The 57,671-nt window shown below is 71.3% G+C and carries 46 protein-coding genes and 2 pseudogenes (1 of these 48 cut by a window edge); 32 read left to right on the plus strand and 16 right to left on the minus strand.

All coding sequences use genetic code 11. The features are described 5' to 3' along the window. Positions 1-227 precede the first annotated feature (227 nt). Positions 228-1,136 (minus strand): annotated as a pseudogene (locus tag ACIF80_RS22170) (AbfB domain-containing protein); the annotation flags it as partial. Positions 1,137-1,261: 125 nt separating this feature from the next. On the opposite strand from ACIF80_RS22170, the gene ACIF80_RS22175 reads away from it, so the two are divergent. Then, positions 1,262-2,470 (plus strand): RNA-guided endonuclease InsQ/TnpB family protein, encoded by a 1,209-nt coding sequence (locus tag ACIF80_RS22175; protein ID WP_399807170.1) that lies wholly within the window; start codon positions 1,262-1,264, stop codon positions 2,468-2,470. Between the two features lie 11 nt (positions 2,471-2,481). Here the strand turns inward: ACIF80_RS22175 and ACIF80_RS22180 are convergent. The 6 genes and pseudogenes from ACIF80_RS22180 to ACIF80_RS22205 all read right to left on the minus strand — a co-directional run. Further along, positions 2,482-2,664 (minus strand): annotated as a pseudogene (locus ACIF80_RS22180) (hypothetical protein); the annotation flags it as partial. Positions 2,665-2,668: 4 nt separating this feature from the next. Then, on the minus strand, positions 2,669-3,703 hold the full coding sequence (locus ACIF80_RS22185; protein WP_399807173.1) for an ABC transporter permease: 1,035 nt from the start codon (positions 3,701-3,703) through the stop codon (positions 2,669-2,671). Next, on the minus strand, positions 3,700-4,662 hold the full coding sequence (locus tag ACIF80_RS22190; protein WP_399807175.1) for an ABC transporter permease: 963 nt from the start codon (positions 4,660-4,662) through the stop codon (positions 3,700-3,702). The genes ACIF80_RS22185 and ACIF80_RS22190 overlap by 4 nt, the downstream gene beginning before the upstream one ends. Next, positions 4,655-6,226, minus strand: coding sequence for a sugar ABC transporter ATP-binding protein (locus ACIF80_RS22195; protein ID WP_399807178.1), 1,572 nt, complete (start codon positions 6,224-6,226; stop codon positions 4,655-4,657). Before ACIF80_RS22195 ends, ACIF80_RS22190 begins: the two co-directional genes overlap by 8 nt. Before the next feature lie 81 nt (positions 6,227-6,307). Continuing rightward, on the minus strand, positions 6,308-7,408 hold the full coding sequence (locus tag ACIF80_RS22200; RefSeq protein WP_399807181.1) for an ABC transporter substrate-binding protein: 1,101 nt from the start codon (positions 7,406-7,408) through the stop codon (positions 6,308-6,310). Between the two features lie 196 nt (positions 7,409-7,604). Beyond that, positions 7,605-8,636, minus strand: a complete 1,032-nt coding sequence (locus tag ACIF80_RS22205; protein WP_399807184.1) for a LacI family DNA-binding transcriptional regulator — start codon at positions 8,634-8,636, stop codon at positions 7,605-7,607. A gap of 350 nt (positions 8,637-8,986) precedes the next feature. Here ACIF80_RS22205 and ACIF80_RS22210 point away from each other — a divergent pair, with 350 nt between their 5' ends. From ACIF80_RS22210 to ACIF80_RS22235, 6 genes are all read left to right on the plus strand, one after another. Continuing rightward, positions 8,987-9,709 carry a helix-turn-helix domain-containing protein gene (locus tag ACIF80_RS22210; RefSeq protein WP_399807563.1) on the plus strand — a complete coding sequence of 241 codons (723 nt, stop codon included), beginning with the start codon at positions 8,987-8,989 and terminating at the stop codon, positions 9,707-9,709. Positions 9,710-10,003: 294 nt separating this feature from the next. Beyond that, positions 10,004-11,056, plus strand: coding sequence for an iron-siderophore ABC transporter substrate-binding protein (locus ACIF80_RS22215; RefSeq protein WP_399807186.1), 1,053 nt, complete (start codon positions 10,004-10,006; stop codon positions 11,054-11,056). A gap of 1 nt (position 11,057) precedes the next feature. Continuing rightward, positions 11,058-12,101 (plus strand): FecCD family ABC transporter permease, encoded by a 1,044-nt coding sequence (locus ACIF80_RS22220; RefSeq protein WP_399807189.1) that lies wholly within the window; start codon positions 11,058-11,060, stop codon positions 12,099-12,101. Continuing rightward, the gene (locus ACIF80_RS22225) at positions 12,098-13,153 is read left to right on the plus strand and encodes a FecCD family ABC transporter permease (RefSeq protein WP_399807192.1); all 1,056 of its coding nucleotides are present in this window, start codon (positions 12,098-12,100) and stop codon (positions 13,151-13,153) included. The genes ACIF80_RS22220 and ACIF80_RS22225 overlap by 4 nt, the downstream gene beginning before the upstream one ends. Then, positions 13,150-14,031: an ABC transporter ATP-binding protein gene (locus ACIF80_RS22230; protein ID WP_399807194.1), complete on the plus strand. Its 882-nt coding sequence runs from the start codon at positions 13,150-13,152 to the stop codon at positions 14,029-14,031. Before ACIF80_RS22225 ends, ACIF80_RS22230 begins: the two co-directional genes overlap by 4 nt. Further along, entirely contained in the window at positions 14,028-15,344 is a 1,317-nt protein-coding gene (locus ACIF80_RS22235; protein ID WP_399807197.1) for an MFS transporter, read from the plus strand. The genes ACIF80_RS22230 and ACIF80_RS22235 overlap by 4 nt, the downstream gene beginning before the upstream one ends. A gap of 139 nt (positions 15,345-15,483) precedes the next feature. Here ACIF80_RS22235 and ACIF80_RS22240 read toward each other — a convergent pair whose 3' ends face one another. Then, a complete protein-coding gene (locus ACIF80_RS22240) occupies positions 15,484-18,492 on the minus strand; it encodes a family 16 glycoside hydrolase (protein WP_399807200.1) in 3,009 nt (1,002 codons plus the stop codon). Positions 18,493-19,285: 793 nt separating this feature from the next. Here ACIF80_RS22240 and ACIF80_RS22245 point away from each other — a divergent pair. Further along, positions 19,286-21,214: a ricin-type beta-trefoil lectin domain protein gene (locus ACIF80_RS22245; RefSeq protein WP_399807203.1), complete on the plus strand. Its 1,929-nt coding sequence runs from the start codon at positions 19,286-19,288 to the stop codon at positions 21,212-21,214. Between the two features lie 369 nt (positions 21,215-21,583). On the opposite strand, the gene ACIF80_RS22250 is transcribed toward ACIF80_RS22245, so the two are convergent. Continuing rightward, positions 21,584-22,597 (minus strand): LacI family DNA-binding transcriptional regulator, encoded by a 1,014-nt coding sequence (locus ACIF80_RS22250; protein ID WP_399807566.1) that lies wholly within the window; start codon positions 22,595-22,597, stop codon positions 21,584-21,586. Between the two features lie 303 nt (positions 22,598-22,900). Here ACIF80_RS22250 and ACIF80_RS22255 point away from each other — a divergent pair, with 303 nt between their 5' ends. The 5 genes from ACIF80_RS22255 to ACIF80_RS22275 all read left to right on the plus strand — a co-directional run bounded on the left by ACIF80_RS22255 (position 22,901) and on the right by ACIF80_RS22275 (position 28,995). Beyond that, complete coding sequence (locus tag ACIF80_RS22255) at positions 22,901-24,211, plus strand: extracellular solute-binding protein (RefSeq protein WP_399807205.1); 1,311 nt, start codon at positions 22,901-22,903, stop codon at positions 24,209-24,211. A 92-nt stretch (positions 24,212-24,303) separates the two neighbouring features. Beyond that, the gene (locus tag ACIF80_RS22260; protein WP_399807207.1) at positions 24,304-25,299 is read left to right on the plus strand and encodes a carbohydrate ABC transporter permease; all 996 of its coding nucleotides are present in this window, start codon (positions 24,304-24,306) and stop codon (positions 25,297-25,299) included. A gap of 12 nt (positions 25,300-25,311) precedes the next feature. After that, complete coding sequence (locus ACIF80_RS22265) at positions 25,312-26,235, plus strand: carbohydrate ABC transporter permease (RefSeq protein ID WP_399807209.1); 924 nt, start codon at positions 25,312-25,314, stop codon at positions 26,233-26,235. Positions 26,236-26,339: 104 nt separating this feature from the next. Then, positions 26,340-27,779, plus strand: coding sequence for a GH1 family beta-glucosidase (locus ACIF80_RS22270; protein WP_399807211.1), 1,440 nt, complete (start codon positions 26,340-26,342; stop codon positions 27,777-27,779). A gap of 250 nt (positions 27,780-28,029) precedes the next feature. Beyond that, the gene (locus ACIF80_RS22275) at positions 28,030-28,995 is read left to right on the plus strand and encodes a DUF6892 domain-containing protein (protein ID WP_399807212.1); all 966 of its coding nucleotides are present in this window, start codon (positions 28,030-28,032) and stop codon (positions 28,993-28,995) included. 457 nt (positions 28,996-29,452) lie between these two features. On the opposite strand, the gene ACIF80_RS22280 is transcribed toward ACIF80_RS22275, so the two are convergent. Continuing rightward, positions 29,453-30,979: a hypothetical protein gene (locus ACIF80_RS22280; RefSeq protein ID WP_399807214.1), complete on the minus strand. Its 1,527-nt coding sequence runs from the start codon at positions 30,977-30,979 to the stop codon at positions 29,453-29,455. Positions 30,980-31,107: 128 nt separating this feature from the next. Here ACIF80_RS22280 and ACIF80_RS22285 point away from each other — a divergent pair, with 128 nt between their 5' ends. The 8 genes from ACIF80_RS22285 to ACIF80_RS22320 all read left to right on the plus strand — a co-directional run bounded on the left by ACIF80_RS22285 (position 31,108) and on the right by ACIF80_RS22320 (position 39,535). Then, positions 31,108-31,788 carry a response regulator transcription factor gene (locus tag ACIF80_RS22285; protein ID WP_399807217.1) on the plus strand — a complete coding sequence of 227 codons (681 nt, stop codon included), beginning with the start codon at positions 31,108-31,110 and terminating at the stop codon, positions 31,786-31,788. Beyond that, complete coding sequence (locus tag ACIF80_RS22290; RefSeq protein WP_399807220.1) at positions 31,775-33,235, plus strand: sensor histidine kinase; 1,461 nt, start codon at positions 31,775-31,777, stop codon at positions 33,233-33,235. Before ACIF80_RS22285 ends, ACIF80_RS22290 begins: the two co-directional genes overlap by 14 nt. 164 nt (positions 33,236-33,399) lie before the next feature. Further along, positions 33,400-33,705, plus strand: a complete 306-nt coding sequence (locus ACIF80_RS22295; protein WP_399807568.1) for a transposase family protein — start codon at positions 33,400-33,402, stop codon at positions 33,703-33,705. A 484-nt stretch (positions 33,706-34,189) separates the two neighbouring features. Further along, the gene (locus tag ACIF80_RS22300) at positions 34,190-35,377 is read left to right on the plus strand and encodes a 4-oxalomesaconate tautomerase (RefSeq protein WP_399807223.1); all 1,188 of its coding nucleotides are present in this window, start codon (positions 34,190-34,192) and stop codon (positions 35,375-35,377) included. Next, on the plus strand, positions 35,374-36,399 hold the full coding sequence (locus ACIF80_RS22305; RefSeq protein WP_399807225.1) for an amidohydrolase family protein: 1,026 nt from the start codon (positions 35,374-35,376) through the stop codon (positions 36,397-36,399). Before ACIF80_RS22300 ends, ACIF80_RS22305 begins: the two co-directional genes overlap by 4 nt. Before the next feature lie 68 nt (positions 36,400-36,467). Then, complete coding sequence (ligK, locus tag ACIF80_RS22310) at positions 36,468-37,151, plus strand: 4-carboxy-4-hydroxy-2-oxoadipate aldolase/oxaloacetate decarboxylase (protein WP_399807228.1); 684 nt, start codon at positions 36,468-36,470, stop codon at positions 37,149-37,151. 19 nt (positions 37,152-37,170) lie between these two features. Further along, on the plus strand, positions 37,171-38,094 hold the full coding sequence (locus ACIF80_RS22315; protein WP_399807231.1) for an amidohydrolase family protein: 924 nt from the start codon (positions 37,171-37,173) through the stop codon (positions 38,092-38,094). Between the two features lie 52 nt (positions 38,095-38,146). After that, entirely contained in the window at positions 38,147-39,535 is a 1,389-nt protein-coding gene (locus ACIF80_RS22320; protein ID WP_399807232.1) for an MFS transporter, read from the plus strand. 170 nt (positions 39,536-39,705) lie between these two features. Here the strand turns inward: ACIF80_RS22320 and ACIF80_RS22325 are convergent, their stop codons facing one another. Beyond that, entirely contained in the window at positions 39,706-40,503 is a 798-nt protein-coding gene (locus ACIF80_RS22325; protein WP_399807234.1) for a VOC family protein, read from the minus strand. 365 nt (positions 40,504-40,868) lie between these two features. Here ACIF80_RS22325 and ACIF80_RS22330 point away from each other — a divergent pair, with 365 nt between their 5' ends. The 7 genes from ACIF80_RS22330 (at position 40,869) to ACIF80_RS22360 (ending at position 49,790) form a co-directional block, all read left to right on the plus strand. After that, entirely contained in the window at positions 40,869-41,954 is a 1,086-nt protein-coding gene (locus tag ACIF80_RS22330) for a LacI family DNA-binding transcriptional regulator (RefSeq protein WP_399807237.1), read from the plus strand. Between the two features lie 85 nt (positions 41,955-42,039). After that, positions 42,040-43,668, plus strand: coding sequence for an FAD-dependent oxidoreductase (locus ACIF80_RS22335; protein WP_399807240.1), 1,629 nt, complete (start codon positions 42,040-42,042; stop codon positions 43,666-43,668). A gap of 107 nt (positions 43,669-43,775) precedes the next feature. Continuing rightward, positions 43,776-45,905 carry a hydantoinase/oxoprolinase family protein gene (locus tag ACIF80_RS22340; RefSeq protein ID WP_399807243.1) on the plus strand — a complete coding sequence of 710 codons (2,130 nt, stop codon included), beginning with the start codon at positions 43,776-43,778 and terminating at the stop codon, positions 45,903-45,905. A 233-nt stretch (positions 45,906-46,138) separates the two neighbouring features. After that, the gene (locus ACIF80_RS22345) at positions 46,139-46,792 is read left to right on the plus strand and encodes a hypothetical protein (protein ID WP_399807570.1); all 654 of its coding nucleotides are present in this window, start codon (positions 46,139-46,141) and stop codon (positions 46,790-46,792) included. An 8-nt stretch (positions 46,793-46,800) separates the two neighbouring features. Next, a complete protein-coding gene (locus ACIF80_RS22350; protein WP_399807246.1) occupies positions 46,801-48,120 on the plus strand; it encodes a TRAP transporter large permease subunit in 1,320 nt (439 codons plus the stop codon). Positions 48,121-48,169: 49 nt separating this feature from the next. Beyond that, the gene (locus tag ACIF80_RS22355) at positions 48,170-49,180 is read left to right on the plus strand and encodes a hypothetical protein (RefSeq protein ID WP_399807248.1); all 1,011 of its coding nucleotides are present in this window, start codon (positions 48,170-48,172) and stop codon (positions 49,178-49,180) included. Positions 49,181-49,304: 124 nt separating this feature from the next. Further along, positions 49,305-49,790: a VOC family protein gene (locus tag ACIF80_RS22360; protein ID WP_399807251.1), complete on the plus strand. Its 486-nt coding sequence runs from the start codon at positions 49,305-49,307 to the stop codon at positions 49,788-49,790. 25 nt (positions 49,791-49,815) lie between these two features. Here the strand turns inward: ACIF80_RS22360 and ACIF80_RS22365 are convergent, their stop codons facing one another. Beyond that, positions 49,816-50,499, minus strand: coding sequence for a lysophospholipid acyltransferase family protein (locus ACIF80_RS22365; RefSeq protein WP_399807253.1), 684 nt, complete (start codon positions 50,497-50,499; stop codon positions 49,816-49,818). Positions 50,500-50,699: 200 nt separating this feature from the next. Here ACIF80_RS22365 and ACIF80_RS22370 point away from each other — a divergent pair, with 200 nt between their 5' ends. The 3 genes from ACIF80_RS22370 to ACIF80_RS22380 all read left to right on the plus strand — a co-directional run bounded on the left by ACIF80_RS22370 (position 50,700) and on the right by ACIF80_RS22380 (position 54,167). After that, positions 50,700-51,890, plus strand: a complete 1,191-nt coding sequence (locus ACIF80_RS22370; protein ID WP_399807255.1) for an MFS transporter — start codon at positions 50,700-50,702, stop codon at positions 51,888-51,890. A gap of 189 nt (positions 51,891-52,079) precedes the next feature. Continuing rightward, positions 52,080-52,976, plus strand: coding sequence for a DMT family transporter (locus tag ACIF80_RS22375; protein WP_399807258.1), 897 nt, complete (start codon positions 52,080-52,082; stop codon positions 52,974-52,976). Between the two features lie 87 nt (positions 52,977-53,063). Beyond that, positions 53,064-54,167, plus strand: a complete 1,104-nt coding sequence (locus tag ACIF80_RS22380; RefSeq protein ID WP_399807261.1) for a P1 family peptidase — start codon at positions 53,064-53,066, stop codon at positions 54,165-54,167. 43 nt (positions 54,168-54,210) lie between these two features. Here ACIF80_RS22380 and ACIF80_RS22385 read toward each other — a convergent pair whose 3' ends face one another. Then, positions 54,211-55,029 (minus strand): SAM-dependent methyltransferase, encoded by an 819-nt coding sequence (locus ACIF80_RS22385; protein WP_399807264.1) that lies wholly within the window; start codon positions 55,027-55,029, stop codon positions 54,211-54,213. Between the two features lie 390 nt (positions 55,030-55,419). Here ACIF80_RS22385 and ACIF80_RS22390 point away from each other — a divergent pair, with 390 nt between their 5' ends. Beyond that, positions 55,420-56,298, plus strand: a complete 879-nt coding sequence (locus ACIF80_RS22390) for an endonuclease/exonuclease/phosphatase family protein (RefSeq protein WP_399807267.1) — start codon at positions 55,420-55,422, stop codon at positions 56,296-56,298. Positions 56,299-56,393: 95 nt separating this feature from the next. On the opposite strand, the gene ACIF80_RS22395 is transcribed toward ACIF80_RS22390, so the two are convergent. From ACIF80_RS22395 to ACIF80_RS22405, 3 genes are all read right to left on the minus strand, one after another. Further along, on the minus strand, positions 56,394-56,726 hold the full coding sequence (locus ACIF80_RS22395; RefSeq protein WP_399807572.1) for a putative quinol monooxygenase: 333 nt from the start codon (positions 56,724-56,726) through the stop codon (positions 56,394-56,396). 289 nt (positions 56,727-57,015) lie between these two features. After that, the gene (locus tag ACIF80_RS22400; RefSeq protein WP_399807269.1) at positions 57,016-57,393 is read right to left on the minus strand and encodes an STAS domain-containing protein; all 378 of its coding nucleotides are present in this window, start codon (positions 57,391-57,393) and stop codon (positions 57,016-57,018) included. Between the two features lie 24 nt (positions 57,394-57,417). Then, a protein-coding gene (locus ACIF80_RS22405; RefSeq protein ID WP_399807272.1) for a B12-binding domain-containing protein crosses the window boundary here: on the minus strand, positions 57,418-57,671 show its final stretch. The gene runs 853 nt beyond the window's last position; only the last 254 of its 1,107 coding nucleotides appear in the window; the start codon falls outside the window, past its right edge — the gene reads right to left on this strand; it ends in the stop codon at positions 57,418-57,420.

Below are 57,671 nucleotides of genomic sequence, written 5' to 3' on the forward strand. Positions count from 1 at the left end.
CCCGCGGGGGGGGGGGGCCCCCCCCCCCCGGCGGGGGCGCCGGGGTGGGGGGGGGGGGGGCGCCCGGCGGCCCCGGCCCCCCCCCACGGTCCCGGCGCCGACGGGAAGGTGCGGACGCCGTCCGGTGTCCGCACCTTCCGTCTGCCGGGGGAGCGCCGCCCGGGACGCGCGGGCGGCGGGGGACCGAGGAACCGTCACCGCCCGTCATCCGGGGTACCGCACACCGCTCATGGCGCCCAGGGCGCCGCCACGGTCCAGGTGGTGTCCTGGGCGAACAGAGCGGGACTGTCCCAGGCGTGCGTACCGCCCGGGGTGGCCAGCCACAACTGGGCGTCGTAGTGGCGCAGATACTGCTCGGGGAAGTTGTAGGCGGACAGCCGCACCGCCCCGTTCGCGCCGCGTACCGGGCAGAAGGTGGCATCCGCCCGGAACAGGTCGCCGCTGCCGGACTCCTTGTGCACGCGGTAATCACGGTGACGCAGATACTCGCCGGGATAGTTCCGCGACTCGAACGAGTAACAGGAGCCGTCGGCAAGGCCGGGGACGATCCTCCAGGTGGCGTCGTTCTTCAGGAGCGCGCTGCTGCCGCCGTCCACGACCTCGGTGAACACCGCACCGTCCCGGTGCCGCACATACCGGTTCGTCAGCCCCGGTGTCGTCACGCCGAGGGACCGGTACTGACCGGCCGGCAGGGTGACGGGGGCCGCCGGTGAGCGGGAAGCCCCGATCAGGGCCCGGTTGGCGGCCCGGATCCGCGCCTCGTCCACCTTCACGACCTGACGGTCGTAGGTGAGCAGGCCGTTGGCCTCGTTCTCCACATCGGTGATCTCGGTGTAGACCGCGCCGGACAGGCCCCGCTCCAGCCGCACCTCGCGGATCGCGTCCAGCAGGCCGACGAACCGGTTGTCGAGGTGGGCCGCGTCAGGCTGGTCCTCGTAGCTGAAGCCGCCGCCGGGATACCACTCGTGACCGGACACCTTCAGACCCAGCCCGCCGTACTCGCCGAGGACGGCCGCGCGGGTGGCGTCGGGCACCGTGGTGCCGGGACCGACGTAGACATGGTGGTCGACGACGTCCCCGTTGCCGCCGTCGACGGAGCCGCAGCAGTTGACACCGCTCATCAAATCCTCCTTGCGTGGAAACCCCCGGTTCCAACCGTGTGAGGAAAAGCATCCCTGTTTCGGAACCGCGCAGCGGCGGAGCGCACTCCGTCGGCTGCTTGACACACCTCGCTAACACGGGAGCTGATACAATGTGAGGCATGGCGCAGCAGGTCAAGCGGGCTTTCAAGTACCGCTTCTACCCCACGGGTGAGCAGGTGGCAGAGCTGTCCCGCACGTTCGGCTGCGCCCGTCTCGTGTACAACAAGGCGCTGGAAGAGCGCACCGCTGCCTGGTACGGCGAGCAGCGTCGTATTTCCTACGTTCAGTCGTCGGCCGCCCTGACGGAGTGGAAGAAGACCGAGGAACTCGCCTTCCTGACGGAGGTGTCCTCGGTACCGCTTCAGCAGGTTCTGCGCCATCTTCAGGCGGCGTTCGCGAACTTCTTTGCCAAGCGAGCGAAGTACCCGCGCTTCAAGTCGAAGAAGAAGTCCCGGCAATCGGCCGAGTACACGCGTTCCGGTTTCAAGTGGCGTGACAGCATGCTGACGTTGGCAAAGATGTCCGCCCCGTTGGATATCCGCTGGTCCCGTCCCCTTCCCGAGGATGCGGAGCCGTCCACGGTGACCGTTTCCCGCGACGCCGCGGGCCGCTGGTTCGTGTCCCTGTCGTGCGAGGACACCGTCACCCCGGCTCCAGCCACTGATCACGCGGTCGGCGTGGACGCGGGCGTAACGTCGCTGGTGACGCTGTCCACCGGGGAGAAGGTCACCAACCCCCGCCATGAGCGCCGTGACCGGGCCCGGCTCGCTCGCGCGCAGCGGGAGCTGTCCCGGAAGGCGAAGGGTTCGGCGAACCGGGAAAAGGCCCGCCGGAAGGTTGCCCGCGTCCATGCGCGGATCGCCGACCGGCGTCGGGACTTCCTGCACAAGCTGTCGACTCGACTCGTCCGTGAGAACCAAACGGTCGTGATCGAGGATCTCACCGTCCGCAACATGGTCAAGAACCACAAGCTGGCGCGAGCCATCTCGGACGCGTCGTGGACCGAGCTGCGGACGATGCTGGAGTACAAGTGCGCCTGGTACGGGCGCACCCTCGTGACCGTCGACCGCTTCTTCCCCAGCTCGAAGCTGTGTGGGGCGTGCGGCACGGTCCGCGAGAAGCTGCCGCTGAACGTCCGCGAGTGGACGTGCGACTGCGGCGCCGTGCATGACCGTGACGTGAACGCGGCACGCAACATCCTGGCTGCCGGGCTGGCGGCGTCTGCCTGTGGAGACGGTGTAAGACCTCAACGGGAGTTCTCCCGGACGGGGCGGTCGTCGGTGAAGCAGGAAACCCAGCGGGCGACCGCTGGACTCCCCCGCCTTTAGGCGGGGGAGGAAGCCAAGTTGTTCACCAGGCGGGACAGGTCGTACGCCTTGACTTCGTTCGCGGTGCGGGCCTGGTCGTACTGACCCCGGCCCTCGTTCTGGTTGATCCACATCACCACCGAGGGCGAGCTGGGGTGCTGGTCGACGACACGGTCGCACTCGGCCTCCCACTGGGCGCGGGCTGCCGCGTCCGGAGCTTCACAGCAGCCGGCGTCTGCGGCCCAGCCAGGTCTGGGCGACGACCACGACGGCCAGGAAGGCACCGCTGACGACCTGCTGGTAGGAGGAGTCCAGGGAGCCGATCTGGTTGATGATGTTCTGGATCACCTTGAGCAGCAGGACACCGACCAGGGAGCCGCTGACGAAACCGAGGCCGCCGGTGAGCAGGGTGCCGCCGATCACGACGGCGGAGATGGCCTCGAGCTCCATCCCGTTGCCGAGGATGGTCACCCCGGAGGCGAGCCACGCCGCGTTGAGCGCGCCCGCCAGCCCGGCCAGCAGCCCGGACAGCGTGTAGACGAGGATCTTCGTACGGGCCACCGGAGCACCCATCAGGGCCGCCGCGTCCTCGTTGCCGCCGACCGCGTACACATGCTGCCCGAAGCGGGTGCGGCGCAGCACGACGGCACCCGCGGCGAACAGCGCCAGGGTGATCCATACCGGATTGCCGATGCCGAAGGTGGTGCCCTGACCGAGTTCGGCGAGGAAGGACCCCTTGCCGATCAGGTACGTCTCGGCGCCCTCGTCGGTGAGGGCCAGCATCAGGCCGCGCGCCCCGAGCATCGCCGCCAGTGTGACGATGAACGGCGCCAGCCGGGAACGGGCCACCAGCAGCCCGTTGACGACGCCGATCCCGCCGCACACCACCAGGGGCAGCAGCAGCGCCACCGGCGTCCCGTGCCGCGATCCCCAGGCCGCCAGGACACCGCCCAGGGCGAACAGGGAACCGACCGACAGGTCGATGCCCCCGGTGATGATGACGAAGGTCATCCCGAGCGCGACGATCGCCAGGAACGCCGAACTCGTCGCCATGTTGCCGACGTTGTCCCCGGTGGCGAAGGAGTCGAAGCTGAACGACGCCACCAGGGAGACGATCACCAGCACGGCCAGTGCCCCGTGCTGCTGGACCAGGCCGCTCAGCCGCTCCTTGCGCGCGGAGCTCCCGGGCCCGGTGTCCTTCGGCGGTTCACCGCCCGCGGCGGTCACGGGCACGTCCGTCTTCGTGGCGGTCATCGCTTCCCCCGTCCCCGTGCCGCGTAGACCGCGCACACGATCACTATGGCCTGCGCGATCTGGGTCCACGAGGGCGGCAGATCGTGCTTGATGAGGGTGGCGGTGAGCAGCTGGATGAGGACGGCTCCCGCCACGGTGCCGGCGATGTTGACCCGGCCGCCGGTCAGCGGGGTCCCGCCGACCACGACGGCGGTGATGGCGGACAGCTCCATCAGACTGCCCAGCGAGGTCGGGTCGCTGGCCTGGAGCCGCGCGGTGGCCAGGACGCCCGCCACGGCCGCGAGCAGCGCGCACAGCACGTACACGATGATCAGCACGCGCCGCACCGGCAGGCCGGCCAGCTGCGCCGCGGGCCGGCTGTCGCCGATGGCCAGGAGCTGGCGTCCGAACGTGGTGCGGCGCACCACGAACGCCGCCAGCAGCGCCAGGACGGCGGCGACGAGGATCAGGTACGGGATGCCCAGCACGTCGCCGGACCCCAGGGAGGCGAGCCCCGGATTGCGCAGATCCTCCAGCTGCGGCAGCAGCACCAGCGCGAGGCCCCGGCCGCCGACCATGAGCGCCAGGGTGGCCACGATCGGCTGCACCCCGACGAGGGCGACCAGCGCCCCGTTGGCCAGCCCGATCGCGGCGGCGAACACCGCCACCACCAGCAGCGCCGGCAGGAGACCGTAGCCGAGGTAGAGGGCCGTCACGGACGCCGAGAGGGCCATCACCGCACCGACCGACAGGTCGATGCCCTCGGTGCCGATGACCAGGGCCATGCCGATCGCGACGATGATGACGGGAGCGACCTGTACGGCCTGGGTGCGGAAGTTCTCCGCGGACAGGAAGTGCGGCGTGATGACGATGTTGACGACCAGGAGCAGCGCCACGCCGGCGTAGACCCCGTAGGCCTGCAGCCACTGCAGGACGCGGGTCCGGTCCGGCGGAGCGGTGCGGAGAACGGCTTCAGCCATCGCCGGCCTCCTCCGCGGCCGTGGCCCCGGCCGTGTGTCCGGCCGGGGAGTGCCCGGCGATGGTCCGCATGAGTGTGTCCTCGGTGACCTCGTCGCCGGCCAGCTCGCCGACGACCGCACCGTCCTTCAGTACGACCACGCGGTCGGACCCTTCGATCAGTTCCTCCAGATCGGAGGAGATGAGCAGGACGGCCAGGCCGTCCTCGGCCAGTTCGTCCACGAGCTTCTGCACCTCGGCCTTGGCCCCGACGTCGATGCCCCGGGTGGGCTCGTCCAGCAGCAGCACCTTGGGGTTCATCGCCAGCCAGCGGGCGAGCAGCACCTTCTGCTGGTTGCCGCCGGACAGCTCACCGACCTTCTGGTGCGGTGAGGACGCCTTGATGCGCAGCCGCTCGATGAACGTGTCGACGACACGGTCGACGCGTGCCTCGGAGACCAGACCGAAGCGGGACAGCCGGGGCAGCACGGCCAGCGCGATGTTCTCGCGGACCGAGAGACCGGGCACGATGCCCTCGCTCTTGCGGTCCTCGGGCAGCAGACTGACGCCGGCCCGGATGGCGGCGGGCGTGGACCCGCCGCGCAGCGGCACACCGGCCACCACGACCCGGCCCGAACTCGTCGCCAGCGCACCGGAGATGGCCTTGGCCGTCTCGGTCCGCCCGGAGCCGAGCAGTCCGCCGAGCCCCACGACCTCGCCGGGCCGGATCGTCACGGACACGCCCCGCAGCCGGTGCGGGACCGTCAGGTCCCGCGCCTCCAGTACGGGCCGGGTGCCGGCGGCGTGATGGTCGCCGGTGAACTTGGTCAGGCCCTCCTCGCGGACCTCGCCCAGCTCCCGGCCCAGCATGGTCGACACCAGGGAGAGACGGTCGAGGTCGGCGAGCCGGCCGTGATGGACACGGCGCCCGTCGCGCAGCACGGTGACCGTGTCGCACACGGCGTACAGCTCGTCCAGACGGTGACTGACGTAGACGACCGCGATGCCGTCGTCGCGCAGCCGCCGGATCACCGAGAACAGTGTCTCGACCTCCCGCGGTTCGAGGGAGGAGGTCGGTTCGTCCATGATGACCACGCGTGCCTCGGTGGCCACCGCGCGGGCCAGGGCGACCATCTGCTGGGCGCCCACCCCGAGGGCGCGCAGCGGCAGGCGGACGTCCACCCGGACGCCGTGGGCGCGCAGCGTCTCCTCGGCCTCCCTGTGCATGCGGGCGAAGTCCAGCAGGCCGAAGCGGGTGCGCGGCTCACGGCCGAGGAAGAGGTTGCGGGCCACGCTCAGCAGCGGGATGAGGTTGACCTCTTGGTAGATGGTCGAGATCCCGGCCTTCTGCGCCTCCAGCGGAGTGGCGAAGGAGACGTCACGGCCCTGGAAAACGATGTCGCCGGCGTCGGGCCGGTGGACCCCGGTGAGCAGCTTGATGAGGGTCGACTTGCCGGCGCCGTTCTCGCCGATCAGGGCGTGGACCTCGCCCGGGTGCAGGGTCAGGTCCACGTCGTCCAGGGCCCGGACGCCGGGGAAGGTCTTGCTCAGTCCGCGGACGGCGAGGACTTCGGCGGGGGGAGCCACCTGTGCCTCCAGGAAGTGGGTCAGGAAGTGAGGGGTGACGTGGTGGCGGGGCCCGCCGGGCAGGCCGGGCCCCGCGGGGGGTCAGTGGTAGGCCCTGCCGAGGTTCTGCTCGGCGTTCGAGGTGTCGTAGGAGCCGTCCTCGATGATGATGTCCTGGGCCACTTCCTTGCCCTGGGTGAAGGCGTCCAGCGTCTCGAACGCCAGCGGGCCGAACCGCGGGTTGGACTCGATCACGCCGGTGATCCAGCCGTCGACGATGCCCTGCACGGCGTTGCGCGTGCCGTCGACCGTGACGATCTCGACGTCGCCGGCCTTCTTGCCCGCGCCCTTGAGCGCGGCCACCGCGCCCAGGCCCATCTCGTCGTTCTCCGCGTAGATGCCCTTGATACCGGGCTTGGACTGGATGAGCTGCTCGGTGACCTGCTGGCCCTTCTCCCGGGCGAAGTCGCCGGTCTGCTCGAAGACGACCTTCAGGCCGGGGGCCTTCTCGGCCACGCGGTCCTTGAAGCCCTTGGTGCGTTCGGTGGTGACGTTGTTCCCGGCCGAGCCCAGCAGGATCGCGACCTCGCCCTTGCCTCCCGTGGCCTCGATCATCTGGTCGGCGGCCCGCCGGCCCTGCTCGACGAAGTCCGAGGCGATGAAGGAGACGTAGTCCTTGCAGGCCGTGGCGTTGATCTTGCGGTCGATCGTGACGATCGGGACCTTCTTGGCGGCGGCGGCCTGCAGCACCGGGTCCCAGCCGTCGGAGTTGAGCGGGGCGATGACCAGCAGGTCGGCGCCCTTGGCGAGCAGGTCCTGGACGTCGCTGATCTGCTTGGAGAACTGCGACTGGGCGTTGGCCGTCAGCAGCTTGACGCCCCGCTTCGCCGCCTCGTCCTTGATGGACTGCGTCTCGGCGATGCGGAACGGATTGGCCTCCTTCTCCGACTGGGAGAAGCCGACGGTCGCACCCTTGAGGTCGAGCTTCTCGCCGCCGTACGCGTCGATGGTGCAGGTCTTGCTGCCCGGCTTCGGCGAGGCGACCTTCTGGCCCGCGTCGGCCGCGGCGGACGGGGACTTCTTGCCGGCCGACGCGTCGTCCTCCGACTTCGCGCAGGAGGTGGCGGTGAGGACCACCGCGGCGGCCATGGCCACGATCACGGGACGGGCGAGGAGAGGAGAGCGGTGAGTGGTGCGCTGCATGGTGACCCCGATCCGGGTGACGCTGAAAGGGAACTGGGGAGCTGTAGGGCGCGCGGAACTGGTGGTGCTCCCTGTGTGCGAAGCGGCGTCCGGTTCGCCGCAATCAGGTTTTTACATCGTTGGAAGGATGCTGTAAACCCCTTGCGCACAAGGCGGGACGGGAGGAATGCAGGGGAGGGAGCGGGCGGGCCGGGAATCAGGTGCCCGCGCCGCCGGGGCCCGGAGGCCGGCCCAGCGTGCTCTCCCGTTCGACCAGCCGGTAGTCCGCCCAGATACGGCGTGGCTCCGGAGCCGCGTCGTGGAGCCGGGCGAGCACCGACTCGACGGCGAGACGGCCGATGGCGGCCTTGTCCGGTGACACGGAGGTCAGCGTCACCGCGCTGAAACGCCCTTCGAGCACGTCGTCGAATCCGACGACCGCGATGTCCTCGGGGACCCGCAGACCCCGCTCGTGGAGGACCCGCATCGCCCCGATGGCCATCGGGTCGTTGTAGGCGAACACCGCGTCGGGGCGTTCCCCGCCGTCCAGGATGTGGGCCATCGCCGCGGCTCCGTCCGCGTGCCCCCAGCCGTCGGTGGCGGCGGCCAGGCTCTCGCCGGCCGGGAGCCCGGCGGCGGTCAGTTCCTCGCGCCAGCCCTGCACGCGCAGTTGGGCGGGCTGACTGCGTCCCCGGCGCGCTCCGATGAACGCCACCTTCCGGCGCCCCAGCGAGACCAGGTGCCGGACGGCGGCGCGCGCGGCGGCGACGTTGTCGATGGAGATGTGGTCGTACGGCAGGTCGTAGTCCCGTTCGCCGAGCAGGACCAGCGGCACGTGCTCGGGGCGGTCCCGGAAGTCCTTTGCCTCCAGCTCGATCGGGCTGAGGATGAGCCCGTCGATGACCCTGGCCCGGAACCCCTGGCTGACCAGGATCTCCTGCTCGCGCCGGCCCCCGGTGTGGTCGAGCAGCACGATGTAGTCGTGCTCGGCCGCGGCGTCGATGACGGCGGCGGCGAGTTCGGCGAAGTAGGGGTTGCCCAGTTCGGGCAGGGCGAGCGCGATGATGCCCGTACGTCCCTTGCGCAGATGGCGGGCGGCCAGGTTGGGCCGGTAGCCCAGAGCGTCGATGGACCTCTGGACGCGCTCGCGCATGGCGGGGGTGACGTGCTGGTAGTTGTTCACCACGTTGGAGACGGTCTTGATGGAGACCCCCGCGTGCGCGGCGACGTCCTTGAGGCTGACCCGCACGACAATCCCTTCGTGAGCGGCCCGAACCGGGGACCGGTGCAGACGCGGGAGCCGTCACCGTGAGCCGGGCGCCGAGCCGCTGGGCTCGAGTTTTACAACGTTATACATCCGTATCCGGGACACTGACAAGGCTATGAGCAGGGACGTGTCAGGAGCACCCTTAGGCTGAGGGGATGCCGCCCTCCTCCGCCCGCCGCCGTGCCGAGCCGTCAGTCGGCGCCCGCTCCTCCGTTGCGGGGCCGGCCGGTCTCCGGGGCCGCCCGGCCGACACGCCGGAACCCGGGTGCGGCGGCGGGAGCGACGCGCCGGAGGTGCGCCTGCTGCCGGTGGTCCCGGCCGGCGCCGCGGTGATGCCGTTCAGGATGAAGGCGTACGACGAGGTCGTCGAGCGCGACACCAACTGGGGGGAGCACTCCCACCCGTTCCACGAGCTGCTCTGGAACGGGTCCGGCGCTTCGACGACCGTCGTCGGCTCACGTGTGTGGACGATCACCCCGTCGCTCGGGCTGTGGATGCCCGCGGGCACGCTGCACTCGGGATCGGCGGTCGCCGGTACCTGGTTCCGGGCCACCTTCTTCGGATTCCACACCACACCGTCCCTCTCCGACACGCCGGTCGTCGTCGAGATCACCCCGTTGCTGCGCCTGCTGCTGGAACGGCTGGGCGAGTCGGGCCTCTCCGCCACGTCGCGGGAGGTCACCGAGGCCATGGTGCTCGACGTACTGAGGCCGTCCCCCCACGAGTTGCTGGTGCACCGGCCCACCTCGGCGCTGCTGCGCCCGATAGCCGACGCGGTGACCGCCGAGCCGGGCGACCGGCGGACCCTCGCCGACTGGGCGACGGAACTGGGGGTGAGTACGCGCACGATCAGCCGGGCGTTCGTCGCGGAGACCGGTACGAGCTTCGCGCGCTGGGTCGCCTCGGTCCGCGCCCAGCACGCGATCGCGCTGCTGACACGCGGCTGGGAAGTGGAAGCGGTCGCCGCCGAGGTGGGGTACCGGTCGGCGAGCGCGTTCGGCGCGGCCTTCCGACGGACGACGGGCACCAACGCGGGCACCTTCCGCGCGTCCTGACCCGCCGTTCGCGCGTTCCGGCCGTCGGTCGTGTCCCCCTGAGCACTTCCTGATCCGCCCCCGGACGCCGTCCGGCGCCGCATCGTCGTGGTGTTCGTGTCCCGATTGCTCTACCGGGTGTCCCGAATGATCGATTGCGACAGCCGGGGCTGTTCGCTTACTGTGCTCAACGCAAAGGCAAGGCTTACCTAAGTGTTTGCTTCTGGTGCGGTGCACACACTCCATGACGGCATCCCGGGGTCCCGGGCGTGGGTGGACCAGCGCCTCCTTCATCCGGAACTGTGGAGTTCGACCATGCGCTCAACCCGCCTGAGACTGCTCACCGCGACCGCTGCGCTCTTCACCCTCGCGGCCTGCGGCACCTCCTCCTCGGAGGACGACACGAAGGACGGGGGTCAGAAGGGCTCCGCCTCGTCCTCCGCCGAAGAGTTCCCGGTCACCATCAAGCACGCCCTGGGAACGACCACCATCCCCGGGAAGCCCGAGCGCGTGGCCACGGTCAACTGGGCCAACCACGAAGTACCGCTGGCGCTCGGCGTCGTGCCCGTCGGAATGGCCGCCGCCAACTTCGGCGACGACGACGGCGACGGCGTCCTGCCCTGGGTCGAGGAGAAGCTGAAGGACCTGGGCGCCAAGACCCCCGTCCTGTTCGACGAGAACGACGGCATCGACTTCGAAGCCGTCGCCGACACCCGGCCGGACGTCATCCTCGCCGCCTACTCCGGCCTCACCGAGCAGGACTACGAAACCCTCAGCGAGATAGCCCCCGTGGTGGCCTTCCCGGACGCCGCCTGGGCCACCCCGTGGCGGGAGATCGTCCGGACGAACAGCAAGGCCATCGGCCTCGCCGCCGAGGGCGAGAAGCTGATCGGGGACCTGGAGAAGGAGATCGAGCAGACCGCCGCGAAGTACCCGCAGCTGAAGGGGAAGTCGGCGATGTTCATGACGCACATCGACCCCGGTGACGTCAGCGAGGTCGGCTTCTACACCACGCACGACACGCGCACCCTGTTCTTCGAGGACCTGGGTTTGAAGATCCCCGGCAGCATCACCGAGGCGTCCAAGGGCACCGACAAGTTCGCGCTCACCCGCAGCGCCGAGCAGATCGACGTGTTCAACGACGTCGACATCATCACCGGCTACGGCGACGAGAAGGGCGAGCTGGCCGGCCAGCTCGCCGAGGACCCGCTGCTGTCGAAGGTCCCGGCGATTGAGCGCGGTTCGGTCTACCTCCTCCCCGGCAGCTCGCCCCTGGCCACCGCCGCCAACCCCACCCCGTTGTCCATCTCGTACGTCCTGGACGACTACCTCGCCGCGCTCGCCGAGGCCGCGGACAAGGTCAAGTGACGTGACCGTCACCACCCCGCGCCCCGCGCCGGACGCCGCCGCGAGGCGCCGTCCGGCGCGGGTGCGCCTGCTGTGGCTGCTCGTCACCCTCCTCGTACTGGCCGCGCTCGCACTGGCCTCCGTGGCCTTCGGCTCCCGGTCCGTCGGCTGGACGGACATCTGGGCGGCGTTCGGCGGAGCGGACGCGTCCCTGGAACAGGCCGCCGTCACCAAGCGGATCCCCCGCACGGTGCTCGCCCTGCTGATCGGCGCGGCGCTCGGCGTCTCGGGCGCCGTCATGCAGGGCGTGACGCGCAACCCGCTGGCCGACCCGGGCATCCTCGGCGTCAACGCCGGTGCCTCCCTCGCCGTCGTCACGGCGGTCGCCTTCTTCGGGCTCACCTCCGCGACCGGCTACATCTGGGTGGCGATGGGGGGAGCGGCCCTGTCCGCCGTCTTCGTGTACGGGGTCGGCAGTCTCGGGCAGGGCGGCGCCACCCCCCTGAAACTGGCGCTCGCCGGGGCCGCTACCACCGCCGCGTTCACCTCGCTCGTCACCGCCGTGATCATGCCCCGCAACGACATCGCGGGAGGCTTCCGGCTCTGGCAGATCGGCGGCGTCGGCGGTGCTTCCTTCGAACGGACCGGCACCGTACTGCCCTTCCTCGCCGCCGGATTCGCCATCTGCTTGCTGTCGGCCAAGGCGCTCAACTCGCTCGCACTCGGTGACGAACTCGCGGCCGGACTCGGTGAACGCGTCGCCCTGGCCCGGGGCGCGGCCGCGCTCGGCGCAGTCGTGCTGTGCGGTGCGGCGACCGCCGTGGCCGGACCGATCGCCTTCGTCGGCCTCGTCGTACCGCACACCTGCCGGCTGCTCGTCGGCGTGGACCACCGCTGGCTGCTGCCCTTCGCCGCACTGCTCGGCGGGGCGCTGCTCACCGCCGCCGACGTCGTGGGCCGGGTCGCGGCCCGCCCCGCGGAGATCGACGTGGGCATCATCACGGCGCTCATCGGCGCCCCGTTCTTCATCTGGATCGTCCGCCGGCAGAAGGTGCGTGCCCTGTGAGCACCGTCCTCCTCACCCCCCGCCACTCCACGACGAAGGACGTGGCCCGCGGCCGGGCCCGCCGTGCCCTGCGCCGCCGTGCGGTCGCCGTGGTCCTCGTGGTCCTCGCGGTCGTGGCGTTCACCGCGTCCCTCATGATCGGCAAGACGTTCTACCCCCTCGAGGACGTGGTGCGGGTCGTCTTCGGCGAGCAGGTGCCGGGGGCATCGTTCACCGTCGGGCGGCTGCGGCTGCCGCGGGCCGTGCTCGCCGTGGTGGCGGGTTTCAGCTTCGGCATGGCCGGCGTCACCTTCCAGACCATGCTGCGCAACCCGCTCGCCAGCCCGGACGTCATCGGCATCAGCTCGGGCGCGAGCGCGGCGGCGGCCATCGCGATCGTCACCCTGTCCCTGGACGAGACCGCGGTGTCGGTCCTGGCGATCGCCGCCGCGCTCACCGTGGCGATGCTCGTGTACACCCTGGCGTTCAGGGACGGGGTGGCCGGTATGCGGCTCGTCCTCATCGGCATCGGCATCGCCGCGATGCTCGACAGCGTCGTCAACTACGTCCTGTCGCAGGCCGCCGCCTGGGATCTGCAGGAGGCCATGCGCTGGCTCACCGGCAGCCTCAACGGCGTCGGCTGGGAACAGACCGTGCCCGCCGCGGTGGCGCTCGCCGTACTCGGTCCCGTCCTGCTGTCGCAGGCAAGGAACCTGACGGCGATGCAGCTCGGCGACGACACCGCCTCCGCGCTCGGAGTCCGCGTCGAACGCACCCGCATCACCGTGATCGTCGCCGCGGTCGGCCTCATCGCGTTCGCCACGGCGGCAGCCGGACCGATCGCCTTCGTCGCGTTCCTGTCCGGTCCGATCGCGGCACGCATCATCGGCGCGGGCGGCTCGCTGCTCGTCCCGGCCGGACTGGTCGGAGCCCTGCTGGTCCTGGTCGCCGACCTCACCGGGCAGTTCGCCTTCGGCATCCGAATGCCCGTCGGCGTCGTCACCGGAGTGCTCGGCGCGCCCTATCTCGTCTACCTGATCATCCGCACCAACCGGGCGGGAGGCTCCCTGTGACCACGTCCCACACCCTCGCTGCCGAAGGGCTCACCCTCGGCTACGGCGACCGCACGGTCGTCTCCTCACTGGACCTGACCGTGGCACCGGGCCGGATCACGGCGATCGTCGGCGCCAACGCCTGCGGCAAGTCGACGCTCCTGCGCTCGATGTCCCGGCTCCTCGCGCCCCGCGAGGGACGCGTCGTCCTGGACGGCAGGGAGGTCCACCGCACGCCCGCCAAGCGACTCGCCCGAACCCTCGGACTGCTGCCGCAGTCGCCCGTGGCCCCCGAGGGGATCACCGTCGCCGACCTGGTCGGCCGGGGCCGCCACCCCTACCAGCGCGCCTTCTCTCGGTGGAACGGCGAGGACGAGGCGGCCGTCGCGGCGGCCCTGGAGGCGACGGAGACCACCGAGCTGGCCGACCGCAGCGTGGACGAACTCTCCGGCGGCCAGCGCCAGCGCGTCTGGATCGCCATGGCACTCGCCCAGCAGACCGACATCCTCATGCTGGACGAGCCCACCACCTTCCTCGACGCCAGCCACCAGATCGAGGTTCTCGACCTGTTGACGGACCTGAACCAAACCCGGGGCACCACCGTCGTCATGGTCCTGCACGATCTCAACCTCGCCGCCCGCTACGCCGACCACATCGTCGCCCTCGCCTCAGGACGCCTGCACGCCGCAGGCACACCCCACGAGGTGCTGACGGAGGAGAACGTCGAAGCGGTGTTCGGCCTGCGCAGCCGCATCATCGAGGACCCCCTCTCGGGCCGCCCCCTCATGCTGCCCATGGGCAGGCACGGCCTTCGCCCGGACGGGACGGCGCATACGGACGGAGCGGCGAACGCGGACAGGGCCGAGCATGCCGAGCCGGCGGTCGGGAGCGGAACGTGACCTCCAAACTCTCCGCGATCCTGCCCGACCTCTCGCCCTGGCGGTCCTCCCGCGACTTCCGGCTCCTGTGGGTGCAGGGACTGGTCACGACCTTCGGCAGCTTCATGGCCCTGGTCGCCCTGCCGCTGCAGATCAAGGAACTGACCGGATCGCCCCTCGCCGTGGGCGCCATGGGCGCGGTCGAACTCGTGCCCCTCGTGGTCTTCGGACTGTACGGCGGCGCCCTCGCCGACGCCGTGGACCGGCGCAGGGTTATCCTGCTCACCGAGGCCGGACTGGGCGTGCTCGCGGTCGTGCTCCTGGTCAACGCGATGCTGCCGGAACCGATGCTGTGGCCGCTGTACGTGGTCGCGGCCGGGGTGGCGGCCCTGGCCGGACTCCAACGGCCCGCGCTGGATTCGCTGATGGCCCGGATCGTGCCGCACGACCAGCTCCCGGCGGCGGCCGCCCTGAACGCGCTGCGCTGGCAGATCGGGGCGATCGCCGGACCCGCCCTGGCCGGCCTGGTCGTGGCGTACGCGGGCAACGCCCCGGCCTACGCCACGACGGCGGCCGGCTTCGGCGTCTCGCTGCTGCTGTGCCTGCGGCTGTCCCCCATGCCCGCGGCCGAGAACGCCGGGAAGCCGTCGCTGCGCGGCATCGCCGAGGGGGCACGGTACGCCTGGTCACGGCCGGTGCTGCTGGGCACGTACGCGGTGGACCTGGCGGCGATGTTCTTCGCCTTCCCGAACACGATCTTCCCGTTCCTCGCCGACGAACTGGACGCCGACTGGTCGCTGGGGCTGATGTACGCGGCGGGTTCGATCGGCTCGGTGGCGGTGAGCCTGACCAGTGGCTGGGTGTCCCGGGTACGGCGGCACGGACTGCTGGTGGTGTGCGGCGCGGCCGGCTGGGGAGTGGCCATCGCGGCTGCCGGATGGCTGTCGGACATCTGGCTGGTGCTGGTCTGCCTGGCCCTGGCCGGGGCCGGGGACATGCTCAGCGGGCTGGGCCGGTCCACCATCTGGAACCAGACCATCCCCGACGAACTGCGCGGCCGGCTCGCGGGCATCGAGGTGCTGTCGTACAGCGTCGGCCCGCAGCTCGGACAGGTCCGCGCGGGCGCCATGGCCGGCTGGACCGGAACCCGTCCCGCCTTCTGGACCGGCGGTCTCGCCTGCGTGGCCTCGGTGGGTCTGCTCGCCGCCGTGCTGCCGAAGCTGCTCACCTACGACGCGCTGACCGACGAGGACGCCCTTCGCCGCCGCGCCGCCCACACGGCCGCGACCGGTGGGCCGGACCAGGCCGGGGCGGTGGAGAAGGCGGACACGTGACGGCCGTGGGGGGGGGGCGGGGGGGCCCCCCCGCCCCCCCGGGGGGGGGGGGGGGGGGGGGGGGGGGGGGGGGGGGGGGCGGGGGGGCGGGGGGGGGGGGCGGGGGGCGGGCGGCCCCCCCCCCCCCCACGCCGGGGGATCATGTCAGTGGAGTGATCCGGATGTTGCGGAACCTCACCTTGTTCCCGTGGTCCTGCAGCCGGATCGCTCCCGCGGCAGGAGTCTCGGACCGGCCCGACGCGGTCGGTCCGTCGAGGACGATGTCGTCGTGGACCTTCTGCCCGTTCCACACCACCGTGACCCGGGCGTCGGCGGTCTTGCGGCCGCTGTCGTCGAAGCGGGCCGCGCGGAAGTCGATGTCGTAGCTCTGCCAGGTCTCGGGTGCCGTGGCCGCGTTGACGTCCGGGGCCCGCTTCAGGTAGAACGCCCCCGCCTCGTTGGTGTCGAGCGTGGTGTCACCGTAGGAGTCGAGGATCTGGAGCTCGTAGCGGTCCTGGAGGAAGATGCCGCTGTTCCCGCGGTCCTGTCCGGTGACGTCGGGCGGAAGCAGCGGTACCCGGAACTCCGCGTGCAGCCTGAAGTCCTGGTACGCGTCCTTGGTGCGGATGTCGCCGCAGCACACCTCCATCGACTTCTCGTCACTGAGCGGCCAGCGCAGGTCCCGGCCGTCCGTGTGCTGCCACTGCGCCTGGGAGGCGGCCGTGCCGTCGAAGAGCGGGACCTGGGCCCCCCGCGGATGGACGCTGAGCATGTCGAGATTGACATGACCGGTGTCGCCCGCGTCGAACCGGTAGGAGACCGTATTGCTCCCGGCACGCAGCGTCAGCCGTTCGGTCCGTGTCGACCAGGAGTCCCAGTCGTCGGTGGAAGGGAGCTGCGTCTGCCGCAGTTTCTTCCCGTTGACGTACAGGGACAGGGACTTGGTGCCCCGGAACGGGTTCGGCCCGTTGGAGTAGCGCAGCCCCACGTCGTAGGCGCCCGACTTCGGGACCGTCACGTCGAACGTCGTACCGGCCTTGCCCTCGGTGGCGTAACGGTCCACGAAGCCGCTGCCGGAATGGCCCGTGTGGTCGGTGTTCACACCGGCCGTGCCCGTCAGGCGGGCCTCCTCGGCCTCGTACCGGGTCGCGGGAGGCGGCTGCTTGCCGGGAATCCGGTTGAGGGTGTACCAGGCCTCGGTGCTCCACAACTGCTCACCGGAGTCCGACGTGAAGGGACGCGGGGAACGGATGTGGACGACACGGCCCGGCTTGAGGTCGTCCAGCCGGAGCTTGACGGTACGCCGGTCCTTCGAGAGCGTCGCCGAGCGCACCGCCAGCTGCTCCTCGGCGATCTTCGGGCCGCCGTAGTCCGCGGTCGGGGTGTAGCGCCACTGCTCCGCGCGGTAGTGGCCGGCCAACTGCTCGGCGGTGGCGTCGGACACCGGCTGGGTGTACGTCAGGTCGAAGCCGCCGGGCACGGCACGCATGGTCCGGACGTCGAACGTGTTGCCGCCGTTCGGAGTCAGCTTCTGCAGACCGAACCTGAGCTTGCCCTCCTGGCCCCAGTTGCCGTCGGCTCCCAGCCCGCCGACGTAGATCGCGCCGTCGGGCCCCTGGGTCACCCGGTTGATGCCGGCCTCCAGGCCCTGGGTGTAGCGGAAGACGGCCCCCTGGTACTGGCCCTTCACCTTCTCCAGGTAGGCGCGCTGCAGGCCGCCGTAGGTGACGTCGCCCAGCAGCATCTGGCCGGCGAACGTGCCCTTCTTCAGATACAGCGGAGTGGAGGGCGAGTTGGCGATCTCGTTCTGCGGCAGCCACAGCACCGGTTCGGTGACGGGGGAGTCGTCGAAGGGGCCGGCGGGCTCGGTGTAGTGGTTGAAGAAGCGGTCCTGCTTGATCTGCACGAGCTTCGACGAGGGAAGCCATCCGCCCTGGTTGTCGGTGGCGAAGATGCTGCCGTCGGGTCCCCAGCCGATGCCGTTGGGCGTCCGCAGCCCTCCCGCGACCGGGCTGATCCTCCCCGTCTTCTTGCTGACCTTGTACGTGGCCCCGCGGCCCGGCGCCGGCTGCGGCACGGTGGTCGCGCCGCCGAGGTCGATGGCGACGGAGAGGTTCACGTAGAAGTGGCCGTCCCGGTAGAGCAGGCCGAAGGCGAACTCGTGGAAGTTGCCCCCGTAGGGCCAGGTCGCGACCGTCCGGTACTCGTCGGTCACCTCGTCGCCGTCGCGGTCGACGAGCCGTGTCAGCTCGTGCTTCTGCGACACGTACAGGGCTCCGTCGACGTACTTGATCCCCATCGGCTCGCGCAGCCCGCTCGCCACCTTCGTGACGGTGACCTTGCCGGGGTCCGTGGCGCCGGTGACGTTGTCGAGCAGGTACACCTCTCCGGCAACGTTGTCGGTGCCGCCCCACGTGCTGATGGCAAGACGCCCGTCGGGCAGCCAGTCCATACCGGAGACCTGCGGCTCGAAGCCTTCCGGGCGCAGATCGGTGAGGGTCAGGTCGGGGCGTACGTCGGTGAGCGGGAGGCCGTCGCCGGGGGAGTCGCCGCTCGCCTCGCACTCCTTGCGGCCCGGCGCCGTGACCCGGACGACCCCGGCGTCGGTGCTCAGCACTTCCCGGGGCACGATCGTGAAGTCGCCCGCTCCCGGCGGCTTCCAGGCCAGCTGGAGCTGCTGCCCGCCGTCGCGCTCGAAGTGGTCGATGCGCAACGGGTGCGCCCCGGCGGTGAGATGGACCGTGCCGTCCTTCGGCTCGGCCCCGTGCAGCCCGTCGTGATCGATCACCGTGTCGCCGTCGATCGCCAGCCGTGAGCCGTCGTCACTGGTCAGGCGGAACACGTACGAGCCGTCGCTGGGAACGTTCAGGTAGCCCGACGCCTCGGTGACGAAGCGGTCGGACAGTCCGCCGAAGTCGGCCTCCGTGGACCAGTCGACCGTCGGCATCAGCTTGTCGTGGTTGGGGGTCTGACCCGGTTTCAGGGTGCACAGCTTGCTCAGCGGCGTCTGCACGTCGAACACGCGCAGGGTGATGCCGGGTTCCTGGGGCGGAATGTCCGCGGGAGCGGCGGCGGCCGGCGGTGCGGAGCACAGTCCCGCGGTCAGGGTTCCCGCGAACAAGAGGGGGATGAGGTGTCTTCGGGCGCGTGGAAACAGACGGTGGCGCATTGGTCCTCCACGAGTAGGGGACCGGACCGTGCCGGATATCGCTCCGGTCTGCTGCGGTGGCGCTGTACTTGCGCCGTCAAGTTAGAGGACTTCCGCTTGACATGTCCATACTTTGTCATCGGAGAGTTCAAAGTCCGGGGCCACGCGTGGGGGAGGAGCCTCTCCGTCCCTGGGAAGTTCCGCGGGAGTCCGGCGTGATGCCTGTCCGGGCAGGTCTGAACCCGGCCGGCGTCGATCGCGTAAGACTCGATCGCTCGCCGAGCGGTCGAGCGGCGCGAGCCGGGAATCTTCCTCGTTCGCGAGGGAGAACAGTCAATTCGAACCTCGTCGGCAACGCCGTCGCCCGCACCCCGTCCGGCATCCCGGTCCGTATCGGCGTCGGCGCCCAGGACGGTCACGCGGTCCTCGAGCTCCGCACGGCCCTGGACCAGGGCGCGACCTTCCGCGTCCTGCTTCCTCTGAACTCCGGTGCCCGAACGGAGAGATGGCCGTAGCCAAGAAGTGATGGCGCGGGGGTGAAGGCTCCACGGGACGCACCGGATTCCGCAGACTTCTGTATTGACGGGGACATGCCTTAAGAGTTCAATCATGACTTGAGATAAGCCGATCGGTTTGCCGGCACGGCACAACCCGCAGTTCTCACCTCGTACCTCATCACGTCCTCGTGGGCGGCCCCGACACCGTCGCCTCCGCCAGGTCTCCCCGACCCGCGTTCACCCCCTGAAGGCCCCCGGCGTCCTGAAGGCGCTGAGGGTCCTGAAGGTGAGGACACCCCCACCGAGAGGTCACGCCCATGACGCCCCTGCGCAGACGTGTCCCGCTCCGCGGTACACCCCTCTTTCGCCGGCTCCTCGCGATACCGGCCGCCGTCCTCGGCCTCGCCCTCGCCCTGACACTCGCTCCCGGCGCCACGCAGCAGGCGGCGGCCGCGGGTGAGCGCGTCGACGTATGGCTCACCACGACGTCCGACGCGGGCGGCCGCAACGTCACCCGAGGCCTGGCCCCGCAGACACCGGTGAGCTTCGGCCCCGCCGGAGGCGGCGCCGACCAGACGATCACCGTCGACGAGAGGACGACCTACCAGCAGTTCGAGGGAGGCGGCGCCTCCCTCACCGACACCACCGCCCATCTGCTGCGCGGCGGCGCCGTCAGTGCCCCGACCCGCGACGCCGTGATGCGCAGACTGTTCTCACCGACGGACGGCATCGGGCTGTCCTTCGTCCGCAACCCGATCGGCGCCTCCGACCTGTCCCGGCCGGGCCATGTCTCGCTCGACGACACCTGCTGCGACCTGTCCGACTTCGGCACCAACGGCTACGACACGAATGTCCGGCTCCTCACCGCGCAGGCCCAGCAGCTCAACCCGCAACTGCGGGTCAAGGGTGTGCCCTGGAGCGCGCCCGGCTGGATGAAGGACAACGGCCGCATGGACCAGATGGGCTGGCTGAAATGGGAGTACTACCCCCTGTACGCCCAGTACCTGGTCAAGTACATCCAGAGCTACCGGGCCGCCGGCGTGGACGTCGACTACCTGTCCGTCCAGAACGAACCGAACTGCTGTCAGGCCGGCAACCCCACGGCCATGAACTACCCAGGCATGAGCTGGAACCCCTCCGGGCTGGTCGAGTTCACCAAGAACCACGTCTACCCGGCCTTCCGCGCCGCCGGGATCGACACCAAGGTCCTCGTCCACGACTGGAACTACGGTGACTACGCGGGCTTCGGCGCGCCCATCCTGGCGGACGCCGGGGTGCGCGACGACCCGCTCTTCGGCGGCATCGCCTGGCACGGTTACGCCGGTGATCCCGCGGTGGGCAGCCAGGTGCACGGCCAGTACCCGAACGTCCGTCAGTTCAGCACCGAGCACTCCGGCGGCACCTGGATCGGCAACCAGCACAACGAGGACCTGGCCGACATCGTCAACTACGCCCGCAACTGGAGCAGCAGCCTGGTCAAATGGAGCCTGGCGCTCAACCAGGACAGGGGACCGCACAACGGAGGCTGCGGTACCTGCACCGGTCTGATCACCGTGCAGGAGGGCGGCCCGCGGGCAGGGCAGGTCGACTACACGGTCGAGTACTACACCACCGGCCACCTGACCAAGTTCGTCAGGCCCGGCGCCCACCGGATCGCCTCCACCGCCGGCACCACGGTGTCCAACGTGGCCTGGCGCAACCCCGACGGCTCCAAGGCCCTGATCGCCCACAACGGGGGCACCTCCGCCCGGTCGGTCCGCGTCGACTGGGGCGGTCAGTCCTTCACCTACAGCCTCCCCGCCCGCACCACCGCCACCTTCACCTGGTCCGGCACCCCGTCGGGCAACCCGGGCGGCAGCACCGGCACCCTCACCGGGCTCGCGGGCAAGTGCCTGGACGTGGCCGGCGGAGCCACGGCCGACGGCACCGCGGTGCAGCTCCACACCTGCAACGGCACGGCGGCCCAGCGCTGGACCGTGAGCGCCGACGGCAGCGTGCGGGCGCTCGGCAAGTGTCTGGACGTGACCGGTGCCTCGACGGCCGACGGCGCCCGAGTGCAGCTTTACGGCTGCAACGGCAGCACGGCGCAGCAATGGTCGTACAACCCCACGACCCACGATGTGGTCAACACCGGCGCGGACAAGTGCCTCGACGTCACCGGCAACAACTCCGCGGACGGCACCCCCGCCCAGATCTGGACCTGCACCGGCGCCGCGAACCAGAAATGGACCCTGAACGCCACTTGACCCCACCGGGCCGCCCCACCCGGCCACCCCTCCCGGCCGGGCCCCCCGGGCCCGGCCGCTGTCGTCCGTGAACCTCGGCGGCGGGTGCGCCCGGAGCCGCTCCGGGCGCACCCGCGAGGCGGCGCCGTGTGATCGTGTCCGCCTGACAGCCGGTCGGATCATCGCGAGTGCGTCGAACCGATCGCCGAACCGATCAAGGGATTTCTCCCCCGCAGGCTGCGACGCCCACCGCCTTCCCCCGTCTTCGCACCCGGTATCCGGTGAACGTCCACGAACCACCGGTACCGGACCACCTGTGACGCGGACGCCGGCACACAGGTGACGTACCGGCACCTCGGAGCAGCGATCCGGTGATCCGAAAGGGACGCCTCAGGACGACTCGCGCACCACCAGCTCCGTCGGCAGCGTCAACTGCTGGCGGGGCGCGCCGTGCTGGGTGATGTCGGTGAGGATCCGGGCCATCGTGCGGCCCAGTTCCTCCACCGGCTGACGCACCGTCGTCAGGGGCGGGTTGGTGTGGCGGGCGAGGACGGAGTCCTCGAATCCGACGACGGCGACATCACCGGGCACCTGCCGCTTGTGGCGGCGCAGTTCGGCCAGGGCACCGACCGCCATCAAGTCGGAGGCGGCGAAGACGGCGTCCAGGTCCGGGACGCGTTCAAGAAGCGAACGCATCGCACGGCTGCCGCCCTCCTCGGTGAAGTCGCCCGTCTCGGCCAGGAGTTCACTCGCGGGCACTCCTGCCTCCCGATGGGCGTCACGCCAGCCGGCGAGCCGGCTGCGGCCGACGTCCATGTCCAGCGGTCCGGTGATCGTGGCGATCCTGGTCCTGCCGCCGCGCAGCAGGTGCCGGACCGCCTCGGCGGCGCCTCCGGCGTTGTCGGAGCTGACGTAGCTCAGCCGCTCGCCCGCGTCGCGGCGGCCGGCCAGCACGGTGGGCAGCCCCATCTCCTCCAGCATGCCCGGCAACCGGTCCTCGGAATGGACGGAGACCAGAAGAACGCCGTCCACACGGCGCGTCGCCACCGACTCGGTCAGCTGGTCCCGTTCGGCCTGGTCGCGGACGAGCATCAGCTGGAGCTGGGTCCGGCTCTCGGCGAGGGCGCCGCTGACGCCCCTGATCAGCGCGGCGAAGAACGGTTCCGAACCGAGCCGGCTCTCCGACTCCGGGATCACCAGGGCCACGGCGTTGGTGCGGTTGGTCACCAGGCCGCGGGCGACCGAGTTCGGAACGTAGTTCAGCTCCTTGATCGCCGCCAGGACCCTGGACCGCGCGTCGGCACTGACCAGATCCGAGCCGTTGACGACGCGGGACACCGTGGTCCGGCCCACGCCGGCACGGGCGGCGACGGTTTTGATCGTGGGACGGCGGTCCCCGGCCATGTGCTCCCCCTCTTCGGCGGTCGCGGCGACACCGGCCGCGGAGTTGACCAGCGGCAATTCTTGCAGACAGGGCAAGAGCGGAAGCGCGTCAGGGCCCGGGGACCGAACGGCGGACATCGGCCCCGGACTACGAGTTGTGTTCAAGTCATTGACAGACCGGCTGTGCTGCCAGGAGTCTTCGGTCCATCGATGGGCACGTTCCCACCCCGAGTTGGGCACGTTCCCACCCCATTGCCAGAGCCGCTGTGGTCATCGCAGAAATCGTCACTCCGGTGCGTCAGCGCCGTCGCTAGGAGGAGATCCATGGGCAGTCCCGGTTCGATGCGTACGAGGGCGGTGGCGGCGGCCGCGGTCGTCGGCGCGCTGACGCTCGTCGTCGGCTGCAGCAGCAGTGACGATTCGGTCACTGGCGGCGGCAAGAAGGACGGCAAGGTCGTCATCACCATGGGCATGTACGGGGTGATGGGCTTCAAGGAGACGGGACTTCTCGAGCAGTACGAGAAGGAGAACCCGGACGTCGAGATCAAGGCCGAGGTCGCCGGCGACGAGCAGACGTACTACACCGCGCTGCAGACCCGGCTCGCCGCCGGCAAGGGCCTGAAGGACATCCAGGGCATCGAGATCGGCCGGGCCAAGGAGATCGTCGAGACCCAGGCCGGCAAGTTCGCCGACTTCGCCGACGTCGCGGGCAGCGACCACTTCCTGCCCTGGAAGCAGTCCCAGATCACCACCGAGGACGGCAAGGTGCTGGGCCTGGGCACCGACATCGGCCCGATGGCCGTCTGTTACCGCAAGGACCACTTCGAGAAGGCGGGCCTGCCCACCGACCGCGAGGAGGTCGCCAAGCTGTGGGAGGGCGACTGGAAGAAGTACGTCGAGGTCGGACGCGCCTTCAAGAAGGACTTCAAGGGTGACGGCGTGTCCTACATGGACTCGGCCAGCGGCCTGTTCAACGCCATGGTCTACGGCTACCCCGAGCAGTACTACGACGAGCAGGGCGAGCTGATCTACGACAAGAACCCGGCCGTCAAGGAGGCCTGGAGCCTCGCCGCCGACGCCGCGGAGGACGACCTGAGCGCCAAGCTCCGCCAGTTCCAGCCGGGCTGGGACCCGGGCCTGGCCAACGGAACGTTCGCCACCGCCGTCTGCCCGGCGTGGATGCTCGGCCACATCGGCGAGAAGGCCGGCGAGGCGAACAAGGGCAAGTGGGACGTCGCCAAGGCCCCCAAGGGCGCCAACTGGGGCGGCTCCTTCCTCGGCGTGGTGGACAAGAGCCCGGTGAAGGAGGAGGCCAAGAAGCTCGTCGCGTGGCTGACCGCCCCGGAGCAGCAGGCCCACATCTTCAAGGAGCAGGGCGCGGTCCCGTCCTCCCAGGAGGCGCTGGAGCGCGACGACGTCAAGAACGTCACCGCGGAGTACTTCAGCGACGCTCCGATCGGCGAGATCTTCGGCGCCGCCGCCCAGGAGATCCCCGACAAGCAGGTCCTGGGCCGCAAGGACGGCACGATCAAGGACACCTTCTCCCAAGGGCTGACCCTGATCGAGCAGCAGGACACCCCGCGTGACGAGGCGTGGAAGACCACCGCGGAGCGCATCGAGAAGGCCGTCGGCTGACCCGTCGCGCCCCTCGGCCGTCCGGGCCCGTCCGCAACCTGCCGGCGGGCCCGGGGCGGCTCACACATCCGCTCCCAGGAAGGAAAAGTCGGGTGGCCACCTCCACCACCAAGGCCCTGGCCGGCGGGGAGCCCTCGGGCCCGCCGCCGAAGACGGACGGCGAGGGCACCGCCCGGCGGCGCGGCGCGCTGCTGCACCGGCTCGACGTCAGAGGCGCCCCGTACGCGTTCGTCGCACCGTTCTTCGTCGTCTTCGCCGCCTTCAGTTTCTATCCCCTCGTCTACACGTCGTGGATCTCCCTGCACCGGGTGGAACTGGCCACCCTCGACATCATGGAATGGGTGGCGTTCGACAACTACGTCGCACTCTGGAACGACTCACGGTTCTGGAACGCGCTGGCGAACACCCTCACCATCGGTGTCATCTCCACGGTGCCGCAGCTGCTGATGGCGCTCGGGCTGGCGCACCTGCTCAACTACCGGATGCGCGCCTCGCTGTTCTTCCGCGTCGCCTCGCTGGTCCCCTACGCCACCTCGGTCGCCGCCGCCGCCCTCGTCTTCACCATGATCTTCGAACGCGACTTCGGCATGATCAACTGGGCGCTCGGCACGGTCGGCATCGACCCGGTGGACTGGGAGGCCGACAAGTGGCCCGCCCAGGTCGCGATCTCCACCATCGTCATCTGGCGCTGGACCGGCTACAACGCGCTGCTCTACCTGGCCGCCATGCAGGCGATCCCCGCCGAACGGTACGAGGCCGCGGCCATCGACGGCGCCTCCCGGTGGAAGCAGTTCACCCACGTCACCGTCCCCGGCATCCGCTCCACCATCGTCTTCACCATCGTGCTCTCCACGATCGGCGCCACCCAGCTGTTCGGTGAACCGCTGATCTTCGGCCAGGGGCCCAACGGCGTCACCGGCGGCGCGGACAACCAGTACCAGACGCTGGGCCTGCTGCTGTACGAGGAGGGCTGGAAGAACTACCAGATGGGCCGCTCGGCCACCGTCGCGTGGGCGATGTTCCTGCTGCTCGTCCTCGTCTTCGTGGCGCAGCGCCTGATCAAGCGCCTGCGTTCCCGTACGTCCTGACCTGGAGTCGCCATGACCACCCACAGTCTCCCGGCCCGGACGGACACCCCGGCCGGGACCCCCGCCGAGAAGCCGGGCCGCGGCGGCGGACGCCGGCTGATGCGCCCGCGCGCCGGCCGCCAGCACCACGCGGGCCCGCTCGCCTACGTCCTGCTCGCCGTCATGGCGGTGCTGTCGATCTTCCCGCTGTACTGGACGATGGTGGCGGCCTCCACCGACAACACCCGGGTCAGCCAGACGCCGCCGCCGTTCCTGCCCGGTCCGAACCTGTTCAGCAACCTCGCCCGCGCCTGGGACGAGGCGGCCATGGGCAAGGCCATGATCAACAGCCTGATCGTGGCCGGAGTGATCGCCCTGTCCACGGTGATGTTCGCGACCCTGGCGGGCTTCGCCTTCGCCAAGCTGCGGTTCAAGGGGCGCAACGCCCTGCTCATGCTGGTGATCGGCACCATGCTGGTGCCGCCGCAGCTCGGCGTCGTACCCCTGTTCATGATGATGTCGGAGCTGGGCTGGTCCCAGCAGTTGCCCGCCGTCATCTTCCCCACCCTGGTGAGCGCGGTCGGCGTCTTCTTCATGCGGCAGTACCTGTCGGAGGCGCTGCCGGACGAACTCGTCGAGGCCGGACGCGTGGACGGGGCGCACTCGCTGCGGATCTTCTGGAGCATCGTGCTGCCCGTCGCACGGCCCGCGATGGCGGTCCTGTTCATGATCACGTTCGTGCACGCGTGGAACGACTTCTTCTGGCCGTTCGTGGTGCTCGACATGACCAACCCGACGGTCCCCGTCGCCCTCACCCAGCTCAGCGCGGGCTACGTCCGCGACCAGTCGCTGATCATGGCCGGCGCGCTGCTCGGCACCCTGCCGCTGCTGGCGATGTTCATCGTCTTCGGCCGCCAGATCGTCAGCGGCATCATGGCGGGCGCCGTCAAGGGCTGACCCGCCGCATGAAGGGCCGACCCGCCGCACCCGGCCCGGCCGCCTCGCCGTCCGGTCCGGTACGCGCGCCCGCGAACCACCCCCACCACCCCGAAAGGACTTACGTGGTCACCGCAGCACAGCAGACCGCGTCCGCCCCGGACGCCGCCCGCACCTTCCCCAGGGGCTTCCTCTGGGGCTCCGCGACCGCCTCCTACCAGATCGAGGGGGCCGCCGCCGAGGACGGCCGCACACCGTCCATCTGGGACACCTACGCCCGCACCCCCGGCCGGGTCCGCAACGGCGACACCGGTGACACCGCCACCGACCACTACCACCGCTGGCGCGAGGACGTCGCCCTCATGGCCGAACTCGGCCTGGGCGCCTATCGCTTCTCCCTCGCCTGGCCCCGGATCCAGCCCACCGGCCGCGGCCCCGCCGTCCAGAAGGGCCTGGACTTCTACCGGCGCCTCGCCGACGACCTGCTGGACAAGGGCATCCAGCCCGTCGCCACCCTCTACCACTGGGACCTGCCGCAGGAGCTGGAGGACGCCGGAGGCTGGCCCGAGCGCGCCACGGCCGAGCGGTTCGCCGAGTACGCGGCCCTCGCCGCGGACGCCCTGGGCGACCGCGTGAAGACCTGGACCACCCTGAACGAGCCCTGGTGCAGCGCCTTCCTCGGCTACGGCTCCGGCGTGCACGCCCCCGGCCGCACCGACCCGGTCGCCGCCCTGCGCGCCGCCCACCACCTCAACCTGGCCCATGGTCTGGCCGTCCAGGCACTGCGCGACCGCCTCCCCGCCGACGCCCGGTGCTCGGTCACCCTCAACATCCACCAGGTCCGCCCGCTCACCGCCGACGACGCCGACACCGACGCGGTCCGGCGCATCGACGCGCTCGCCAACCGGGTCTTCACCGGCCCGATGCTCCAGGGCGCCTACCCGGAGGACCTGCTCAAGGACACCGCGGAACTGACCGACTGGTCCTTCGTGCGCGACGGCGACCTGCGGCAGATCCACCAGCCGCTGGACTTCCTCGGCGTGAACTACTACACCCCCACCGTCGTCTCCGCGACCGACGGCAGCGGCACCCACACCTCCGACGGACACGGCAGGAGCGCCCACAGCCCCTGGCCGGGCGCCGACAAGGTCGCCTTCCACCAGCCGCCCGGCGAGACCACCGCCATGGGCTGGGCCGTCGACCCCTCCGGCCTGTACGACCTGCTGCGCCGCCTGGCCGCCGACTTCCCGCGGCTGCCGCTGTACATCACCGAGAACGGCGCGGCGTTCGACGACTACGCCGACCCTTCCGGCCAGGTCAACGATCCCGCGCGGATCGCCTACGTGCGCGGCCACCTGGCCGCCGTCCACCGGGCCATCGTGGACGGCGCGGACGTACGCGGCTACTTCCTGTGGTCCCTGCTGGACAACTTCGAGTGGGCCCACGGCTACAGCAAGCGCTTCGGCGCCGTCTACGTGGACTACCCGACCGGCACCCGCATCCCGAAGGCCAGCGCCCGCTGGTACGCCGAGGTGGTCCGCAGCGGCGTCCTCCCCGGCGCCTGACCGGAAGCGGCCCGGTGCGGCACCCTCGCGGGTCCCGCACCGGGGCGGGGAGAGCCGCCCGCACGGTGGATCAGGGTCGCTTCCATGGCCCGTTCAAGGACTTCGACTTCAAGCTCGTCGTCATCGAGCAGCTCATGTACATCGACGAGAAGCTGACCCCGCGGTTCCGTCTGGCCGGCCTTCTGAAGGAGAAGGTCTCGGCGACGACCCCTGGGAGTACGCCCAGGAGCACGACCTGGCGTACAAGGTGGTGCCCGAGGCGCGCGCGTACTTCGAGTCGCTGGAGATCGGTGACGAACTCCTGTCCGGCGTCGAGGAATTGTGCATGGACGGCGGCAACCGGGTGTACCAGGAGTGCGCACCGGTCTGGGACGGTGAGGACGACCTGTTCGGCATCGCCTCCCTCGACGACCTCGCTCTCCTCCCGAACCTCCGCCGCGTCCTGGGCGCGGAGTTCCTGGGCCCCGACCTGGCGGACGTCCTCGAGCGCCGGGGCATCACGGCCGACCAGGACGTGACGGAACGCCCCTCACCCATGGTGAACCGGACATCCTTGACCATCACCGGGCCGCCCGCGGCCTGCACAATCTGCAGCATCCGCCGGTGGTCGCCCGGCAGCGCGGACGCATCCACCACCTCCCGGCGGTGCGGCACCTTCAGAACTGACCGGCCCGCGACCTGCACCTGCTACGGCAAACCGACGTCCTGTCCGGCGGCCTCGGCCTCCTGTTCGTACAGCCGGCGCAGCACCCGCCCCCGCGACCGCGAGTTCCTCACGCTCGGCGTCCACCTCGGCCAACTGCTCGGCAAGCTCGTCCAGCTCAGCCCGGCGACCTGCGATCTTCTCCAGCGACGACACGCCTTCCCCTCCCCAACGGCCAGACGCCCTCAGGGAACCGTAGGAGCCCCGCCGAACATCTCACGGCCGAAGCCAAGAACCCCCATCCGGGACGTGTCAGACGATCCGCACTCCAGCCTCCCGCCCTCGACCAGCACAAGTACGCCACCGGCCACCCACGCCGGCACCGCTGACCAGGACGGATTCAGGCTGTACAGGTCTCAATGCGGCATACCGGACGTGGTTTGGTGGCCCATTGTCAAGCCGCACCACGGTCGGCGTCACCGACCTGGCCCTGGACGCAGCAGTGGAAATCGACGTGATCGCCACGATCCCGAGAGCACCGGCATGACTGGCACTCCTCAAATCGCTACCTGACTTTCGCTCTGCCCTCGGCCTTTCGTGTTCGGTCGTCAGTTTCGGTTGCCGCCCCATTCGCCGTCGCGGTGCGTGTGCGGGCGCGCAGGCGGCCCGCTCGTCGCATCGGGTGGGCGCCGGTTGCCGCGGTCCCGTCGGTGGCTCTGCTGCTCGTCGGGGTTCGAGGAGATCGACATCACCGACATCCCCGACGTCCTGGATCCTTCCCGGGCTGTTGGCGGTCAGCCTGGGCCCGGGAAGGTGCCGAACCGACTGATCGTGTCGGTGATCTCTTCCGCCCATGGCCAGTGGCGGGCGAATCGCAGGTGCCGTTGGCGTGCGGTCGCGATGAGTTGGGCAGCGGCGGAGAACAGCCGCAGCCTCCCACGGCAGCAGCGACCGGCAGGTCAAGGTCCGTGGCTTCCGGGTCGAGACAGGGTGACGGCGGTGGTGACGGCCGGGCCGGCACCGGTCGCGGTCACCTCACCCCACCGCTCGCTCCCGGGCTGTTGGACCCAGGACCGGCCTTCGGAGACGGGTCGTGGTCTCGGACATAGACGGTGACTCGCGCCCCGTTGACATGGGTTGTTCCGTACTCGCGGAAGTGGCGCCGCAGGGTGCTTGTTTTCGCTTCCTCCTGCGGGTTGGTCGGCGAGTGCGCACCCGCCGCGCGGACCGCGACGATCCGGTCGAATTCCAGCATGCGTGCCGCAATATCCTGGGCGGGAAGCTCGATACCTGCAAGTGTGTTCGACGAAACGGGATCCTGTGCCAGGGCGAGATCTGTCAGAGAACGGGTGTCCTCGGGGTTGGCCGCAGTCAAGATCCGGTGCTGGCCGGAGAGATGGAGCAGCCCGTCGCCGGGACGGCTTTCCTTGCGTACGGTGGCGCCGATGGCAGTGACGTCATTGCTCCGGCTCTGGGGCGTCCTCAGCGAAAGGCTCGGCGGGACGAGCGCGGCCAGTACGGCAACCGCCGCGATCCACGCGTTGCGGGAAGACTGCTGCAGCCGGTGGAAGTAATCCATCCAGGCGCCCAGCAGCAAGGCGATTCCGATATTGCTGTAGAGCACGTACCGGTCGACGAAAAGGGGCTTGACCAGTGAGGCGATCAGCAGCAGAAGGCCCGGAAGCACAAGAATCGGCACAGCCAGCACGGAAAGCCGCACGGGCCCCCTCACCCCCAGGGGCGCTCGGGCACACGCCACGCCCACGACCGCCACAACCAGGAGATAACGAAGCCGCACCGGTCCGCCGATCCAGGACACCTGCCCCGACTGCCCCGCACTGCAGATCGCCAGCGGCAACAGCCCGGCCACAACGCCCGCGGCAGCCACACTCCACGCCCTCAGCGCCGGTCGTGGAACACGGGAGACGACCAGTGTGACGCCGTGTGCAACCAGGGCGAGGACCGCGAACTCATGGAGCAGGCAGGCCAGCAGCATGGTGGAGCCATAGACCGCCCACCGCCACCGGGCGCGATGCGGGACGCTGACCACGAGCGCATAGGTGGCCCAGGTGACCAGGGCACAGACCATGGCATACGAGCGGCCTTCCTGCGCGTACTTCTGTACCTGGGGAAGGAGCGGAAACACCAGCCCGGCCAGCAGCCCGGCACGGGGCCCCGCCAGACGTAGCCCCAGAAGCCCGACTCCGCTCGCCGCCGCGGACATTGCCAGCACAGACGGCAGCCGCAACGTCAGCAGCCCTCCGCCGAAGAGACCGAAGATCTCATGCATCACGGCGTAGTAGAGGGCATGGACCAGATCAACATGCTGGGCGGTGAGCCATATCTGCGAAAGATCGCGGTGCGCGAGCTGATAGGTGACGGACTCGTCCCCCCACATGGTGTTCTGCCTGCGGATACCCCAGAGTCCTAGAGCGATGGTCAGCGACAAGGGCGCGATGACGACAACGGCTTTGGCCGGGCTCGGTGATTGTCGACGGGCGGGTACGGGAGGGGAAACCGTCTTGATCACGGCGGGACCACGTTCATCAACGGACATCAGCGACAGGGCCTTTCAGCAGTGGCGAAGAAACTCCGCCAGCGTGCCCGGACCTCGTTGACCGGATGCTGACCCAACCTGACCGGCCGATCAGGAAGGCGGACCGGCGCTGTGCGAGGCTGCACCACATGCGCATCCTGGTGGTCGAAGACGAGGTGGACCTTGCCCACACCCTGCACACCGGTCTGACCGCCGAGGGCTACAGCGTCGACCTCGCCCATGACGGCCGACAGGGACTGTGGATGGCCCGGACCGGCGAATACGCCCTCGTCGTACTGGACTTGATGCTGCCCGGACTCAACGGCTACAAGGTCTGCGCCCAGCTGCGCCGGGAGGGCAACGCGACCCCCATCCTGGTACTCACCGCCAAGGACGGGGACTGGGACCAGGCAGAGGCCCTGGACACGGGGGCCGACGACTACCTGGCCAAACCCTTCTCCTACATGGTGCTCGTCGCACGGCTGCGGGCCCTGGCCAGACGAGCCGCCACGGTCGCACCGCCCGTCCTTGCCGTGGGCGACCTCTCGTTGGATGTCGCCGGCCGGGTCTGCCGCCGGGCCGGGGCCCGAGTGGAACTCACACCCCGGGAGTTCGCCGTGCTGGAGCTGCTGGCCCGCCGGGCAGGCCAGGCGGTCTCCAAAACGGATCTGCTCTATCACGCGTGGCCCGACGAAGCCCGGGATCCCAACCTGGTGGAGGCGCGCGTCAGCGCCCTCCGCAAGAAGGTGGACGCCGCGTTCCACCGGCAGTCCCTGCAGACCGTACGGGGTACCGGCTACCGACTGGTGGACGACCGTGAACGCGACTGAGCCGCGACGTCGCTGGTGGCCGCGGTCGGTACGAGCCCGCACGGCCCTGGCCGCCGCCTCGACCGCCGCCGTCATCCTCGGCGGCATCGGCTGGTGGGTACACCGCGACGTCTACCGCGAGAGCACGTACATCGCCGAAGAAGAAGCCTCGGTACAGCTCTGGGCTCTCGTCGATCAGATGAACGAGGGTGTGGTTCCCGCTCGCGGAAGCACCGTGCCGTACGAGGTCGTCGCGACCGGCCGACGCAGCGCTGTCGCCTACGGCGGAGGCATGGTCGACTTCGATCCTGGCACGCGCCATGTGCTGCCCGCCCCGACCGGGCAAGGGGTGCCCAGTGTCGTCCGCCTGCCTGTGAACCGCGACTACAACTCTGGACTCAGAAGCTCTCTGGCCGGCGGGACCTATCGGGTCATGTCCACCGTTATCAACGCCGATGAACTGAGCAGAGACAAGGTCGCCACTCTGGGTGTCGCCGCCGACGCCAAGCTGGGGGTCTACGTGGTGGTGCACCCGAGGACAGCCGAGGAGATCACCAGGACCACCGACCGCCTGCTGCTGCAGGCCGGACTCGTCGGCCTCGTACTGATCGCCGCTGCCGCCTACTTCGCCGTCCGCATCGCGCTGCGGCCGGTCGAAGCCATCCGCGTCCTCACCGCCTCGGTCACCCCGAGCGACCCCCGCGAACGTGTCACCGTCCCCGCCACGGGACACGAGATCACCGCCCTGGCCACCACCATCAACACCACCCTCCAGCGCCTCGACAACGCCGCCGCCCAGCAGCGCCGCTTCGTCGCGGACGCCGCCCACGAACTGCGCAGCCCCCTCACCACACTGCTGGCCAGCCTGGAGGTCGCGCTCGCCTACCCGGAACGCACCGACTGGCCCGCCGCGGCCACCACCGCCGCACGACAGACCCGCCGTCTCCAGGCTCTCGCCGAAGACCTGCTGCTCCTCGCCCGCCTCGACACCCGCACCCCCACAGCCGACCCCGAAACCATCGACCTGACAGCCCTCGCCTCCCGGCTGACCGAGCAATACCCCCTTACGGAAAGGCCGTTGACCCTCACCTGCGACAGCACCGCCCCCGCACACGTCCACGGAAACCACGACGAATTCGAACGGCTGCTGCGCAACCTCCTCGACAACGCCGCCCGCCACGCCGCACACCGCATCCAGATCACCCTCCGGAACGAGGACGACTGGGTCGTCCTCACGGTGCACGACGACGGACCGGGCGTGCCCCCCGAGGACGCCGAGCGCATCTTCGAACGCTTCGTCCGGCTCGACGACGCCCGCTCCCGCGACCACGGCGGCACCGGCCTGGGCCTCGCCATCGCCCGCGATCTGGCCCACCGCCACCAAGGCACTCTCACCCTGGCTTCCCGAACCCTCGGAGCCTGCTTCCGGCTACGCCTTCCCCGAGCCCCCACCCCAGCCGAGAAATGACGCGCTTCACCGCGGCGGCCCTTCGGAACCGGAAGACCACCAGATGACCACCAGATGACCACGCCCACCGCCACTGCCGCATAAACGATCATCCACTTCACCCGTCACCTGGCTGAGCCCGGCTGCTGTGGACCTCCACCGCCCGACCCGCGCGTGGCTCGGAGATCACCGTCTGCCGCCACGACGACCTGGTCGGCCGACTCCGCGCGGCCGGCCTCGCCGCGATCGCCGGCCTCGGCCTCGTCGGCCTCGACGGTGGTGGCGACGACAGCAGCGACCCGGCGGTCATCACCGGCTACAAGAAGCCCAGGGGAAAGAAGATCCCGCCCGCGAAGAAGCAGGTCAACCAGCTGATCACCGCAGAACGAGCCGTCTGCGAACACGCCTTCGCGCACCTGAAGAACTGGCGCGTACTGACCCGGCTCGTCCGCGCGCTGATGGTCCTCAACTGGCACGAGATCGCCCGCTGACCGACGATCTTCACCGCAGACAGCCGCCGCCGACCAGCACGAGCATGACCTCACCCGCCCACGCCACCCCTGTGACCTGCACGTTCAAGATGAACACAACTCACTGGCGTCTCGGGACGGTCGGCGGGCTGATGTTCAACCAGTGGGACTGACCCTGCCCCGTCAGGGGCGCAGAGCGCATGCCGAGCATCGGGGCGTGGGAAGCCGGCCGTCCGGCGCCGTACGCCGATGCCGGCGGTCCCCGGGGACCGGGCCTCCCGGGCAGAGGGCATGCCCACGCCCTCTGCCATGTACCGGTGCGACCGGCCGTGGCCGTCCCTCCGCCCCTGTCCGTCTCCGGCCCGCGCCGCCGGCCACCCGGTGACCTCCCTCCTCGACAAGATCCACGACAGCCTTGCGGATTATTTGGTCGAAGCTATTGTCAACAATCTTGTTGGTGGTTTAGTTTTCCTGGCACACGTCACCGACCCGGAACGGAGGCACCATGCCGGGCGTTACCGCCGACCGGCTCAGCCAGGCCCGTCCTCACGGCTCCCAGACCGCCATTCCGTGCCTGTTCATGCGGGGCGGCACCTCGCGCGGACCGTTCTTCGACGCACGGGCCCTGCCCGAGGACACCCGGATCCGGGACGCCGTGCTGCTGGCCGCGCTGGGATCGCCCGACCCGCGCCAGATCGACGGCATCGGCGGCGCGCACCCGCTGACGAGCAAGGCCGGCCTCGTACGCCCCGGGACGGCGCCCGGTGTGGACGTGGAGTGGACGTTCGCGCAGGTGCAGCCCGGTGCCGACACCGTGGACACCACGGCCAACTGCGGCAACATGCTCGCTGCCGTGCTGCCGTTCGCCATAGAGACCGGCATGGTCGTCCCCACCGCCGACCGCACCACGGCCCGCGTGCTCACCCGCAACACCGGCATGGTCGCCGAGATCACCGTCCCCACCCCGGCGGGCCCGGCCGGGGGGCGGCACGTCGCCTACGCGGGACCGGCCCGTATCGACGGGGTCCCCGGCACCGCCGCTCCCGTCGAGATCGGCTTCCTGGACACCGCGGGCTCCGTCGCCGGCTCCCTGCTGCCTACCGGGAACGCGCGCGACACCGTCGACGTCCCCGGACTCGGCCCGGTCGACGTCACCCTGATCGACAACGGCCAGCCCCTCGCCGTCGTCGCCGCCGGACGCCTGGGCGCCACCGGCTACGAGACACCGGCGGAGATCGACGCCGACGACGAACTCAAGGCCCGTGTGGAGGCCCTGAGGCTGGTGTGCGGCCGGGCCATGGGACTGGGCGACGTCGCGGACAAGAACTATCCGAAGATGACGCTCGTCGCCCCGCCGGGCCGGGGCGGCACCCTGTCCACGCGCAGCCTCATCCCACGGGTGTGCCACCAGTCGATCGGTGTGCTGGCCGCGGTCACGGTCGCCACCGCCTGCGTGATCGAGGGCAGCGTCGCCGCCGACCTCACCGCCCCGATGTCCGGTACCGACGTCGTTGTTACCGTCGAACACCCCTCCGGCGAGTTCACCGTCACCCTCGGTCTCGACCCGGAGGACCCCCAGCGGGTCGAGCGCTCCGCGCTGCTGCGCACGGCCCGCCTGCTCATGGCCGGCGACCTGCTCGTGCCGAGCTCGGTCTGGGACCCCGCCTCCACCCTCCAGGAAGTCACCGCATGATCATCGACATTCACGGCCACTACACGACCGCCCCGGCACCCCTGGGGGAGTGGCGTGACGCCCAGGTCGCAGCGCTCTCGGACCCGGTGCGGGCACCCGATCCGGCCGGCCCGGTGATCAGCGACGAACAGATCCGCGAGTCCGTCGAAGCCAATCAGCTGCGGCTCATGGACGAACGCGGCATCGACGTCACCGTCTTCTCCCCGCGTGCCTCCTTCATGGCGCACCACGTGGGGGACTTCGCGACGTCCTCGGCCTGGGCCCGGATCTGCAACGACCTGTGCCACCGTGTCGCCGAGCTGTACCCGGACCGCTTCGCCCCCGGCGCGATGCTGCCCCAGTCCCCGGGAGCGGACCCGGCCACCGTCATTCCCGAGCTGGAACGCGCCGTACTGGAACTGGGCGCCGTCACCGTCAACGTCAACCCCGACCCCTCCGGCGGCCACTGGACCGCTCCGCCGCTGACCGACCGGTCCTGGTACCCGGTGTGGGAGAAGCTCACCGAGCTGGACGTACCCGCCATGGTGCACGTCTCCACCAGCTGCAACCCCGCCTTCCACACCACCGGGGCGCACTACCTCAACGCCGACACCACCGCGTTCATGCAGCTGATCGAGGGGGACCTGTTCGCGGACTTCCCCGGGCTGCGCCTGATCATCCCGCACGGCGGCGGTGCGGTGCCGTACCACTGGGGCCGCTTCCGTGGCCTGGCGCAGGCGCTGGGCAAGCCGGAGCCGGAGGAGTCACTGCTGCGGAACGTCTTCTTCGACACCTGCGTCTACCACCAGCCCGGCATCGATCTGCTGCTGGACGTGATCCCGGCCGGCAACGTCCTGTTCGCCTCCGAGATGATCGGCGCCGTACGCGGCGTCGACCCGCGCACCGGCCACCACTTCGACGACACCCGCCGCTACGTCGAGAACGCCGGACTCTCCCCCCAGGACCTGGCCGCCGTCCAGGAACTCAACGCCCGGCGCGTCTACCCGCGCCTGGACGCCCGCCTGACCGCCCAGGGCCGCTGACCCCCGACGCCGCGTGCCCTCCCCTCACGCCCGTCACGCCCTTCACGCACAATGCAAGGAGTCGCCCCGTGCATGAACTCGGAGTCGTCCACCGTACCGTCCCCCGCGCCGACCGCGCGGCCGTCGACGCCCTGTCGCGCTTCGGGGTGGCCACCGTCCACGAGGCGATGGGCCGCCTCGGCCTGATGCGCCCCTACCTCCGGCCCGTCTACGAGGGCGCGAGGATGTGCGGCACCGCCGTCACCGTGCTGCTCCAGCCCGGCGACAACTGGATGCTGCACGTGGCCGCCGAGCAGGTGCGGGACGGCGATGTCGTCGTCGCCGGCTGCACCACCGAGAGCGAGGACGGGTTCTTCGGAGAGCTGCTCGCCACGTCCCTGCGCGCCCGCGGAGCCAGGGGCCTGGTCATCGACGGCGGCTGCCGTGACGTCGACGAACTGCGGCAGATGGACTTCCCCGTCTTCTCCCGCGCCGTCAACGCCAAGGGCACCGTCAAGGCGACGCTCGGCTCGGTGAACGTGCCCGTGGTCGTCGCCAACGCACTCGTCAACCCGGGCGACGTGATCGTCGCGGACGCCGACGGCGTCGTCGTCGTTCCCGCGGCCAAGGCGGCCGAGGTCGCCGAGGCCGCCGCGCGGCGCGAGGCGGCCGAGGAGGGCAAACGGCAGCGGTTCCGCGCCGGCGAGCTCGGCCTGGACCTGTACGGAATGCGCGAACCGCTGGCCGGGCTCGGCCTCACCTACGTCGACTGACCACCCCGGGAGCAGACCCATGACCGATGAGACCTTCGCCGTCACCCCCGGGTGGCTCGACTGGTACCGAGACCCCGTCAAACCCGCCTTCACCCTTCCCGAAGGAGCGGTGGACGCGCACTGCCACGTCTTCGGACCCGCCGCGGAGTTCCCCTACGCACCCGAGCGCAAGTACACGCCGGTCGACGCCTCCAAGCACGACCTGTTCGCACTCCGCGACCACCTCGGCGTCTCCCGCAACGTCATCGTGCAGGCCACCTGCCACGGCGCCGACAACAGCGCCCTGGTGGACGCCCTGAAGACCGCCGGCGGGCGGGCCCGCGGCGTGGCCACCGTACGTCCCGACGTCACCGACGAGGAACTGCGGCGACTGCACGACGCCGGGGTGCGGGGAGTGCGCTTCAACTTCGTCCGGCGCCTGGTCGACGCCGTGCCCACCGAGGCCCTGCGGGCCGTCGCCGAGCGGATCGCGCCGCTGGGATGGCATGTCGTCCTCTACTTCGAGGCCGCCGACCTGGACGACCTGGCCCCCTTCTTCGCCTCCCTGCCGGTGCCGCTCGTCGTCGACCACATGGGCCGCCCCGATGTCACCAGGGACCCGGACGGCCCCGAGTTCGCACGCTTCCTGCGGTTCGTCGGGTCCAACGACGTCTGGGTCAAGGTCTCCTGCCCCGAACGCCTCACCGTCACCGGACCACGCGCCCTCGACGGGGAGCGCCATGCCTACCGGGACGTCGTGCCGTTCGCCCGCAAGGTCGTCGACGAGTTCACCGACCGGGCGCTGTGGGGCACCGACTGGCCGCACCCCAACCTCAAGGACCACATGCCCGACGACGGACTCCTCGTCGACCACATCCCGCACGTGGCCACGACCCCGCGCCTGCAGCGCGCCCTGCTGGTCGACAACCCGATGCGCCTCTACTGGCCCGAAGAGACCGACTGACCACGACCTCCGACACGGCGACGGCGCCGGGTCCCCATCCCAGGAGCGGGCAGTGCAACACCTCCCCACCACCAACACGGCCAACCGGCTCGACCGGTTGCCCATCTCGAAGTTCCACAGAGTCACCCTCGTCGCCGTGGCGTTCGCCTACTTCTTCGAGTTCGCGGACATCAACACCTTCGCCATCACGGCCCCGGTCGTGCGCGAGCAGTGGGGCTCCGACGTCAACGCCATCGCCTACGTGACCTCGCTGTCCTTCGTGGGCATGTTCATCGGCTCGATCGTGGCCGGCGGACTGGCCGACCGGCTGGGCCGCAAGAGGACCCTCACCCTGACCACCGTGTGGTTCGCCCTCTGGTCGTTCGCGTGCGTCTTCGCCTGGGACATCTGGTCCCTCGGCGTCTTCCGCGTACTGACCTCGGCGGGACTGTCCGCGATGACCGTGGTCGCCGTCGTCTACATCAGCGAGCTCTACCCCCGCGCCAAACGCGGCAAGTTCCAGGCGTACGCCATCGTCATCGGCATCTGCGGCACCCCCGTCACCAACCTCATCGCCTCCTTCGTCGTGCCGGTCAACGACTGGTCCTGGCGCCTGGTCTACCTGTGGGGCTCCCTGGGTGTCCTGTTCCTCTTCTTCCTGCGGAAGATCGTGGAGTCCCCGCAGTGGCTCGAGTCCCGCGGCCGCCACGAGGAGGCCGAAGCCATCCTGGCCCGCATCGAGGCGGACGCCGAAGCCGAGCACGGCCCGCTGCCCGAGGCGCAGCCCGTGCAGCCCCAGGCCCCGGCCACCAGGACCGGCCTGGGCATGCTCAAGGACAAGAAGTTCCTCTACCCGACGATCCTGCTGTCGGCGCTCTGGATCACCCAGACCATCGGCTTCTTCGGCTACTCCAGCTGGGCGCCGACCCTGCTGGCCGCCGAGGGCGTCAGCGTGGAGGACTCGATCTTCTACGTCGCCCTGACCACGATCGGCGCGCCGCTCGGCTCCTACCTCGCCGCGATGGTCACCGACCGGTTCGAACGCAAATGGTGCCTGGTCGTCTTCGGCCTGATCATCGCGGCGTCCGGCCTGCTCTACGGGCTGACCTTCACCCCGCTGCTCATCGTCGTCTTCGGGTTCCTGGTGAACCTCTTCGAGCGCGGCTACACCGCTCTGGCCTACGCGTACTCGCCCGAGCTCTACGACACCAAGGGCCGCTCGCTCGGCACCAGCATCTCCTACGGTCTCGGGCGGCTGTCGAACGCCGTCGGCCCGCTCATGATCGCCGGAATCTACAACGGGGCCGGCTACCAGGCGGTCTTCTTCTTCATCGCCGGGACCTGGACCGTCGGCGCCATCGTGCTGGCCCTGTTCGGCCCCGCGACCCGCAAGATGCGGCTGGCGGCGGAAGCCGAGGCCGCGGCGAGGACGCGCCTGGACAAGGCGTCCGCGACGGCCTGAACACCCACGTCACCCCATCCGCTCGCGGGGCCCGGCGACCGCCGGGCCCCGCCCGCGTGTCGGTGGCCGCGGACACGGTGACCGCGCCGGGGGAGGGGGAGGGCCGGCGGCGTGTCCGGGGGTGCCCGCGGCGGCCGACGGACCGGGCCGAACCCGCAGAGTGCCGGGGCTCAGGATGCGGGCGGAGTCAGTACCACGAAGTCCGCGTTCCACGGGTCGAGGCAGACGGCGAGCCGGCCGACTCCTTCCGCGTCCTCGGGCCCCATCTGCACGCTGCCTCCGTTGCCGGTGGCCGCGGCGACCGCGGCGTCACAGTCGGCGACGGCGAAGACCGGGTGCCAGTACGGGTGCCCGCCGGCTGGAGCGAGGTCCTCCTCACCGAGCTCCATGAGACCGCCGTGCATCCGCTCCTCGGGAAGGCCGGCGGGAGTGATGAGGTGGTACGTGCCCTCGCCGCCCGGCATCTCCATGTCGCTGAACTGCCAGCCGAAGACACCGCCGTAGAACTCCTTCGCGGCCGTCGCGTCGCTCGTGTGCAACTCGGTCCAGCACAGGGAGCCCGGCCGGTCCACCAGCTCGACGCCCTTGCTGGTTCCCGGCTGCCACACGGCGAACCGGCCTCCCAGCGGATCGCTGTACTGCGCCATGCGGCCCCACCCGTCGAGGTCCGTCGGTGCCACCCGCACCGTGCCGCCCCCGCTCTCCACGGCCCGGGTCGCGGCGTCCGCGTCGTCGACGCGGTAGTAGATCATCCAGGCGGAGCGTGCCCCCTCCTCGGTGAGGGTGCCGAGTCCGGCGACGATCCTGCCGTCCTTCCGGAACATCCCGCCCTCCACGTCCCCCTCGGTTCCCATGGACTCGAAGTCCCAGCCGAGCACCGCGCCGTAGAAGGCCGCCGCGGCACGGACGTCAGGAGTGCCGAGGTCGAGCCAACAGGGGGAGCCGGGGGCGAACTCAGTGGTGATCACGACGGTTCCCTTCGCTGTTCCTGTGCCGTTCCGCGTCGTCCCAGCGTGACACCCGGCCCTGACGACCGCCCTTCGACCGGCCCGGTCCGCGGCCCCGGGGACGCGGAGCACGACGATGCCCTCGATCAGGGGATCCGCGAGCACCTCGGCACCGTCCGCACACCTGCGGAACGGCGCCGACGGATCCGCCGCGGTGCTGTGCCGCGGCGCCCGCGGAGGAGCGCCGGATATTAGTCGGTTATTAGTCGTCCCACCCCTCTTGACCCCTCCCGTCGCACGGCGGCAAAGTGCTCGCTAATCCGCATTAGCACTGCACAGGTCTCCCGCAGTGCGCACCTAATGCGTATTAGTCAAAGGGGTGGAGCATGGCGGAAAAGATCCCTTCCGTGCAGCGGCGCGGCCGGCCGCGCCAGGCCGAGGTGGCCCGGCTCGCGGGGGTGTCCCAGACAACGGTGTCGCTGGTCCTCGGCGGCAACAAGCAGGGCATCGCCCTGCACGAGGACACCCGCGCACGGGTGCTGGCCGCCGCGCGCGATCTCGGTTACGTGCCCGACCCCGCCGCCCGCCGCCTCGCCGCCGCCCGCAACAACCTCCTCGGCGTCTTCAGCTTCACCGCCACCTTCCCGACCGCCGTGGAGCACTCGTACTACCCGTTCCTCGTCGGCGTGGAGCAGGAGGCCGCCGCCCAGGGCTACGACCTGGTCCTCTTCACCGGTTCCAGCTCCGGCGGCGCGCAGGCGGGGGAGCCCGGCGCGCTGAACCGGGTGCGCCTCGCGGACGGGTGCCTGTTTCTCGGCCGCCACGTTCCGGACGACCAGTTGCGCCGGCTCGTCGCCGACGGCTACCCGGCCGTGCACATCGGCCGCCGCGACGAGCCCGAGGGACTCGCCTGGGTCGGCGCCGACTACGTCGTCGCCGCCGCCGAGGTCGTCCGGCACCTCACCGGACTCGGCCACCGGCGTGTCGTCCTCGTCCGCGAGGACGACGACGCCCCCGCCTCCACCGACCGCGAACACGGCTTCCGCACCGGGCTCGCCGAGTGCGCCGGACGGCGCGCCGCGGGCGACCCCGCGGCCGTGGTCCGCACCGCGCACCCCGCGGACGACATCACGCCCACGTGGGTGCGCGCCCGGCTCGCCGAGGGCGTCACCGCCTTCGTCGCCGAGGAGACCGACACCGGCGCCGCCTGGCGGGCGCTGCACACGGCCGTCGCCGCCGCCGGGCTCGACGTGCCGGGCGACGTGTCCCTGGCGCTGCTCGGATCCCCGCCCGCCGACCTGGCCGACGCCCGGCCGCCCACCGGCTTCGACGTCCCCCGGGCCGAGCTGGGCGCCGCAGCGGTCCGCATGCTCACCGCACAGCTCTCCGGCCAGGAGTGCGCCGAACCTCTCGTGGCCTGCGGCTTCCGCGCCGGCCACACCACGGGCCCGCCGTCCGGCGGGACCTCCTGACCGCACCTCCCGGTCCCGCACCCGGTCCGCCGCGGCCGCGGCGGACCACCGACGCCGTACGCAACCCGCAAGGAGTCAGCACCGTATGCCCATCCCCACCGGCACCCCCACCGAGACCGAGGTCCTCATCACGGGCGGCGGCACGGGCGGCGTGGCCGCCGCGCTCGCCGCCTGCCGCGCGGGACGCACCGTCGTCCTCACCGAGGAGACCGACTGGATCGGCGGCCAGCTCACCTCGCAGGCCGTCCCGCCGGACGAGCACCCGTGGGTCGAGCAGTTCGGGGTCACAGCCACCTACCGGGTGCTGCGCGAGTCGATCCGCGCCCACTACCGGCAGTGGTATCCGCTGCGCGTCGAAGCCCTGGACCTGCCGCTGCTCAACCCCGGCGCCGGCCGCGTCAGCAAGCTCTGCCACGAGCCGCGCGTCGCCGTCGCCGTACTGGAGTCGATGCTCGCCCCGCACGTCGCCGCCGGCCGGCTCACCGTGCTGACCCACACCCGGCCCGTCGCCGCCGACACCGACGGCGACCTGGTCCGCGCCGTCACCCTCGAGGACGTCCGCGACGGCGCCCGGCACACCGTCGCCGCCTCCTACGTCCTCGACGCCACCGAGACCGGCGAACTGCTGGAGCTGGCGGACGTCGAGCACGCGCTGGGCGCCGAGGCGCGCTCCGAGTACGACGAGCCGCACGCCCCCGAGACCGCCGACCCGCTCAACCAGCAGGGCATCACCGTCTGCTTCGCCCTCTCCCACCACCAGGGCGAGAACCACACCATCGACCGCCCCGACGACTACGCCTTCTGGCGCTCCTACCGGCCGGACTTCTGGCCCGGCCCGCTCCTCGGCCTCCTCGCGCCCGACCCCCGTTCCCTGGAGGCCGTGCCGCGCACCTTCGAGCCCAACCCCGACGTCGACCCGCTCGACGTCAGCGCCGACCAGAGCGCCGACGCCGGCGACAAGGAGCTGTGGGGCTTCCGTCGCATCCTCGCCCGCAAACTGCACCGCCCCGGCGCGTTCGACTCCGACATCACCCTGGTCAACTGGCCGCTCAACGACTACTGGCTCAAGCCGCTCATCGGCGCCGGCGAGGAGACCGGCCGTGCCGCCGTCGCCGAGGCCCGCCAACTGTCGCTGTCCCTCCTGTACTGGCTGCAGACCGAGGCCCCCAGGACCGACGGCGGCACCGGCTTCCCCGGCCTGCGGCTGCGCCCCGACGTCACCGGCACCGCCGACGGCCTCGCCAAGGCCCCGTACGTACGCGAGTCACGCCGCATCAAGGCCCTCACCACCGTCACCGAGCACGACGTCGCCATCGACCTCGTCGGCCCGTACGGCGGCACTCGCCACCGCGACTCCGTCGGCGTCGGCGCCTACCGCATCGACCTGCACCCCTCCACCGGCGGCGACAACTACATCGACATCGGCTCCGTGCCCTTCGAGATCCCCCTCGGCGCCCTGGTGCCGCGCCGGGTGCGCAACCTGCTGCCCGCCGGCAAGAACATCGGCACCACCCACATCACCAACGGCTGCTACCGCCTCCACCCCGTCGAGTGGAACATCGGCGAGGTCGCCGGCACGCTCGCCGCGCACTGCCTGGAGGAGGGCGTCCGCCCGCACCAGGTGCAGGGGGAGGACAAGCGGCTGGAGGAGTTCACCCGCGTACTCGACCGGGCCGGCGTCCAGCGCCACTGGCCCGACGTGCGCGGCTACTGACGGCGCCCTGCCACCGCACCGCACCGCGGGCCGGGCGGAACCGTCCCGCCCGGCCCGTCCCGTACCGCCCGCTCTCCGTGCGCACGACACAAGGAGGTGTCCCCATCATGACCCCGCACCGCATCCGCGTCGGCATCGACGTCGGCGGAACCTTCACCGACGCCGTGGCCGTCGACTCCACCACCCTCGAACTCGTCGCCCAGGTGAAGGTCCCCACCAGCCACCACCACGAGGACGGCGTCGCCCACGGCATCGTCGAGGCGCTCGACCGGCTACTGAAGGACGTCGGCCGCACCCCCGGGGACGTCGCGTTCCTCGCCCACGGCACGACGCAGGCCACCAACGCCCTGCTGGAGGGCGACGTCGCGCCCGTCGGCCTGATCGGCATCGGCACCGGCCCCGGCGCCCTGCCCACCAAGCGGCTCGCCGGGCTCGCCGCCCTCGAACTCGCCCCCGGCAAGCGGCTCCCCCTGCACTACGCCCACGTCGCCGACCCCGACGACACCGCGGCCGTCCGCGCCGCCGTCGACACGGTCACCGCCGCCGGAGCCGAGGTGCTGGTCGCCAGCGAGCCGTTCAGCGTCGACGTGCCGGACGGCGAGCGGGCCGTACTGGACGCCGCGCGCGAGCGGGGACTGCCGATGACCGCCGCGCACGAGATCACCTCCCTGTACGGACTGCGCAAGCGCACCCGTACCGCCGTGGTCAACGCGGCGATCCTGCCGAGGATGCTCGCCACCGCCGACCTGGTGGACCGCAGCATCGTGGCCGCCGGGGTGACGGCGCCGCTGATGGTGATGCGCTGCGACGGCGGCGTCATGTCGCTGGACGAGATGCGCCGCCGCCCGCTGCTCACCGTGCTGTCGGGGCCCGCCGCGGGCGTCGCCGGGGCGCTGATGCAGGAGCGGGTCAGCGAGGGAGTGTTCCTGGAGACGGGCGGCACCTCGACGGACATCAGCGTCGTCCGCCGCGGCAAGGTCGCCGTCCGGCACGCCACGATCCTCGGCAAGCCCTCCTACCTCTCCGCCCTCGACGTCCGCACCGTCGGCGTCGGCGGCGGCTCCATGGCCCGGATCGCGGGCGGCCGCGTGCACGCCGTCGGCCCGCGCAGCGCCCACATCGCCGGCCTGCCGTACGCCTGCTTCGCCGACGTCGAGGACCTGGCGGGCGCCACGCTGGCCACCGTGTCGCCCCTCGACGGCGACCCCGGCGACTACGCCGTGCTGGAGGCCGCCGGCGGCCGCTTCGCCCTGACCATGACCTGCGCGGCGAACGCCCTCGGCCGGGTGCCCGCGGGCGACTTCGCCGCCTGCGACCCCGAGGTCGCGCGCACCGCGCTCAAGCCGCTCGCCGACGCCCTCGGCACCGACGTGGCGGGTGCCGCCACCCAACTGCTCGACGCCGGCGTGAAGCAGGTCAGGGACGTCGCCGAGGCGATGATGCGCGACTACCGGCTCGACCGCGACACCGCCGTCCTCGTCGGTGGCGGTGGCGGTGCCGCCTCGGTCACCCCGCACCTGGCCGCCGGCACCGGACTGCCCGGCCGCATAGCCCGGCACAACGAGGTCATCAGCCCCATCGGCGTCGCCCTCGCCCTCGTCCGCGAGCAGATCGAGCGGATCATTCCCGGGGCCACGCAGGAGCAGATCCTCGGCGTACGCGGCGAGGCCGAGGCCGCCGTCGTCGCGCAGGGCGCCGCCCCCGGCGCCGTGGAGGTCGAGGTCACCGTCGACCCGCAGACCCACACCGTGCGGGCCGTCGCCACCGGTGCCACCGAACTGCGCACCCAGGACCGCGCCCACCGGGCCGACGCCGCCGAGCGGCTGGACGTGGCGGCGGCCGGCTTCAAGACCGACCCGTCCGCCGTCCGGGTGCTCGCCGCCACCCCCGCGCACACCGTCTACGGCACCGAGCAGCGCCGCCGCTTCCGCAGGACCCGGTATCCGGTGCGGGTCGTCGACGCCGACGGCGTGGTACGCCTGCACGCCGCCGACGCCAAGGTCGCCACGACCACCGTCGGTGAGGCCCCCGAGCTCCTGGCCGACCTGGTCCGCACCGCCACCTCCTACGGCGACGGCGGTGTCCGCGCCCCCGCGCTGCGGCTGCTGCTCGGCTCCCGGATCGCCGACCTCTCCGGCGTCCTGGAGGCGGGACCGCTCCTGGCCCTGGCCCGCAGCGAACTGCGCTCGCGCGCCGCGGACGAGCCGGTCGTGGCGGTCGTGGAGGTCCGCTCATGAGCAGGCGGACACCCCGGGCACCCGGCGCGGCGGCGGAGCCGCAGAGCACGCGGGCCCGCGCCGGACGCGCGAGTGCCCCGCTCGCCGCACTCCTGACGGAGCCGGCCGGACACGGCGGCGGCCCGGCCACCGGGACGGACGGCCTCCGCACGGCAGAGACGAAGGCACCGGCGAGGGGGCCGCGCCGTGCCGGCACCGCACTCCTCGACCTTCCCCCGGCCCGCCGCGAGGCGCTGCGCGCCGCCTGCGCGCGGCTGGCTGCACTGGACGACGCCGAGTTCGGCGTACGTCTGCTCGCCCGCACTCCGACGCACGAGACCCGCGACGAGGCGCGGCTGCGCCGCTGGGCGCGGACGGCGACCGCGTTCGGTGCGGAACTGGCGGCGAGCGCGGCACCGGCCGCGACCGGCGCCGGGCCCGGCCCGAAGAACGAGGCCGCGCCCGCCGCCACCCCCGCGGGCGGCCCGCACGGCACCCGCGTCGTCGAAACCACCGGCGGACTCGACCGGCTGCTCCTGGCCCGGTACGTCTCCCGCCCCGTGCCCACCGTCGAGCTGTACACCGACACCCTCGCCCTCGGCGAGCGGCTGGTGGACGTGCTCGGCTGGCGGCACTGGTACCCCGCCGGATCGCTGCGGGCCGCGGCCCTCGCCCACGAGGAGGCCCACTGCCTGCTGCACGGCGACGCCCGTGCACGCCGCGCACTGCGCGACCGGCTCGGGCACACCGCCCTGCGGTTCGGGCGGCTCCGCGTCCCCGGCCACGTCGCCGGAGCCGACGAGCTCGCGGCACACGCCTACGCGGGCGCCGTCTGCGGCCTGCGCCGCACCCCGCTTCTCCTCACCGCCGCGCTCATGAGCGCGGTCCAGGCCCTCCGAGAGGACTGAGGCCCGCCATGGGAATGGTCATTCTGCTGCTCATGCTTGCCGGGGTCGGGCTCATGCTCACCCGCAAGCTGCCCACCGCCTTCGCCCTCGTGCTCCTCGGCGTCGCCATCGCGATCGTCGCCGGAGCACCCCTCACCGGCGACAACAGCATTCTGGACACGGTGCTCCAGGAAGGCTCGACGACGCTCGCCGCGACCATGCTCGCCGTGCTCATCGGTTCCTGGCTCGGCAAGCTGATGGAGGAGACCGGCATCGCCGGCACCCTCGTCCGCAAGATCGTCGAGTTCGGCGGCGACCGCCCGACCGTCGTCGCCCTCGGCGTCCTCGCCGTCTCCGCCCTCGTCGGCACCGTCACCGGCTCCGCGCCCGCGGCGATGATGGCGGGCATCATCGGCATCCCCGCGATGATCGCGGTCGGCGTGCCGAAGACCACCGCCGCCGGCATCATCCTCATGGGCATCGCCGCCGGGCTGCCGTTCGAGCTGCCCGTCTGGCAGTTCTTCTCCACCGCGCTGGAGCTGCCGGTCGACACGGTGAAGGGCTTCATGATGAGGCTGTTCCCGTTCGCGGCCTTCTTCGCCGTGCTCTTCGTGCTCGTCGAGACCCGCCGCAAGGGAGTCGAGCACGCCTGGTCGCTGGCCTCGGCCGGAGAACGGACCGGGGACGGCGACAGCCCGAAGAGCCCGGGCGAACGGCGACGGAGCCGCGCCCGCCACCTGGGCGACGCGCCCTGGTACGCGCTGCTCGCCCCCGCCGTACCGCTGGTCCTCGCGCTCGGCTTCGAACTGGCCATCATCCCGTCGATGCTCGCGGGCGTGCTGTGGGCACTGGTGACCACCACCCGGCCGGGGCAGCTCAACAAGAGACTCCTGCGCACCCTCTACGGCGGTTTCGAGATAGCCGCCCCGCCCATCACGCTCTTCATCGCGATCGGCATCCTGCTCGCCGCGGTGAAGCTCCCCGGCGCCGTCGAGGCACTGAATCCGCTGGTGAAGGCCGTCGCACCGGACCACCCCGTCGTCTTCGTGCTGGTGTTCACCCTCCTCGTGCCGCTGTGCCTCTACCGCGGCCCGCTGAACGTCTACGGCCTCGGCGCCGGGATCGCCGGCGTCCTCATCGCCGCCGGCATCTACCCGGCCGTCGCCGTGCTGGGCCTGACCGCCTCCTACAACCAGGTCTTCGGCGTCAGCGACCCGACCAGCACCCAGACCGTGTGGGCGGCGCAGTACTCCGGCGTCAGCCCGCAGCAGGTCATGCTGCGCACCCTGCCGTACGTGTGGTGCGTCGCGCTCGGCGGCCTGATCGTCACCGCCACCACCCAGTTGTGAGCAGCCCCGCAACCGCCCCGCCCGACCGGACACGAGGAGCCGTAACGCCATGACGCTCGACCGCCGCCTCTTCCTGCGCACCGCCACCGCCGGCGGGGCCCTGCTCGCCCTCGGAGCACAGGGCACCACCACGGCGTCCGCCGCCCCCGGCGGCTTCCCCGACTACCGCTACGTCCGCACCCTGCTCACCCCCGAGCGGCTCTCCTACAACCCCACCGGGGAAATCATCTTTCCCTGCATCCGGGGGGTCTACGACAAACTGAGCAACCCGCTCGGCCGCTACTACCTCTACTACGCGCCGCACGACTCGCCCGGCGGCATCTGCCTCGCCCACGGCGACTCGCTGGAGGGTCCGTTCACCGAGTACGCGGGCAACCCGATCGTCACCGACGACTGGTCGCCGCACTACAAGGTCAGCCATGTCTCCTCACCGCACGTGCTCTGGAACGCCGACGCGCGCGAACTGTGGCTGTACTTCCACGGCGAGAACACCACCACCCGTCTCGCCCGCTCCAAGGACGGCGTGCACTTCACCTACGACAGGACGGTCCTCAGCACCGCGATGATGCCGGCGGGCACCACCGAGACCTCGTACGCCCGGGTCTTCCGGCACGACCTGCCGGCCCGCGGCGCCCGCTACGTGATGCTCTTCATGTGGAACACCACCGCCAACCACCGCGACATCGGCTGGGGCTGGTCGGCGGACGGCCGGAACTGGCAGTTCGCCCAGCAGCCGCTGATCGACCACGCCGCGGTCGGCGCGGTGAACGTCGGCGGGCCGCATCTGCTCACCCGGGGCGGCAGCGCGTACGTCGTGTACAACACCGACAAGGGCAGCGGCGGCGACATCCTGATCACCGAGGTGGGCAGGGACTTCTCACGCCGCGACCACCTCGGTGTGTTCTACGCCTCCGGCACCGCGGCGCCGGAGAACGGGCGCGCGGCGTCGCCGTCGTTCGGCACCGACGGCGGAGTTCCGTACATGGTCTACGAGGCGGGAGAGCGGCTGTCGGGCTCCATCGCGCTCGCCCGCGGCACCGTCACCGGGTCCGTCCGATGACCCGGGGCCGGTGAACGGTGCGCCGCGGGGCCACCCCGGTGCTTGACCTCAAGCGAACTTGAGCTCCTAGGTTCCTTCCGGAGCCGCAGGAACCGGCCTGCGCTGTCTTTCGCGGAGGTTCGTCATGACCGAGAGCACAGCCCGCACCGAGATCCCCGACCGCTACCGCTACGCCGTGATCCCGCACATCATGGTCGACGACGCCGCCGCGGCGATCGATTTCTACCGACGGGCGTTCGGCGCACGCGAGGACTTCAGGATCGGGGCTCCGGGCGGAGGGATCCTGCACGCCGAGATCACCATCGGGCGATCGGCCCTGATGCTGGGCGACGCCGGCGCGGACGAGGCGGAGGCCGTCTCCTTCGCCGCGCCGGCCTCGCTCGGCGGAGGCACGTCCGTCGCTCTGCACGTCTTCGTGCCGGACGTCGACAGCCTGGCGGAGCGGGCCCGGGCCGCCGGCGCCGAGATCCTCCAGCCCCCGAGGGACATGTTCCACGGGGACCGCACCGTCGTCCTCAAGGACCCCTCGGGTCACGTGTGGGTCTTTCTGACCCACCTGGAAGACGTCTCGGAGGAGGAGCTCCGGCGCCGCCTGGCCACCACCGGGTGACCCGGGTGCCGGGGGGCCGCCCTTCTCAGTGGTTCCCGGGCGTGCGGGCCGGCTCACCGACGGAGTGTGCCGCTCGCCGCCAGGCGGCACTGACCGCACCGTGCGCGATCGACGTACCTCGCGCCGTCTCCGCCGGCAGACGCACCGGACTGCCGATGTGCACGTGGAACCGTGGGCGGCGCACCGGGGCTGTGAGCACACCGGCCAGTTGCTTCGCGACCGTTCCCGAGCAGAGACGCCGGGCCCCCGCCTGGCCGACGGGGACCACCGGCGCACGCGTCGCGGCCACGAGCCGTGCGAGACCGGTGCGGAAGGGAAGCGGCGCGGCACCCCTCGCGTCCTGGCGCCGGGGGAGGCCTCCTTCGGCGTAGATGAGCACATGACGCCCCGCCCCGAGCACTTCGGCCGCGGCCGCGAGCGCCTCCGCCGCCCGTGCCGACCCCCGGTGGACGGGAATGTGCTCCTCCTTCGACAACGCCCGGCCCAGCACCGGCACGCGCCAGAGACCCGCCGTCACCAGGACCGCCGGCATCACGTCCACGGACCGCAGGGCGGCCAGGACGACCGCGGGGTCGGCCACCGAGTCGTGGTTGGCGACGAAGACACTGCCCGCGGCGTACGGTCCGTCCGCGTACGGTCCATCCGCCTCGCGGGTGACGGTGAGGTGCCCGAAGAAGGGCAGCAGAACAGCGGCAGCACGGCTGAGCATGGTCGGCCTTTCGACACGGGAATCCCTGCTCGCCAGCTTCGCGTGCCGACGCGTTCCGGCACATGAGTATCCGCGCCCATGGGTACCGCGTGGTTTCCCCCATGACACGGCCGAGGGCGGCGCCCGGCGCTTTCCGGGTTCTCCCGGCCGGATGGCGTGCCGGAGGGGACCGCGGCGCATACGGGGTTACCGTCGTCGGCATGGCCGGTGACCGCCCGGGGTGGCGCGCGTGTGTGCTCAGCGGTGCGGTGTTCGCCGTGTGCATGGTCGGTACCACGCTGCCGACCCCCCTCTACGGTCTCTACCAGGAGAAGTTCGGGTTCTCCGAGCTGACCGTCACCGTCGTGTACGCCGTGTACGCCTTCGGTGTCATCGGTGTCCTGCTGCTGGCGGGGAACGTCTCGGACGTGGTGGGCAGGCGCCCGGTGCTGCTGTGCGGTCTGGGATTCGCCGCCCTGAGCGCCGTCTGCTTCCTCAGCGCCGCCGACCTGGGGTGGCTGTACGCGGGGCGGCTGCTGTCGGGACTGTCCGCCGGGCTGTTCACCGGGGCCGCCACGGCGTTCGTGATGGAGCTGGCACCGCCCGGCGGTGCCTCTCGCGCCACATTCGTCGCGACCGCCGCCAACATGGGCGGGCTGGGCTGCGGGCCGCTGCTCGCCGGAGTCCTGTCCCAGTACGCGGCCGGGCCGCTGTACCTGCCGTTCGCCGTGCACCTGGCCCTGGTGGCCGGCTCGGTCGTTGTCCTGCTGAGGCTTCCGGAGACCGTACGGGAGCGACGCCCGCTGAGCACCGTACGGCCGCGACGGCCCGGCCTGCCCCCGCAGGTGCGGGCGGTGTTCGGGCCGGCGGCGATCGCCTCGTTCGTGGGCTTCGCGCTGTTCGGGGTGTTCACGTCGGTCAGTCCGGCGTTCCTCGCACAGTTCCTGAACGTGCAGAACCGCGCCCTGAGCGGTCTGGTCGTCGCGCTGGCGTTCTTCGCCTCGACCGCCGGGCAACTGGCCGTCGGCCGGGTCGGGGCGACACGGTCGCTGCCATGGGGCTGTGCCGGCCTCCTCGCCGGGCTGGCGCTGCTCGCCGGCGCGCTGCACTGGGACCTGCTCGCACTGGTGGTGCTGAGCGCGATCGTCGGCGGCGCCGGGCAGGGACTGGCGTTCCGCGGCGCGCTGTCCGCGCTGGCCGAGGTGTCTCCGGCGGGGGAGCGGGCGGGGGTCATCTCCATGCTGTTCGTGGTGGCCTACGCGGGCATCTCGGTGCCGGTGATCGGCGTGGGCGTGCTGACGGGTCCTCTCGGCCTGCAGGACGCGGGGCTGGTGTTCATCGCGTGCATGGTCGTCCTGGTGGTGACCGCGGCCGTCTACCTCCTCCGGCGGCCGGTGCCGTCGGGGACGTGAGCGCGGGGACCGCGGTGACATCCGTGCCCGCACGCCCGGCATCCGCCGGAGCCCGGAGCGGCCGCCGAACACACGGCCGACACCGTACGGCTGCGACACGCCCCCGGTGTGTTCGCGAGAAGGAGGGAACGCGGGGCACCATGGCAGGGCCTGGGGGTGGGCCGTCTCGTCGTCCGGAGGACCCGCACCGTGGACATGCTGTTGCCGGTCCTGTTCGCCCTGGGCGCCGCGTCCAGCAACGCGCTCGCCACCGTCCTCCAGCGCAAGGCGGCTCTCGGCGTGCCCCGGTCCGACAAGCTGAGGGCCGGATTGATGCTCGACCTGCTGCGGCGCCCCGTCTGGCTCGCCGGCATCGTCGCCATGATCACCGCGGCGGTCTGCCAGGCAGTGGCACTCGCGACGGGACCGCTGACGATCGTTCAGCCACTGTTCGTGCTGGAGCTCCCGCTCACTCTGGCCATCGCCACGGTGGTGCTGCGGGGGCGGCTGTCCCGCACCGGCTGGGCGGCCGCGTTCGCCGTGGTGGCAGGGCTCGCTGTCGCCCTGACCGCCGCCTCGCCCGAGGGAAATCGTACGCAGGTGCCCATGGACCGCTGGATCCCCGCACTCGCCGTCTGCACCGGCGTGATCGTCTGCCTCGTGCTCGCCGCGCTCCGCCGGCCCGAGGGCCGCACCCGCGCAGCCTGCTTCGGACTGGCCACCGCTGTCGCGTACGCGATGACGGCGGCGCTGATGAAGACGTCGATGCACACACTCGACGACGGAGGCGTCACCGCGTTCCTCACGACCTGGCAGACCTACGGCTTCGCCCTGTTCGGCGCGTCGGCGCTGTTCCTCCTGGAGAACGCGATGCAGGCGGGCCCACTGGTCGCGTCCCAGCCCGCCATCACCCTCGGCGACGCGAGCGTGAGCCTGGCCCTCGGGATCACGGTCTACTCCGAGTCCGTGCGGTCGGGCTGGTGGCTCCTGCCCCAACTGCTGGGCGTCGCCCTGATCGTGACAGGTGTGCTGATGCTCTCGAGACTGCCGCTCGCCCGTTCCCTGACCGGCGGGAACCGCTCCACCGCCGACGCCGAGGCTCCGTGATCCGTCCCCGTGGACGGCCATGAGCCGGCGGGCGCCGGACGGGACGGGAGGCCACCGGGCGGGGCAGGACAGGTACCGTGCGACGGTATGGAACCACCGGCTCGCCCGCAGTCCGCCGACGGCACCCGGCGCCGCGCCCGTGACCTCGGCATCGTCATCGGACGGGCCGCTCCCGGCCCCTTTAACGCGATCACCGATGTGCCGGGCGTCCGCGTCGGCCACACCACCGTCCGGCGGCCCCCGGACGTGCACAGCGGAGTCACCGCCGTCGTGCCCGACGACGTCGGCCCCCGCACCCCGCTGCCCGCGGGCGTCTTCACCGGCAACGGCTACGGCAAGCTCATCGGCACGACCCAGCTCACCGAACTCGGCACGCTGGAGACACCCGTGCTGCTCACCTCCACCCTGTCCGCCTTCCGCGTCGCCGACGCCCTCGTCGGCTGGATGCTCGAACGGCCCGGCTGCGACGAGGTGCACAGCCTCAACCCCGTCGTGGGGGAGTGCAACGACGGGTTCCTGTCCGACGTCCGAGCCCGGCCCGTCCACGAGGAACATGTGCGGGCGGCCCTCGACGGGGCATCGGGCGGGCCGGTGGCCGAGGGCTGCGTCGGTGCGGGCACCGGCACGGTCGCCCTGGGATTCAAGGCCGGTATCGGGACCGCTTCCCGCACGCTGGACCTGGCAGGCCGGTGCTTCACCGCGGGCGTCCTGGTGCAGGCGAACTTCGGCGGCACCCTGCGGGTGCTCGGCCGCACCGTCACACCGCGGTCCGCGGGCCGTGACACCGACGGCGGGGCGCCGGTCGCGGAGACGGGCTCCTGCATGATCGTGGTAGCCACCGACGCCCCTCTGGACGCGCGTCAGCTCACCCGCGTCGCACGGCGCGCGGTCTTCGCCCTGGCCCGCACGGGCGCGGCCTACAGTCATGGCAGCGGTGACTACGCCGTGGCCTTCGGCACGCGGCCCGGCGGGGGTGCTCCCGTGGCGGACGCCGAGCTGGGGCCGCTGTTCGAAGCGGTTCTCGACGGCGTCGAGGAAGCGGTGCTCAACTCGCTGCTCGCCGCGACGACGGTCACCGGCCCGGGCGGCCGTACGGTGCCGGTCCTTCCGGCGGACGCCCTGCTCACCGCCCTCACGTCCCCTCCGCCCCCGCTGTCCCCTCCGTCCCGTCCGGCGCCACCGCCGGCCTGACGGGCGGATCCGGCAGCGGCGTCGCGGCCCCGGTTGTGCGGGGTCACCGTTTGCGCGCCACGCCGCCGAACATGGCGACCTCCCCGGCGGGTTCGCCGCCGGGGGCCGGGCCGGGGTGCCAGCGGTTGCAGGAGACCACGCCGGGTCCGAGGAGCTGGAGCCCTTCGAAGAAACCGGCGACGGTGCCGGGGGACCGCTGGGTCAGGCGCGGGGTGCCGTGCTCGTTCCAGAAGGCCACCGCCGCGTCGACGTCGGGCATGTCCGGCCGGGTGACGGTGTGCGACAGCACGAGGTGACTGCCCGTGGGCAGGGCGTCCATCAGACGCCGCACGATCCTGAGGGCCTCCTCGTCGTCCTCGACGAACATGACGACTCCCAGCAGGACCAGTGCCACGGGACGGCTGAGGTCGAGCAGTTTCCCGGCCCGGGCCAGGATCGTGCCGGTGTCGCGCAGGTCCTCGTCGAGGTAGGACGTACGGCCCTCGGGCGAACTGCTCAGCAGGGCCGCCGCATGGGCCAGGACGATCGGATCGTTGTCGGCGTAGACGACACGGGACTCGGGGGCGAGTCGCTGGGCGACCTCGTGCGTGTTGTCGGCGGTGGGTAGCCCGGTGCCGATGTCGAGGAACTGCCGTATGCCGCACTCGGTCACCAGGTACCGCACCGCACGCCGGAGGAACTGCCGGTCCGCGCGGGCGTACTCGCCGATGCCGGGGTGGAGCCTGCGGATCTCCTCTCCCACCTCCTGATCGACGGCGTAGTTGTCCTTGCCGCCCAGCCAGTAGTTCCAGATCCGGGCCGTGTGCGGCAGATCGGTCCTGATCCCTCTGTCCGGCTCACTGGTGGTGGGGGTCTCGGGCATGCGACGCTCCCCTGCGAAACGGTTGGTTGCCGAGGGGCAACCTATACAGAGAAGTTGGGTGGTGCGAGGGTGAGTTCCCCCTGCGGGGCGGAGTATCGGCGCACCGCGAGGAGTGTCGGCCGACGGCAGCCGGAAGGCGGCACGACGGGGCCTCGGCATCGCGACGGGGGGAAAGACACCGGGTGACCTGGTGGAGAAATCCGTCCACCTGGTACAGGTTTGACGTGCTGTCGGACGGGTCTGTCCCACCGGCCGGGCCTCGTCCGTCCCGTGGCCCGCGTCCCGCCCGACCGTTCCCGGATGTCTTCCGCCCCGTCACGTCGCGGTTGCCGTTCGGCACGACCCCGATTCCGTCCTGCGCGTCCCCACCTCACCGGATCCGGAGAAGGCATGAAACAGAGCTTCCCCCGTCCCGTCCGCGGCGTCACCGTCACCGCCGCGCTGGCCGCCGTCCTGTGCGCCACGGCGGCACCGGCGACAGCCTCGGGCGCCGGCGCCCCCGGGGCGGACGCCCCGGCGGTGCCGCTGAGAGTGGCGACCTACAACATCCACGCCGGTGCCGGCGAGGACGGGGTCTTCGACCTCGACCGCACCGCGCAGGCCCTGCGTGATCTGAACGCCGACGTGGTCGGTCTCCAGGAGGTCGACGTGCACTGGGGGGACCGCAGCGACTTCGTCGACGAGGCCCGTGCACTGGCCGGGAAACTGGGCATGCGGGTGTTCTTCGCGCCGATCTACGATCTGGACCCGCCGGCCGGGGGCGGAGAGCGTCGGCAGTACGGTGTCGCCGTCCTGAGCCGCCACCCGGTGATCGAGGCCGAGAACCACGAGATCACCCGGCTCTCCACCCAGACACCCGACCCGGTGCCGGCCCCGATGCCCGGATTCGCCGAGGTGACGGTCAACGTCAAGGGTGTGCACGTGCACGTCTACAGCACGCACCTGGACCACCGGGCCGACCCGTCGGTCCGTGAGGCCCAGGTGGCGGACATGCTCGACGTGCTGGCCGCCGACCGCGGACCGAAGATCCTGGTCGGCGACTTCAATGCCGAGGCGACGGCTCCGGAGCTGGCTCCCCTGTGGCAGCGGCTGCGGGACGCCGACCCAAACGGCGGCGGGACGTATCCGGCGGCCGACCCGGTCAAGCGCATCGACCTGGTGGCCGTCTCTCCCGGCATCACCGTGGCCGGTGCCGAAGCCGTGGCGACGGAGGCGTCGGACCACCGTCCCGTGGTCACGGATCTGAGGGTCCGCCGGCGCGGCCGCTGAACCGCCCGGAACCGGGACGGCACCGCGCCGGATCCGTCCCCGGTGCCGCCCGACGGCGGCGGACTGCCGACGGACGTCCGCCTCGACGCGGCACGTCACTTCCGCTCGGGAACGCTCATCTCGCCCAGAAGCGACCAGTCGTCCTGCGGAACCGTCGCGTTCACGATGCGGGGCGTCTCGGCCAGGTGGGGCGGAAGGGTCCGCTGCGCGGCCCTGAAATGCTCGGAGTGCACATGTGCGGCCCCCGCCTCGTCGTCGCGGAAGGCCTCGACCAGGACGTACTCCGTGGGGTCCTCGACGCTGCGGGACCAGTCGAACCACAGACAGCCGGGTTCGTCCCGGGTGGCCGAGGTGAAGTCCGCGGCGATCCTCGGCCACTCGTCGGCGTACTCGGGGCGCACCCGGAACTTGGCGGTGATGAAGATCATCCTGTCTCCCTCGTCGTTCTCCGGCGTGGTCGCGCCCTGCGGCGTGGTGTGTTCCTCGCGCACCGGCGCATCCGACGGGCGAACACTGCCACAGGGCCTGTCCCCTCGCCATCCGGGACAGGCTCCGCACCGCCGGAGCCGGCTCTGCGGCACGGGAGGCGGTCTTCTCGGCGACACCGTCCGGTGCGCCGGCCCGTGTGCGGGAAGTCGGCGGGGCGTCGGTCCGGGCGTGGGGCGTCGCCACGGCACACCGGTGCCGGGCGGGCGATCGGCAGTGCCCCCCCCCGCGTCAGGTCGGGTTGTGACGGCTCTCGGCAGTCGGGCCGGCCTGCCCGGGGGTGGTCAGGTACGTGTAGGTGCCGGTGATTTCGAGGAGGCGTCGCAGCGCCGGGCCGACGTCGTCCAGGTGGAAGCCGATGCCGTCATGACCGGCGGAGCGGTGGATCTGCAGCAGCGTCGACAGCCCCATGGAGTCGACAGCTCCCAGCTCCCGGCAGTCCAGCCGCAGGTCCCCGACATCCTCACGGCCGTCCAGGGCGGAGTGCACCCGCTGGAGCAGTTCGTCGCAGGTGTCGTAGTCCAGGTCGCCGGTGAGGACCAGGCTCACGGTGTGCGGGCCGGCGGACGAGGGGGTCGCGAGAGGGCCGGGTTCGGGAGAGGTGCTCACGGATGCGTCCAGCGTCTCGGGAGGTCAGGGACAGGAGCCGAGCGCCGCGCGCCCGGCGTGGATGAGGTGGCGGGCCCGCGGGAAGTCGCGCAGTTGCTCCTCCAGCAGGTCCAGGCCGGGCACGAGGGACCGAGCGGGCACCCCGCGGGCGGTGAGGACCTCAGCGGTCCATCCGAGGAAGTCCGTGAAGATGTCGGCGGAGTCGACGTACAGGGCGGCGGCCAGGAAGTCGACGATGTGGGCGAGGTCCTCGGCGGTGCGTTCGCGCTGCCCCTCGC

This window comes from Streptomyces sp. NPDC085927 (assembly GCF_044540975.1).
In the GTDB taxonomy this organism is placed as follows: domain Bacteria; phylum Actinomycetota; class Actinomycetes; order Streptomycetales; family Streptomycetaceae; genus Streptomyces; species Streptomyces hirsutus.

What these genes read in the sequence shown, in the direction of transcription:
- ACIF80_RS22315 (WP_399807231.1), top strand. Translation starts at nt 37,171, where the DNA reads ATGACCGATGAGACCTTCGCCGTCACCCCCGGGTGGCTCGACTGGTAC.
- ACIF80_RS22355 (WP_399807248.1), top strand. Translation starts at nt 48,170, where the DNA reads ATGACGCTCGACCGCCGCCTCTTCCTGCGCACCGCCACCGCCGGCGGG.
- ACIF80_RS22390 (WP_399807267.1), top strand. Translation starts at nt 55,420, where the DNA reads ATGAAACAGAGCTTCCCCCGTCCCGTCCGCGGCGTCACCGTCACCGCC.
- ACIF80_RS22300 (WP_399807223.1), top strand. Translation starts at nt 34,190, where the DNA reads ATGCCGGGCGTTACCGCCGACCGGCTCAGCCAGGCCCGTCCTCACGGC.
- ACIF80_RS22185 (WP_399807173.1), bottom strand. Translation starts at nt 3,703, where the DNA reads ATGACCGCCACGAAGACGGACGTGCCCGTGACCGCCGCGGGCGGTGAA.
- ACIF80_RS22250 (WP_399807566.1), bottom strand. Translation starts at nt 22,597, where the DNA reads ATGGCCGGGGACCGCCGTCCCACGATCAAAACCGTCGCCGCCCGTGCC.
- ACIF80_RS22340 (WP_399807243.1), top strand. Translation starts at nt 43,776, where the DNA reads ATGACCCCGCACCGCATCCGCGTCGGCATCGACGTCGGCGGAACCTTC.
- ACIF80_RS22265 (WP_399807209.1), top strand. Translation starts at nt 25,312, where the DNA reads ATGACCACCCACAGTCTCCCGGCCCGGACGGACACCCCGGCCGGGACC.
- ACIF80_RS22335 (WP_399807240.1), top strand. Translation starts at nt 42,040, where the DNA reads ATGCCCATCCCCACCGGCACCCCCACCGAGACCGAGGTCCTCATCACG.
- ACIF80_RS22190 (WP_399807175.1), bottom strand. Translation starts at nt 4,662, where the DNA reads ATGGCTGAAGCCGTTCTCCGCACCGCTCCGCCGGACCGGACCCGCGTC.
- ACIF80_RS22215 (WP_399807186.1), top strand. Translation starts at nt 10,004, where the DNA reads ATGCGCTCAACCCGCCTGAGACTGCTCACCGCGACCGCTGCGCTCTTC.
- ACIF80_RS22395 (WP_399807572.1), bottom strand. Translation starts at nt 56,726, where the DNA reads ATGATCTTCATCACCGCCAAGTTCCGGGTGCGCCCCGAGTACGCCGAC.
- ACIF80_RS22245 (WP_399807203.1), top strand. Translation starts at nt 19,286, where the DNA reads ATGACGCCCCTGCGCAGACGTGTCCCGCTCCGCGGTACACCCCTCTTT.
- ACIF80_RS22370 (WP_399807255.1), top strand. Translation starts at nt 50,700, where the DNA reads ATGGCCGGTGACCGCCCGGGGTGGCGCGCGTGTGTGCTCAGCGGTGCG.
- ACIF80_RS22365 (WP_399807253.1), bottom strand. Translation starts at nt 50,499, where the DNA reads ATGCTCAGCCGTGCTGCCGCTGTTCTGCTGCCCTTCTTCGGGCACCTC.
- ACIF80_RS22255 (WP_399807205.1), top strand. Translation starts at nt 22,901, where the DNA reads ATGGGCAGTCCCGGTTCGATGCGTACGAGGGCGGTGGCGGCGGCCGCG.
- ACIF80_RS22285 (WP_399807217.1), top strand. Translation starts at nt 31,108, where the DNA reads ATGCGCATCCTGGTGGTCGAAGACGAGGTGGACCTTGCCCACACCCTG.
- ACIF80_RS22240 (WP_399807200.1), bottom strand. Translation starts at nt 18,492, where the DNA reads ATGCGCCACCGTCTGTTTCCACGCGCCCGAAGACACCTCATCCCCCTC.
- ACIF80_RS22175 (WP_399807170.1), top strand. Translation starts at nt 1,262, where the DNA reads ATGGCGCAGCAGGTCAAGCGGGCTTTCAAGTACCGCTTCTACCCCACG.
- ACIF80_RS22380 (WP_399807261.1), top strand. Translation starts at nt 53,064, where the DNA reads ATGGAACCACCGGCTCGCCCGCAGTCCGCCGACGGCACCCGGCGCCGC.
- ACIF80_RS22350 (WP_399807246.1), top strand. Translation starts at nt 46,801, where the DNA reads ATGGGAATGGTCATTCTGCTGCTCATGCTTGCCGGGGTCGGGCTCATG.
- ACIF80_RS22330 (WP_399807237.1), top strand. Translation starts at nt 40,869, where the DNA reads ATGGCGGAAAAGATCCCTTCCGTGCAGCGGCGCGGCCGGCCGCGCCAG.
- ACIF80_RS22200 (WP_399807181.1), bottom strand. Translation starts at nt 7,408, where the DNA reads ATGCAGCGCACCACTCACCGCTCTCCTCTCCTCGCCCGTCCCGTGATC.
- ACIF80_RS22210 (WP_399807563.1), top strand. Translation starts at nt 8,987, where the DNA reads ATGCCGTTCAGGATGAAGGCGTACGACGAGGTCGTCGAGCGCGACACC.
- ACIF80_RS22360 (WP_399807251.1), top strand. Translation starts at nt 49,305, where the DNA reads ATGACCGAGAGCACAGCCCGCACCGAGATCCCCGACCGCTACCGCTAC.
- ACIF80_RS22305 (WP_399807225.1), top strand. Translation starts at nt 35,374, where the DNA reads ATGATCATCGACATTCACGGCCACTACACGACCGCCCCGGCACCCCTG.
- ACIF80_RS22280 (WP_399807214.1), bottom strand. Translation starts at nt 30,979, where the DNA reads ATGTCCGTTGATGAACGTGGTCCCGCCGTGATCAAGACGGTTTCCCCT.
- ACIF80_RS22385 (WP_399807264.1), bottom strand. Translation starts at nt 55,029, where the DNA reads ATGCCCGAGACCCCCACCACCAGTGAGCCGGACAGAGGGATCAGGACC.